The organism is Ottowia pentelensis, assembly GCF_964341695.1.
This window is the reverse complement of the sequence record NZ_OZ224513.1, coordinates 2,883,123-2,938,098: the sequence shown is the minus strand read 5'-3', so window position 1 is coordinate 2,938,098 and position 54,976 is coordinate 2,883,123. Positions and strand designations below refer to the sequence as shown.

General features: G+C 69.9%; 50 protein-coding genes, 1 tRNA gene and 1 other RNA gene (1 of these 52 running past the window's edge). 28 read left to right on the top strand and 24 right to left on the bottom strand.

Annotated elements, in window-relative coordinates; all coding sequences use genetic code 11:
• Window positions 1–137: 137 nt before the first annotated feature.
• On the bottom strand, window positions 138–1,685 hold the full coding sequence (locus ACWHMB_RS14140) for an acyl-CoA synthetase (RefSeq protein WP_377481027.1): 1,548 nt from the start codon (window positions 1,683–1,685) through the stop codon (window positions 138–140).
• 237 nt (window positions 1,686–1,922) lie between these two features.
• On the bottom strand, window positions 1,923–2,825 hold the full coding sequence (locus ACWHMB_RS14135) for an NUDIX hydrolase (RefSeq protein ID WP_377481024.1): 903 nt from the start codon (window positions 2,823–2,825) through the stop codon (window positions 1,923–1,925).
• A gap of 123 nt (window positions 2,826–2,948) precedes the next feature.
• Here ACWHMB_RS14135 and ACWHMB_RS14130 point away from each other — a divergent pair, with 123 nt between their 5' ends.
• Both ACWHMB_RS14130 and gshA read left to right on the top strand, forming a co-directional pair.
• On the top strand, window positions 2,949–3,860 hold the full coding sequence (locus ACWHMB_RS14130; RefSeq protein WP_377481022.1) for an SDR family NAD(P)-dependent oxidoreductase: 912 nt from the start codon (window positions 2,949–2,951) through the stop codon (window positions 3,858–3,860).
• Window positions 3,861–4,087: 227 nt separating this feature from the next.
• A complete protein-coding gene (gene gshA, locus ACWHMB_RS14125) occupies window positions 4,088–5,650 on the top strand; it encodes a glutamate--cysteine ligase (RefSeq protein WP_377481019.1) in 1,563 nt (520 codons plus the stop codon).
• Between the two features lie 108 nt (window positions 5,651–5,758).
• Here the strand turns inward: gshA and lapB are convergent, their stop codons facing one another.
• From lapB to gyrA, 9 genes are all read right to left on the bottom strand, one after another.
• Complete coding sequence (gene lapB, locus ACWHMB_RS14120; RefSeq protein ID WP_377481016.1) at window positions 5,759–6,919, bottom strand: lipopolysaccharide assembly protein LapB; 1,161 nt, start codon at window positions 6,917–6,919, stop codon at window positions 5,759–5,761.
• Window positions 6,909–7,208, bottom strand: coding sequence for a lipopolysaccharide assembly protein LapA domain-containing protein (locus ACWHMB_RS14115; protein WP_377481045.1), 300 nt, complete (start codon window positions 7,206–7,208; stop codon window positions 6,909–6,911). Before ACWHMB_RS14115 ends, lapB begins: the two co-directional genes overlap by 11 nt.
• 39 nt (window positions 7,209–7,247) lie before the next feature.
• A complete protein-coding gene (locus tag ACWHMB_RS14110) occupies window positions 7,248–7,538 on the bottom strand; it encodes an integration host factor subunit beta (RefSeq protein ID WP_293222904.1) in 291 nt (96 codons plus the stop codon).
• A 61-nt stretch (window positions 7,539–7,599) separates the two neighbouring features.
• Window positions 7,600–9,300 carry a 30S ribosomal protein S1 gene (gene rpsA / locus ACWHMB_RS14105; RefSeq protein ID WP_377481014.1) on the bottom strand — a complete coding sequence of 567 codons (1,701 nt, stop codon included), beginning with the start codon at window positions 9,298–9,300 and terminating at the stop codon, window positions 7,600–7,602.
• Window positions 9,301–9,512: 212 nt separating this feature from the next.
• A complete protein-coding gene (locus ACWHMB_RS14100) occupies window positions 9,513–11,516 on the bottom strand; it encodes a bifunctional 3-phosphoshikimate 1-carboxyvinyltransferase/cytidylate kinase (RefSeq protein ID WP_377481011.1) in 2,004 nt (667 codons plus the stop codon).
• A gap of 191 nt (window positions 11,517–11,707) precedes the next feature.
• Window positions 11,708–12,580 carry a prephenate dehydrogenase gene (locus tag ACWHMB_RS14095; RefSeq protein WP_293220796.1) on the bottom strand — a complete coding sequence of 291 codons (873 nt, stop codon included), beginning with the start codon at window positions 12,578–12,580 and terminating at the stop codon, window positions 11,708–11,710.
• On the bottom strand, window positions 12,573–13,679 hold the full coding sequence (gene pheA, locus ACWHMB_RS14090; RefSeq protein ID WP_377481008.1) for a prephenate dehydratase: 1,107 nt from the start codon (window positions 13,677–13,679) through the stop codon (window positions 12,573–12,575). Before pheA ends, ACWHMB_RS14095 begins: the two co-directional genes overlap by 8 nt.
• Window positions 13,680–13,733: 54 nt before the next feature.
• The gene (locus ACWHMB_RS14085) at window positions 13,734–14,333 is read right to left on the bottom strand and encodes a hypothetical protein (protein ID WP_293220802.1); all 600 of its coding nucleotides are present in this window, start codon (window positions 14,331–14,333) and stop codon (window positions 13,734–13,736) included.
• Between the two features lie 6 nt (window positions 14,334–14,339).
• Window positions 14,340–16,997 (bottom strand): DNA gyrase subunit A, encoded by a 2,658-nt coding sequence (gene gyrA, locus ACWHMB_RS14080; RefSeq protein WP_377481005.1) that lies wholly within the window; start codon window positions 16,995–16,997, stop codon window positions 14,340–14,342.
• A gap of 231 nt (window positions 16,998–17,228) precedes the next feature.
• On the opposite strand from gyrA, the gene ompA reads away from it, so the two are divergent.
• The 6 genes from ompA (at window position 17,229) to ACWHMB_RS14050 (ending at window position 22,962) form a co-directional block, all read left to right on the top strand.
• Window positions 17,229–17,888 carry an outer membrane protein OmpA gene (ompA, locus tag ACWHMB_RS14075; protein ID WP_377481042.1) on the top strand — a complete coding sequence of 220 codons (660 nt, stop codon included), beginning with the start codon at window positions 17,229–17,231 and terminating at the stop codon, window positions 17,886–17,888.
• A 170-nt stretch (window positions 17,889–18,058) separates the two neighbouring features.
• Window positions 18,059–18,778, top strand: coding sequence for a bifunctional 2-polyprenyl-6-hydroxyphenol methylase/3-demethylubiquinol 3-O-methyltransferase UbiG (ubiG, locus tag ACWHMB_RS14070; RefSeq protein WP_377481002.1), 720 nt, complete (start codon window positions 18,059–18,061; stop codon window positions 18,776–18,778).
• A complete protein-coding gene (locus ACWHMB_RS14065; RefSeq protein ID WP_377481000.1) occupies window positions 18,778–19,446 on the top strand; it encodes an HAD family hydrolase in 669 nt (222 codons plus the stop codon). The genes ubiG and ACWHMB_RS14065 overlap by 1 nt, the downstream gene beginning before the upstream one ends.
• Before the next feature lie 14 nt (window positions 19,447–19,460).
• Window positions 19,461–19,836, top strand: a transfer-messenger RNA (tmRNA) gene (gene ssrA, locus ACWHMB_RS14060).
• A 50-nt stretch (window positions 19,837–19,886) separates the two neighbouring features.
• Window positions 19,887–21,335 carry an exodeoxyribonuclease I gene (gene sbcB, locus ACWHMB_RS14055; protein WP_377480997.1) on the top strand — a complete coding sequence of 483 codons (1,449 nt, stop codon included), beginning with the start codon at window positions 19,887–19,889 and terminating at the stop codon, window positions 21,333–21,335.
• A 262-nt stretch (window positions 21,336–21,597) separates the two neighbouring features.
• Window positions 21,598–22,962, top strand: a complete 1,365-nt coding sequence (locus ACWHMB_RS14050; RefSeq protein ID WP_293220754.1) for a TrpB-like pyridoxal phosphate-dependent enzyme — start codon at window positions 21,598–21,600, stop codon at window positions 22,960–22,962.
• Window positions 22,963–22,999: 37 nt separating this feature from the next.
• Here the strand turns inward: ACWHMB_RS14050 and serB are convergent, their stop codons facing one another.
• The 6 genes from serB to mfd form a co-directional block, all read right to left on the bottom strand.
• Entirely contained in the window at window positions 23,000–23,743 is a 744-nt protein-coding gene (gene serB / locus ACWHMB_RS14045) for a phosphoserine phosphatase SerB (RefSeq protein ID WP_377480994.1), read from the bottom strand.
• Window positions 23,744–23,809: 66 nt separating this feature from the next.
• Window positions 23,810–24,424 carry a hypothetical protein gene (locus ACWHMB_RS14040; RefSeq protein ID WP_377480991.1) on the bottom strand — a complete coding sequence of 205 codons (615 nt, stop codon included), beginning with the start codon at window positions 24,422–24,424 and terminating at the stop codon, window positions 23,810–23,812.
• Window positions 24,394–24,882, bottom strand: a complete 489-nt coding sequence (locus ACWHMB_RS14035) for a GAF domain-containing protein (RefSeq protein ID WP_377480987.1) — start codon at window positions 24,880–24,882, stop codon at window positions 24,394–24,396. The genes ACWHMB_RS14040 and ACWHMB_RS14035 overlap by 31 nt, the downstream gene beginning before the upstream one ends.
• Before the next feature lie 80 nt (window positions 24,883–24,962).
• Window positions 24,963–25,544 carry a VOC family protein gene (locus ACWHMB_RS14030; protein ID WP_293220765.1) on the bottom strand — a complete coding sequence of 194 codons (582 nt, stop codon included), beginning with the start codon at window positions 25,542–25,544 and terminating at the stop codon, window positions 24,963–24,965.
• Between the two features lie 110 nt (window positions 25,545–25,654).
• Window positions 25,655–26,248: a diheme cytochrome c-553 gene (locus ACWHMB_RS14025; protein WP_377480984.1), complete on the bottom strand. Its 594-nt coding sequence runs from the start codon at window positions 26,246–26,248 to the stop codon at window positions 25,655–25,657.
• Window positions 26,249–26,345: 97 nt separating this feature from the next.
• The gene (gene mfd / locus ACWHMB_RS14020) at window positions 26,346–29,822 is read right to left on the bottom strand and encodes a transcription-repair coupling factor (protein ID WP_377480981.1); all 3,477 of its coding nucleotides are present in this window, start codon (window positions 29,820–29,822) and stop codon (window positions 26,346–26,348) included.
• A 243-nt stretch (window positions 29,823–30,065) separates the two neighbouring features.
• Here mfd and ACWHMB_RS14015 point away from each other — a divergent pair, with 243 nt between their 5' ends.
• The 3 genes from ACWHMB_RS14015 (at window position 30,066) to ispF (ending at window position 33,667) form a co-directional block, all read left to right on the top strand.
• Entirely contained in the window at window positions 30,066–32,396 is a 2,331-nt protein-coding gene (locus ACWHMB_RS14015; protein WP_377480979.1) for a xanthine dehydrogenase family protein molybdopterin-binding subunit, read from the top strand.
• A gap of 75 nt (window positions 32,397–32,471) precedes the next feature.
• Window positions 32,472–33,173, top strand: a complete 702-nt coding sequence (gene ispD / locus ACWHMB_RS14010) for a 2-C-methyl-D-erythritol 4-phosphate cytidylyltransferase (RefSeq protein ID WP_377480976.1) — start codon at window positions 32,472–32,474, stop codon at window positions 33,171–33,173.
• Complete coding sequence (ispF, locus tag ACWHMB_RS14005; protein WP_377480973.1) at window positions 33,170–33,667, top strand: 2-C-methyl-D-erythritol 2,4-cyclodiphosphate synthase; 498 nt, start codon at window positions 33,170–33,172, stop codon at window positions 33,665–33,667. Before ispD ends, ispF begins: the two co-directional genes overlap by 4 nt.
• A gap of 5 nt (window positions 33,668–33,672) precedes the next feature.
• On the opposite strand, the gene ACWHMB_RS14000 is transcribed toward ispF, so the two are convergent.
• Together ACWHMB_RS14000 and ompR are read right to left on the bottom strand one after the other, a co-directional pair.
• Window positions 33,673–35,151: a sensor histidine kinase gene (locus ACWHMB_RS14000; RefSeq protein WP_377480970.1), complete on the bottom strand. Its 1,479-nt coding sequence runs from the start codon at window positions 35,149–35,151 to the stop codon at window positions 33,673–33,675.
• A gap of 25 nt (window positions 35,152–35,176) precedes the next feature.
• A complete protein-coding gene (gene ompR / locus ACWHMB_RS13995) occupies window positions 35,177–35,908 on the bottom strand; it encodes an osmolarity response regulator transcription factor OmpR (protein ID WP_377480967.1) in 732 nt (243 codons plus the stop codon).
• A gap of 179 nt (window positions 35,909–36,087) precedes the next feature.
• Between ompR and ACWHMB_RS13990 the strand changes: the two genes are divergently transcribed.
• From ACWHMB_RS13990 to ACWHMB_RS13970, 5 genes are all read left to right on the top strand, one after another.
• Window positions 36,088–36,417: a hypothetical protein gene (locus ACWHMB_RS13990; protein ID WP_293221435.1), complete on the top strand. Its 330-nt coding sequence runs from the start codon at window positions 36,088–36,090 to the stop codon at window positions 36,415–36,417.
• Between the two features lie 108 nt (window positions 36,418–36,525).
• A complete protein-coding gene (locus ACWHMB_RS13985) occupies window positions 36,526–37,263 on the top strand; it encodes an SIMPL domain-containing protein (RefSeq protein ID WP_377481039.1) in 738 nt (245 codons plus the stop codon).
• 186 nt (window positions 37,264–37,449) lie between these two features.
• Complete coding sequence (locus ACWHMB_RS13980; protein ID WP_293221439.1) at window positions 37,450–38,382, top strand: alpha/beta fold hydrolase; 933 nt, start codon at window positions 37,450–37,452, stop codon at window positions 38,380–38,382.
• Complete coding sequence (locus ACWHMB_RS13975; protein WP_377480964.1) at window positions 38,379–40,586, top strand: RelA/SpoT family protein; 2,208 nt, start codon at window positions 38,379–38,381, stop codon at window positions 40,584–40,586. Before ACWHMB_RS13980 ends, ACWHMB_RS13975 begins: the two co-directional genes overlap by 4 nt.
• Before the next feature lie 66 nt (window positions 40,587–40,652).
• Window positions 40,653–40,729: transfer RNA gene (locus ACWHMB_RS13970), tRNA-Val, on the top strand.
• Window positions 40,730–40,825: 96 nt separating this feature from the next.
• On the opposite strand, the gene ACWHMB_RS13965 is transcribed toward ACWHMB_RS13970, so the two are convergent.
• Together ACWHMB_RS13965 and ACWHMB_RS13960 are read right to left on the bottom strand one after the other, a co-directional pair.
• The gene (locus tag ACWHMB_RS13965) at window positions 40,826–41,410 is read right to left on the bottom strand and encodes an IS630 family transposase (protein ID WP_377516475.1); all 585 of its coding nucleotides are present in this window, start codon (window positions 41,408–41,410) and stop codon (window positions 40,826–40,828) included.
• A complete protein-coding gene (locus tag ACWHMB_RS13960; RefSeq protein ID WP_377516474.1) occupies window positions 41,338–41,883 on the bottom strand; it encodes a helix-turn-helix domain-containing protein in 546 nt (181 codons plus the stop codon). Before ACWHMB_RS13960 ends, ACWHMB_RS13965 begins: the two co-directional genes overlap by 73 nt.
• 122 nt (window positions 41,884–42,005) lie before the next feature.
• Between ACWHMB_RS13960 and ACWHMB_RS13955 the strand changes: the two genes are divergently transcribed.
• Complete coding sequence (locus ACWHMB_RS13955) at window positions 42,006–42,392, top strand: DoxX family protein (protein WP_377479130.1); 387 nt, start codon at window positions 42,006–42,008, stop codon at window positions 42,390–42,392.
• Between the two features lie 24 nt (window positions 42,393–42,416).
• On the opposite strand, the gene ACWHMB_RS13950 is transcribed toward ACWHMB_RS13955, so the two are convergent.
• Window positions 42,417–43,013, bottom strand: a complete 597-nt coding sequence (locus ACWHMB_RS13950) for a peroxidase-related enzyme (RefSeq protein ID WP_377479127.1) — start codon at window positions 43,011–43,013, stop codon at window positions 42,417–42,419.
• A 122-nt stretch (window positions 43,014–43,135) separates the two neighbouring features.
• On the opposite strand from ACWHMB_RS13950, the gene ACWHMB_RS13945 reads away from it, so the two are divergent.
• The 9 genes from ACWHMB_RS13945 (at window position 43,136) to glmM (ending at window position 50,876) form a co-directional block, all read left to right on the top strand.
• On the top strand, window positions 43,136–43,552 hold the full coding sequence (locus tag ACWHMB_RS13945) for an FKBP-type peptidyl-prolyl cis-trans isomerase (protein WP_377479125.1): 417 nt from the start codon (window positions 43,136–43,138) through the stop codon (window positions 43,550–43,552).
• Between the two features lie 114 nt (window positions 43,553–43,666).
• A complete protein-coding gene (locus ACWHMB_RS13940) occupies window positions 43,667–44,368 on the top strand; it encodes a CoA transferase subunit A (RefSeq protein WP_377479122.1) in 702 nt (233 codons plus the stop codon).
• Window positions 44,369–44,422: 54 nt separating this feature from the next.
• Entirely contained in the window at window positions 44,423–45,061 is a 639-nt protein-coding gene (locus ACWHMB_RS13935) for a 3-oxoacid CoA-transferase subunit B (RefSeq protein WP_377479118.1), read from the top strand.
• An 86-nt stretch (window positions 45,062–45,147) separates the two neighbouring features.
• Window positions 45,148–45,921 carry a 3-hydroxybutyrate dehydrogenase gene (locus tag ACWHMB_RS13930; RefSeq protein WP_293222174.1) on the top strand — a complete coding sequence of 258 codons (774 nt, stop codon included), beginning with the start codon at window positions 45,148–45,150 and terminating at the stop codon, window positions 45,919–45,921.
• Between the two features lie 146 nt (window positions 45,922–46,067).
• Window positions 46,068–46,850 (top strand): peroxide stress protein YaaA, encoded by a 783-nt coding sequence (gene yaaA / locus ACWHMB_RS13925; protein WP_377479115.1) that lies wholly within the window; start codon window positions 46,068–46,070, stop codon window positions 46,848–46,850.
• Window positions 46,847–47,695, top strand: a complete 849-nt coding sequence (locus tag ACWHMB_RS13920; RefSeq protein ID WP_377479112.1) for a 2OG-Fe(II) oxygenase — start codon at window positions 46,847–46,849, stop codon at window positions 47,693–47,695. The genes yaaA and ACWHMB_RS13920 overlap by 4 nt, the downstream gene beginning before the upstream one ends.
• A complete protein-coding gene (locus ACWHMB_RS13915; RefSeq protein ID WP_377479109.1) occupies window positions 47,695–48,594 on the top strand; it encodes an alpha/beta fold hydrolase in 900 nt (299 codons plus the stop codon). The genes ACWHMB_RS13920 and ACWHMB_RS13915 overlap by 1 nt, the downstream gene beginning before the upstream one ends.
• Entirely contained in the window at window positions 48,591–49,451 is an 861-nt protein-coding gene (queF, locus tag ACWHMB_RS13910; protein ID WP_447648567.1) for an NADPH-dependent 7-cyano-7-deazaguanine reductase QueF, read from the top strand. Before ACWHMB_RS13915 ends, queF begins: the two co-directional genes overlap by 4 nt.
• 81 nt (window positions 49,452–49,532) lie before the next feature.
• Window positions 49,533–50,876 (top strand): phosphoglucosamine mutase, encoded by a 1,344-nt coding sequence (glmM, locus tag ACWHMB_RS13905; RefSeq protein ID WP_293222184.1) that lies wholly within the window; start codon window positions 49,533–49,535, stop codon window positions 50,874–50,876.
• Window positions 50,877–50,983: 107 nt separating this feature from the next.
• Here the strand turns inward: glmM and ACWHMB_RS13900 are convergent, their stop codons facing one another.
• Together ACWHMB_RS13900 and ACWHMB_RS13895 are read right to left on the bottom strand one after the other, a co-directional pair.
• Window positions 50,984–51,991, bottom strand: a complete 1,008-nt coding sequence (locus ACWHMB_RS13900; protein WP_447648566.1) for an oxygenase MpaB family protein — start codon at window positions 51,989–51,991, stop codon at window positions 50,984–50,986.
• A gap of 68 nt (window positions 51,992–52,059) precedes the next feature.
• Window positions 52,060–52,770 (bottom strand): dienelactone hydrolase family protein, encoded by a 711-nt coding sequence (locus ACWHMB_RS13895; RefSeq protein WP_447648565.1) that lies wholly within the window; start codon window positions 52,768–52,770, stop codon window positions 52,060–52,062.
• A 164-nt stretch (window positions 52,771–52,934) separates the two neighbouring features.
• On the opposite strand from ACWHMB_RS13895, the gene ACWHMB_RS13890 reads away from it, so the two are divergent.
• Both ACWHMB_RS13890 and ACWHMB_RS13885 read left to right on the top strand, forming a co-directional pair.
• Window positions 52,935–53,690, top strand: coding sequence for a spermidine synthase (locus ACWHMB_RS13890; RefSeq protein WP_293222190.1), 756 nt, complete (start codon window positions 52,935–52,937; stop codon window positions 53,688–53,690).
• A 79-nt stretch (window positions 53,691–53,769) separates the two neighbouring features.
• Window positions 53,770–54,976, top strand: partial view of a GspE/PulE family protein gene (locus ACWHMB_RS13885; RefSeq protein WP_293222192.1) — the 5' portion only. Its footprint extends 593 nt past the window's final position; the window shows 1,207 of its 1,800 coding nt (coding positions 1–1,207); the start codon lies at window positions 53,770–53,772; its stop codon lies beyond the right edge, outside the window.

Here is a 54,976-nt window from a genome sequence, read left to right as displayed (position 1 = left end):
GTGAACACGTGACGGTCGCAGACATCGCCCTCACATGCTGGCGATTGCTATTTTAAGAATAGCTTGTCGCGCTTGATCGATGGGCGCCAGAGGTCGATTTAACTAGAAGGCGGCGCTATTGCGAACCGTCGTCCGATTCACCGATACGCCTCGCGCAACTGCCGCTTGAGCAGCTTGCCGCTGGGGTTCTTGGGCAGGGCGTCGGTAAAGATCACGCGCTTGGGCGCCTTGAAGGCGGCCATTTGCTGGGTGCAATGGGCGATCAATGCCGCTTCGGTCAGCTCCTGGCCAGCCTTGAGCACCACCACCGCCGTCACGGCCTCCACCCACTTCGCATCGGGCAGGCCGATGACGGCGACTTCGCTGACCTGGGGCAGGCGGTAGATCATTTCCTCCACCTCGCGGCTGGCGACGTTTTCGCCGCCGGACTTGATCATGTCCTTCTTGCGGTCGACGACCGTGATGTAGCCCTCATCGTCGATGGTGCCCAGGTCGCCCGAGTGGAACCAGTCGCCCGAGAAGGCCGCGGCGGTGCGCTCGTCGTCGTGGAAGTAGCCCAGCATCAGGTGCGGCGAGCGGTGCACGATCTCGCCGACTTCGCCGACGGCGACGTCGCGCATGGCGTCGTCGACCACGCGGGTCTCGACGTTGATGACCGCGCGGCCGGCCGAGCCGGGCTTGCGCAACTGGTCGTCGGGGCCCAGCATCGTCGCCAGCGGCGCGATCTCGGTCTGGCCGTACAGGTTCCACAGGCGCAGGTGGGGCAGGCGGCGGGCGATTTCCTTCATCACCTCCACCGGCATGATCGAGGCACCGTAGTAGCCCTTGGCCAGTTTCGACAGGTCGGTCTGGTCGAACAGCGGCGAGCGCAGCAGGGCGATCCACACCGTGGGCGGCGCGAAGAAGCTGGTGATGCCGCGCTCTTGCATCAGGGGCAGCAGCTTGTCGGGCGTGGGCGTGGCGGTGATGTGGTTCTCGCTGCCGATGTAGATGGCGGGGCCGAAAAACACGTCCAGCTGCGCGCAGTGGTACAGCGGCAGCGCGTGCAGGGCCACGTCGTGCTCGGCCACCTCGGCGTTGATGCAGCAGCTGACGTATTGCCACAACACGGCGTCGTGGGTCAGCATGGCGCCCTTGGGCGAGCTTTCGGTGCCGCTGGTGTAGACGATCTGCAGCAGGTCGGTGCTTTGCAGGGGGGTGTCGGGCAGGGGCGCTGTGCAGGCCGCCAGCTCGTCAAAGCCGGCCATGCCGGGCACGGCGGTGCTGGGGGCTTCGGACGGCAGCCAGATGAAGTCCTCGACCTGCGTGTCGAGTGCCGCGGCGGCGCGCGCCAGCTCGGCCAGGCCGCTGTCGGTGGCCAGCGTTTTGGCGCCGGCGTGGCGCAGGATGTAGGCCACCTCGTCGGCCTTGAGCATGAAGTTGATCGGCACCAGCACGGCGCCCAAGCGCGCCAGCGCAAAGCGCAGCGCGGCAAAGCCGTGCGAGTTGCGCGCCAGCACGGCCACGCGGTCGCCGTACGCGATGCCGCGCTGCGTCAGCCCGGCGGCCAGGCGGGTGACCAGGGTGTCGAACTCGGCATAGGTCCAGCGCGTGTCGCCGCAGCGCACGGCCAGCTTGTGGGGCAGGCGCTGCGCGGTGCGGCGCAACAGGTCGCCCAGGGTCTGGCGGCGGGTGATGGGGTGCATGGTGGAGTCTCCGGGTGGTGAGGGTTTCAAAACAGCCGAACGCAGAGGGCGCAGAGGATTCGCAGAGGACGCAGAAGAAGACAAAAATTTGATCAAATATGCGCCTAGCGCTTATACAGAAGGCGTGAACAGCTACTGTTTCAATAGTCAATGCCTGGTATTTTTTGCGCCCTTTTGCGAGTCCTCTGCGCCCTCTGCGTTCAGATGCTTTTTGCAGTTTCGCGGCTTGGCGGCGCATCACTCCCGCGCGCTTTCATTCAGGTAAGCGTCAAACCCATCGGGCGGCACAAAGCGCTGGTTGCGCCAGATCAGGCGCGTGATGGTCGGCAGGGCGGGCGCGGCCAGCGGGTAGTCGGGGTCGCCCGGATAGCACAGGATGCGATCCGATCCCTGCTCCAGCGTGTGCGGTTCCACCAGCGGCGGCGCTCGCGTGCGGGCGTCGGCCAGCGCCGAGGCCACGTCGGCAAAGCGCAGCAGCTGCATCAGGCTGACGATTTGCGGGGCGGCCATGTCGATTTTCTGATCGCGGTACTGGCCGAGCGCCGCGCGCGGCGTCAGCCAGCGTGCTTCGGTGACCTCGTGGTCGTCGTGCCGGACGTCCTGTGCGGCGGGCGCGGCGGCCAGAAAAAAGCGCGTGTCGAAACGCCGGTTCATCATGGTCGGGCGGCGCGGCGTGATCCAGCGCGACCAGGGCGCCAGCGCGTGGGTGTCCAGGCGCCAGTCGTGCCGGGCCAGCAGCGTGGCCAAGGGCGTGCCCGAGCGCACGGCGGCGGTCGCGCGGTGCTGCGCGTCGGCGCTCAGGGGTTGGCCGGCCTGCGTGGCCAGCAGCACGCCCGACTCCTCGAACGCCTCGCGCAGCGCCGCGACAAACAGGCCGGCGGCAAAGTCGACGCTCAGGCTTGCTTCGCCCAGTGTCGCGTGCAGTGCCGCCGCGGGGACGTCCAGCCGCGCTTGCATGGCGTGGTCCGAGTCGCTGCGTTCCAGCTTGCCGCCGGGAAAGACGTAGGCACCGCCCAGCACGCTGGAGTTGGCGTGGCGGCGCATCAGCAGCACCTCCAGGCCCGCCGCGCCGTCACGCAGCAGGAGCACGCTGGCGGCGTCGCGCGGCGGGGTGTCGAGAGTGATGTCCTTGGCTTGCATGGCGAGCCATTGTGATACCGCGCGGCCCCCACGTACGGTCAGCCGCGTGACAGGGCGCGCGGCGCGCGTCCATTACAGTGCATGCAGTCAATGACGTTGCAATCAGCAGGAGCGAGTGAAAGCATGGAAAAGATCGATTTCAAGGGCCGTGTCGCCATCGTGACGGGCGCCGGCGGCGGCCTGGGGCGCCTGCACGCGCTGGGGCTGGCGCGGCGCGGCGCCAAGGTGCTGGTCAACGACCTGGGCGGCGCGGTCGACGGCACCGGCGGCTCGGCCACGGCGGCGCAAAAGGTGGTCGACGAGATCAAGGCGCTGGGCGGCGAGGCGATCGCCAACGGCGCCTCCGTCACCGACTTCGCCGCCGTGCAGGCCATGGTGCAGCAGGCCATGGACGCCTGGGGGCGCGTCGACGTGCTGGTCAACAACGCCGGCATCCTGCGCGACAAGACCTTCGCCAAGATGGAGCTGGCCGACTTTCGCCTGGTGCTGGACGTGCACCTGATGGGCGCGGTGCACACCAGCAAGGCCGTGTGGCCCATCATGCAGGCGCAAAAGTACGGCCGCATCCTGATGACCACCTCGTCCACCGGGCTGTACGGCAACTTCGGCCAAAGCAACTACGGCGCGGCCAAGCTGGCGCTGGTGGGCCTGATGCAGACGCTGAGCCTGGAAGGCGAAAAGCACGGCATCCGCGTCAACTGCCTGGCGCCGACGGCCGCCACGCGCATGACCGAAAACTTGTTTCCGCCCGACATGCTGGACGCCTTCAAGCCCGATGCGGTGGTGCCCGCCATGCTGGTGGCGGTGAGCGAGTCCGCCCCCACGCGCGCCATCTTCTGCGCCGGCGCGGGCAGCTACGAGATGGCCAACCTCACGCTGTCGCACGGCCTGCACCTGGGCCTGACGCCCGACACGCCCGAGCGCCTGCTGGCGGCGCTGCCGCAGGTGGGCGACCTGGCCGGCATGAGCGTGCCCGGCAGCGGCGCCGGGCAGGGCGAAAACGAGATGCGCCTGGCCAAGGCGGCGCGGCGTTGAAGTCGCGGCTGGGTGGCGCTGGCCGGGCAAGCACCCCGGCCAGCGCGGGATTGGCACCCTGTGTTACCGTGCTCGCCCGGCGAAAGCGTGAATGAGCTTGCCGGCCCGGGCGCCTGAAAGCAGGTGTGTTCGGGCCTTGCAATTTCGCCGCGCGCCCCCCACGTGGCGGCTGTGCCGGGCGGGCGCCCGAGCCCATTCCCCCTTTCGGATTCACCAAGGACAAGACGATGAACAAGCTGAGGGACCGGCTGGCAGCGCTGTCGGCCGAGCGGCTGCAGGGCATCGGTCGAGGCATCGAGAAGGAAAGCCTGCGCGCGCAGCCCGATGGCACGCTGGCCCTGACGCCGCACCCGGCCGCGCTGGGCGCGCCGCTCACGCATCCGCACATCACCACCGATTACAGCGAGTCGCTGATCGAGCTGGTCACCGGCGTGCACCGCGATGCGGCGGCCTGCCTGAACGAGCTGACCGAGATCCACCAGGTGGTCGCCCACGAGATGGCGGCCCTCGGCGAGGAAAGCCTGTGGGTGGCCAGCATGCCCTGCCGCCTGCCGACCGACGAGAACATTCCGCTGGGGGTGTACGGCACCTCCAACGTCGGGCGCGCCAAGAGCGTGTACCGCATGGGGCTGGGGCACCGCTACGGGCGGCGCATGCAGACCATTGCCGGCATCCACTACAACTGGTCGCTGCCGGGCCTGGGCAACGACGACTACTTCGGCCTGATCCGCAACTTTCGCCGCAACGCCTTCCTGCTGCTGGTGCTGTTCGGCGCCTCGCCGGTGCTGGACGCGCCCTTCGTCGCCGGGCGCGACCACGGCCTGCAGCCGCTGGGCGAGGCCAGCATGCATCTGCCGCACGCCACCTCGCTGCGCATGGGGCGCCTGGGCTACCAGAGCGACGCTCAGGCCTCGATCGCCGTCAGCTACAACTGCCTGGACAGCTATGCCGATTCGCTGGAAGAGGCGCTGACCCGGCCCTATCCGGCCTACGAGGCCATCGGCATCCGCAACCTGGGCGGCGAATACAACCAGCTGGCCACCACGCTGCTGCAGATCGAAAACGAGTTCTACGGCACCATTCGGCCCAAGCGCGTGATCCGCTCGGGCGAGCGCCCGCTGCACGCGCTGCGCGAGCGCGGCGTCGAATACGTCGAGGTGCGGCTGATGGACCTGGACCCGTTCGAGACCGTGGGCATCCACCCCGACACCGCGCGCTTTCTCGACCTCTTCTTGCTGCACTGCCTGCTGACCGACAGCCCGCCCGACACGCCGCAGGAGATCGCCGCGCTCAAGCGCAACCAGCACCTGACGGCCGCGCGCGGGCGCGAGCCGGGCCTGCAGCTGGAGCGCGCGGGCCAGGCGGTGCGGCTGACCGACTGGGCCGAGGAGCTGCTGGCGCAGCTGGCGCCGATCGCGCAGACCATGGACCGGGTGGACGGCGCCACGCGCTACGCCGCCGCGCTGGCGCGGGCGCAGGACGCTTTCAAGGCTTTCGACGACTTGCCCTCGGCGCGTGTGCTGCGCCGCGTGCGCGAGCAGCACCAGGGCAGCTACATCGACTTCGTGCGCGCCTGCGCGCAGCGCTCGCGCGCCGAGCTGCTGGCGCGGCCCTATCCGGCCGCGCTCAAGCAGCGCTTCGACGCGCTGGCGGCCGAGTCCTGGGCCGAGCAAAAACGCATCGAGGCGAGCGACCGCGTGGACTTCGAGACCTTTCGCCAGGCCTACGTCTCGCCCGAGCGCCTGGCACCGGGCGCGCAGGCCAACATGGACAGCGAAGCGGCGATTTGACGGTGTGCGTCACGGCGTGCCGGGATTTAAACGAAATCGGGCTCCAGCGCTCATGAATCAAGCGCGAGCAGCTATCGTTATCGTAGTATCTTGGCGCAGGCCGCCCGCTCACAGTTCTTCGATGCGCCGCGGCGGAAAGCTCTCCCAGGCCAGGCAGCCCGGGCACTGCCAGAAGTAGCCCTGGGTCTCGAAGCCGCAGGCCGCGCAGCGGTAGCGCGCCAGCGGGCGGGCGGCGTGCTCGACCGAGCGCTGCACCGTGGCGTGCGCGCCCTCGTGCGCAAAGGGCTCGTGCGCCAGCCAGCGCGAGGCGGCGATCAGCGAGGGCTCTTGCGCCATGTGCCGCACATAGCCCTCGCGCGCCCGCTGGATCGGCGCGCCGCGCGCCACGTCGGCCTGCACCAGCGCGTCGGCCACGTCCACCGAGGGGGTCAGGGCGTAGCTGTGGCCGAGCTGCTCGACGAGCTCGGGCAGGCGCCCGGCCCGGCGCGCCAGGCGCACCCATTCGCTGGCGATCAGCGGCACCGCCTGCGGTGCGTGCTCGGCCACCTGCACCAACTGCTCGTAGGCGCCGGCGGCATCGCCGGCCTCGGCCAGCATGCCGGCCAGCTGGATGCGCGGGCGCGCCGCCTGCGGCGCACCGGCGATGGCCTGGGCCAGCAGCTGGCGCGCGGCGGCGGCATCGCCCTTCTTGTGCAGCAGTTGCGCGGCCTGCTCGCACTGGTAGTGCGCCAGCCGGGCGCTGAAGTCGCCGTGCCCGGCCTGCTGCAGGCGCCGCGCGACCTCGGCCGCCTGCGGCCAGCTGCGTGAACGCTCGTGCAGCGACAGCAGCGTCAGCCATGCCTGCTCCTGGTAGCGCGTGCCGTCGAGCTTGTGCAGCGCGTCCTCGGCGCGGTCGAGCAGGCCGGCCTTGAGAAAGTCCTGCGCCAGCGCGTGCTGTGCGCGCTCGTGGTCGTCGCGGCTGAGGTCGGCGCGCGCCAGCAGGTGCTCGTGCACGCGCACCGCGCGCTCGGTCTCGCCGCGGCGGCGAAACAGGTTGCCCAGGGCAAAGTGCAGCTCGGAGGTGTCGGGGTCTTTCTGCACCGCCTCGATGAAGGCGTCGATGGCCTGGTCCTGCTGCTCGTTGAGCAGATAGTTCAGGCCGCGGAAATAGGCCTTGGGCGCCTGGCGGTCCTCGATACGCAGCTGGCGCAGGTCCAGCCGCGAGGCCAGCCAGCCCAGCGCGAAGACGATCGGCAGGCCCAGCAGGATCCAGGTGAAGTCAAATTCCATCGGGTGGCGTCACGGGGGCTTGGCCGGCCAGGGCCGGGGGCGCCGGGGGCGCCGGGGCGGCGGGCGGCGTGGGCGTCATTTGGCCGCGCCGCGCCCACCAGCTGGGCAGCATGCCCAGCACGCCCACCACCATGCCCAGGGCAAAGGCGGCCAGCACGATCAGGGTCATGGGGGCGCGCCACTGACGGCCGAAGGCCAAGTGCACCGTGGCGTCCTGCTGGTTGTTGAGGGCGAACGCGAACAGGGCAAAAAAAACGGCTGCCTTCAGTATCCACTTCAGCAGCCGGATGAGTCCGGTCATGGATTCCCCTTGCGGAATCCGCGAATTTTAGCGGCTGGGCGGCGTCTCGATGGCCTGGCGCAGGGCCTTGCCCGGCTTGAAGTGCGGCACGCGGCGCTCGGGGATCGGCACGCTCTGGCCGGTGCGCGGGTTGCGCCCCATGCGCGGCGGACGGTGCGTGACCGAGAAGCTGCCGAAGCCGCGGATTTCGATGCGATGGCCGCGCACCAGCGAGTCGCCCATGGCCTCCAGGATGGCCTTGACGGCGCTGTCGGCGTCGCGCTGGGTCAGCTGGCCGAAGCGCTCGGCCAGTTGCTCGACGAGGTCGGAACGGGTCATGATCCAGTCGCTTGGAGACAGCCCACGCCGCGCTGCGCGCGCCGTGAGCCGTCCCGCAACATCACTTGGACTCGTTGTTGTCCAGCTTGGCACGCAGCAGGGCGCCCAGGCTGGTGGTGCCGGCGTTGCCGCTGTTCTGGCTCAGGCTGGCCATGGCTTCCTGCTGGTCGGCGGCGTCCTTGGCGCGCACCGACAGCTGGATGTTGCGCGTCTTGCGGTCGACGTTGACCACCACGGCGGTCACCTCGTCGCCCACCTTCAGCACCTGGCTGGCATCTTCCACGCGGTCGCGGCTGATCTCCGAGGCGCGCAGGTAGCCCACCACGTCGTTGCCCAGGTCGATCTCGGCGCCCCGCGCGTCCACCGTCTTGACGGTGCCGGTGACGGTCTGGCCCTTGTCGTTGACGGTGACGAAGGTGGTGAACGGGTCCTGGTCGAGCTGCTTGATGCCCAGGCTGATGCGCTCGCGCTCCACGTCCACGGCCAGCACGATGGCTTCCACGTCCTGGCCCTTCTTGTAGTTGCGCACGGCGGCTTCGCCGGGCTCGTTCCAGGACAGGTCGGACAGGTGCACCAGGCCGTCGATGCCGGCGGCCAGACCGACGAACACGCCGAAGTCGGTGATCGACTTGATCGGACCGTGCACGCGGTCGCCGCGCTTGGTGTTCTGCGCGAACTCCTGCCACGGGTTGGCGCGGCACTGCTTCATGCCCAGGGAGATGCGGCGCTTGTCCTCGTCGATCTCCAGGATCATGACCTCGACCTCGTCGCCCATGGAGACGATCTTGCTCGGGGCGACGTTCTTGTTGGTCCAGTCCATCTCGGACACGTGCACCAGGCCCTCGATGCCGGGCTCGAGCTCGACAAAGGCGCCGTAATCGGCGATGTTGGTGACCTTGCCGAACATGCGCGTGCCCTGCGGGTAGCGGCGGCTGACGCCCATCCACGGGTCGTCGCCCATCTGCTTGAGGCCCAGGCTGACGCGCTGCTTCTCGGTGTCGAACTTGAGGATCTTGGCCGTGATCTCCTGGCCGGTCTGCACCACCTCGCTGGGGTGGCGCACGCGACGCCAGGCCATGTCGGTGATGTGCAGCAGGCCGTCGATGCCGCCCAGGTCGACGAACGCGCCGTACTCGGTGATGTTCTTGACCACGCCGTGCACCACGGCGCCTTCCTTCAGGGTCTCCATCAGCTTGGCGCGCTCTTCGCCCATGCTGGCCTCGACCACGGCGCGGCGGCTCAGCACCACGTTGTTGCGCTTGCGGTCGAGCTTGATGACCTTGAACTCCATCGTCTTGTTTTCGTACGGAGTCAGATCCTTGGTGGGACGGGTGTCGACCAGCGAGCCGGGCAGGAAGGCGCGGATGCCGTTGACCAGCACCGTCAGGCCGCCCTTGACCTTGCCGCTGGTGGTGCCGGTGACGAATTCGCCGGAGTCCAGCGCCTTTTCGAGCGCCAGCCACGAGGCCAGGCGCTTGGCGGTGTCACGGCTCAGGATGGTGTCGCCGTAGCCGTTTTCGATCGAGCCGATGGCCACCGGCACGAAGGCGCCGGGCTCGACGTCGAGCTCGCCCTGATCGTTCTTGAATTCCTCGATCGGGATGTAGGCCTCGGACTTGAGGCCGGCGTTGACGACGACGAAGTTGTGTTCGACGCGCACCACCTCGGCGGGGATGACTTCTCCCGGGCGCATCACGGTGCGCTGCAGGGACTCTTCGAACAACTGGGCAAAAGATTCGGACATGTGGGTTTCCTTGTCCACGCACGCAGGTTTGCGACGGCACGATTGCAATCGCTTCAAAGACTGTGTGGCGGAAGGTGTTGACGGCGCGAAGGCCGCGGTTAAAGGTTGAACAACCACTCAGGCTCGGTGCACACGGAAGGTGCCAGTCGCGAGCCGGTGGGACCGGTTGAACGGCGTCCTGCAAGTGCGCAAGTCGCCGTTCGCTTTGCGGCGCCAGCCTGGCCCGTGGGTCAGAAAGGCTGCCTTGCCTGCCACCAGGCCAACACCTGCTCGACCGATTGCTCGATCGACAAAGCGGAGTTGTCGAGTAGCAGCGCATCTGGGGCAGGCTTGAGCGGGGCCGTGGCACGCGCCTGATCGCGCGCGTCGCGCTCCTGCAAGTCTGCGCGAAGACTCTCAAGTGTAACAGAAACGCCCCGAGCCTGCAACTGGCGGTGCCGGCGCTCGGCGCGCTCTTGCACGCCGGCGGTGAGAAAGACCTTGAGCGGCGCGGCCGGAAAGATCACGGTGCCCATGTCGCGCCCGTCGGCCACCAGGCCCGGCAGGCGGGCCGCGCCGCGCTGCAGCTCGAACAAGGCCGCGCGCACCGCGGGCAGGGCGGATACGCGCGAGGCGTCCATGCCGGCCTGCTCGGCGCGGATGGCCTCGCTCACGTCCTCGTCGCCCAGCCACACGCGGCCGTCGGCAAAGCGCAGGGGCAGGGCGCGCGCCAGCTCGGCCAGGCGCGGCTCGTGCGCGGCGTCCAGCGCCACGCCGTGGCGGCGCGCCGCCAGGCCGGTCAGGCGGTACAGCGCGCCCGAGTCGAGGTAGTGCCAGCCCAGGCGCGCGGCCAGCGCGGCGGCCAGGGTGCCCTTGCCCGAGGCGGTGGGGCCGTCGATGCAGATGACGGGCACGTCGGCGCGCGGCTGGGCGATGCCGAACAGGGTCTCGAAGTAGTCGGGGAAGGTCTTGGCCACGCAGCGCGGGTCTTCGATGCGCACCGGCACGCCGTCGGGGTTGAAGGCGGCCAGCGAGGCGCACATGGCCATGCGGTGGTCGTCGTAGGTGGCGATGGACGCGGCGCGCCAGTGCCCCGGCGCGATCGGCACGATGCGCAGGAAGTCGGGCCCTTCGTCGACCGTGGCGCCCAGCTTGCGCAGCTCGCAGGCCATGGCGGCCAGGCGGTCGGTTTCTTTCACGCGCCAGCTGGCGATGTTGCGCAGGGTGCTGGGGCCGTCCGCATACAGGGCCATCACCGCCAGCGTCATGGCGGCGTCGGGGATGGGGTTGCAGTCGAGGTCGATCGCGGCTAGCGGCTGGCGGCCGGGGCGCACGCGCAGCGCACCCGGCTCGCCCGTGATGTCGGCGCCCATCTGCCGCGCGGCGTCGACGAAGCGGATGTCGCCCTGGATCGAATCCAGGCCCACGCCTTCGATTTTCAAGCCATTTTGGCCACTGGCGCCCGTCGACAAAGCGCCGGCAGCTATGAAATAACTAGCAGACGAGGCGTCCGCCTCGACCTGGATCTCGCCCGGCGAGCGGTAGCGGCTGTCGCGCGCGATGGTGAAGCGCTGCCAGCCCTCGCGCTGCACCGCCACGCCGAAGCGCGCCATCAGCTTCAGCGTGATGTCGATGTAGGGCTTGGAGATCAGCTCGCCCTGCACCTCGATCACGATGCCGCCGGCCGGCGCCTGGTCGGCCGCCAGCGGCAGCGCCATCAGCAGCGCGGTGAGAAACTGGCTGGAGACATCGCCGCGCACCGGGATGGGCTGGTCGAGCCGCAGCGCCGGCGTGCCGATGGTCAGCGGCGGATAGCCCGCCTGCCCCGTGTAGTCGATGCGGCAGCCCAGCGCGCGCAGGGCGTCGACCAGGTCGCCGATGGGGCGCTCGTGCATGCGCGGCACGCCGTGCAGGGTGTAGGCGCCGCCCAGCACGGCCAGCGCGGCGGTGAGCGGTCGCATGGCGGTGCCGGCGTTGCCCAGGAACAGGTCGGCCTGCGCCTGCCGCGGCCGGTCGCCCAGCCCGTCGATGGTGGCGCGCGTGCCCTCCAGCGCCACGCCGCAACCCAGCAGGCGCAGCGCCTGCAGCATGACCCGGGTGTCGTCCGAATCGAGTAGCTCGTGCAGCACCGTGCGGCCGCTGCACAGCGCGGCCAGCAGCAGCACGCGGTTGGAGATGCTCTTGGAGCCGGGCAGGCGCACGCGGCCATTGACGGCGGACAGCGCCGGGACGTCGAGACTAGGAAGGTCGTACAAGGCGCTGCGCGGGTCGGTGGCGGTTGGCGGGAGTGTGCTCGGTGGCGACGGAGGAGGCGGGAATCCGATGGCCGCGGAGCAGGCCATGCCAGCAATCGCCGTGGCCGGGGTTTCCCCGGTCACCGGCGATGCCCCCTGGAGGGGGGAGGCGCAACATCGCGCAGCGAGTGAAGCAACGGCGGTGGTCCACGCTATTGCGCGCCAGGGGACACGCGCCACGTGGCGCGGGCGTGGCTGGCCTGGGTGATGAGCTGCTCCAGCGCGTCGGCCTGGCCGGTGGCGATCAGCTGCTCGAGCTGGGCCAGCGCCTGCTGGAAGTGGCGCGTCTGCGCCGCCAGCTCCTCGCGGTTGGCGATCAGCACGTCGCGCCACATCTGCGGGTCGCTGGCGGCGATGCGGCTGAAGTCGCGAAACCCGGGACCGGCCATGGACAGGTAGTCCTTGCCGTGCGGCTGGCCGGTGAGGCTGTTCATCAGCGCGAAGGCGATCAGGTGCGGCAGGTGGCTGACGGCGGCAAACGCGGCGTCGTGCGATTCGGGCGACATGCTGAACACGCGGCAGCCCAGCGCCTTCCACAGCGCGGTGGCCTGCTCGATCTTGCGCGTCAGCGTGCGCTCGATCGGCGTCAGGATCACCTGCTTGCCCTTGTACAGGTCGGCGTCGGCGTTCTCGACCCCGGCCACCTCGCGCCCGGTGATCGGGTGGCAGGGCACGAAGGCGCCCACGCTGGTCTTGAGCGTGCGTCGCGCGGCATCCACCACGTCGCGCTTGGTCGAGCCGACGTCGATCACCAGCATCTCGGGCGTCAGCAGGTGGCGGATCGACTTGAAGGTGGTTTCGGTGGCGGCCACCGGCACCGCCAGCAGCACCAGGTCGGAGCCCGACACCGCCTGCAGTGCCGACGGTGCCTCGATGTCGATCACGCCCAGCTGGCGCGCGCGCTCGGTGGTGGAGGGCGACTTGCTGTAGCCCACCACGCGGCGCACCAGGCCGGCGCGCTTGAGCGCCAGCGCGAACGAGCCGCCCATCAGGCCGCAGCCGATCAGTCCGAGTTGTTCAAACATCGTTTCCCAGGGGATAGGCGCCCAGCACCTTGTAGAACGCGCACAGCGCGCGCAACTCGTCCAGCGCGGCGGCGATGGATGGCTCGCTCGGGTGGCCGGCGATGTCGATGTAGAAGTAGTACTCCCACTGCCCCGACTTGGCGGGGCGCGACTCGAAGCGCGTCATGCTCACGCCGTGCTTTTTCAGCGGCGTCAGCATGTCGTGCACCGAGCCGGGCTTGTTGGGCACCGACACCACGATGCTGGTGCAGTCGCGCCCCGTGGGCACCGGCATGGTCAGCGTCTGCGGCAGGCAGATGACGGCGAAGCGCGTGCGGTTGTAGGCCTCGTCCTGCACCGCGTGGGCCACGATGTGCAGGCCGAACTGCGCGGCCGCGCGTTCGCTGGCCAGGCTGGCCCAGGCGGGGTGCTCGGCCGCCAGGCGCGCGCCCTCGGCGTTGCTGGACACCGCGCGGCGCTCGGCGTGCGGCAGGTGCTGCGACAGCCAGCGGTGGCATTGCATCAGCGCCTGGGGATGGGCCATGACGACCTCGATGCCGTCCAGCTCCGCGCTGCGCCGCAGCAGGTTGTGGCGCACCAGCAGGCTCACCTCGCCGACGATGTGCACCGGCGAATGCAAGAACAGGTCGAACGAGCGCGCCACCACGCCTTCGGTGGAATTTTCGACCGCCACCACGCCGAACTGCGCGGTGCCGGCGGCCGTGGCGTGAAACACCTCGTCGAAGCTCTGGCAATAGATCAGGTTGGCGGCGCTGCCGAAAAACTCGACCGCGGCCTGCTCGGTGAACGTGCCCTCGGGGCCCAGCACGGCCACGCGCTGCGGCACCTCCAGCGCCAGGCAGGCCGACATGACCTCGCGCCAGATGGCGGCCACGTGCTGGTTGAGCAGGGGGCCGGGGTTGGCCTGCTGCACCTTGGCGATCACCTGGGCCACCCGGTCGGGGCGGAAAAAAGGCGTGCCTTCCTGGCGCTTGAGCGCGCCCACTTCCTCGGCCACGCGGGCGCGCTCGTTGAGCAGGGCCAGCAGCTGGCTGTCCAAGGCGTCGATGCGCGTGCGCAGCCGCGCCAGGGCTTCGGTTTGGATGGGGGCGTTGCTCATACTGTCAAAAAAGCGCCGGCCATCATGGAGGCCGGCGTCGGAGGGACGATGGGCTTACTTCTTGCTGCCCGAGGCGGCGCCGTTTGCGGGGGCACCAGCCGGCGGCGTGGCGGGCACGCCCACGATCTTGGTCGCGGCGGCGTCGAAGGACTTGACGTTGGCCTCGACCGTGGAGCGCGTGGCGTCGATCACCTTTTGCGCCCAGGCATTGCCCGCGTCGCCGCTGAGCGACTGGAATTTGACCGCGGCGGGCGATTCCATGTAGGCGATGACGGTCTTCATCTCGTCTTCGCTCAGCTTGTCCATGAACAGCGGCACCAGCGCCGTTTCGGCGGCCTTGCTCACCTGCGCCTCGATGGCCTTGTGCGTGTTGTCGGCGAACTTCTTCAGCTCGACGTCCAGCTTGTCGCGCACGTCCTTCTGGCGCGCCGGCGGCACGGACTCGTCCAGGCGCTGCGACCAGGCCGACAGGGGCAGTTGCACCGCATCGGCGGTCAGCTGGTTGGCCAGGGCGGCGCCGTCGGACTTGGCCTGCATCTGGGCCAGCTTGGTGGCCATGGCCTTCTTGGCGTCTTGGGCGCTGGCGCCGGTGGATACGGCGCAGAGGGCCACGAACAGGACCGTTGCCGACAGTTTGGGAAAGGAAGTCTTCAAGATGGATTACTCCGTGGGTTCAGTGGTTTGGGGGTCGTCGCCCGCCTCCTGGGCGTCATTTTCCACGATGCGCTGCAAGCCGCTGAGCTGCGTGCCATCGTCCAGCGCAATGAGCGTGACGCCTTGCGTGGCGCGCCCCATCTCGCGGATCTCGCTGACGCGGGTGCGCACCAGCACGCCCTTGTCGGTGATGAGCATGATCTCATCGTCGGCGCCGACCAGCGTGGCGGCCACGACGCGGCCGTTGCGCTCGCTTTGCTGGATCGCGATCATGCCCTTGGTGCCGCGGCCGTGACGCGTGTACTCGGTAATGTTGGTGCGTTTTCCGTAACCGTTTTCGGTGGCGGTGAGCACGCTGGTGCGGGTTTCGGCGTCGGCCTGCGCGGTGCCGGCCTCGCCGTCGGCCACCAGCATGGCGATCACGCTCTGGCCTTCTTCCAGCGACATGCCGCGCACGCCGCGCGCGCCGCGGCCCATCGGGCGCACGTCGTTCTCGTCGAAGCGCACGGCCTTGCCGCCGTCACTGAACAGCATCACGTCGTGCGCGCCATCGGTCAGCGCGGCGCCGATCAGGTAGTCGCCCTCGTCCAGGTCGACGGCGATGATGCCGGCCTTGCGCGGATTGCTGAACTCGGACAGCATGGTCTTCTTGACCGTGCCCATGGACGTGGCCATGAAGACGTAGCGGTCCTCGGGGAAGGTGTGCATCTCGCCCGTCAGCGGCAGCACCACGTTGACCTTCTCGCCCTCGGCCAGCGGGAACATGTTGACGATGGGCCGCCCGCGCGAGCCGCGCGAGCCCGAGGGCACCTCCCACACCTTGAGCCAGTACACCCGGCCGCGGTTGGAAAAGCACAGGATGTAGTCGTGCGTGTTGGCGATGAAGAGCTGGTCGATCCAGTCGTCTTCCTTGGTCGCCGTGGCCTGCTTGCCGCGCCCGCCGCGCTTTTGTGCGCGGTATTCGGACAGCGGCTGGGCCTTGATGTAGCCGGTGTGGCTGAGCGTGACCACCATGTCGGTGGGTGCGATCAGGTCCTCGGTGGCCAGGTCCTGCGCGTTGGGCTCGATGGTGGAGCGGCGCGCGCCGGCCTTGGTCTGGCCGAACTCGGTGCGCAGCGCGGTGAGCTCCTCGCCGATGATGGCCGAGACGCGCTCGGGCCGCGCCAGGATGTCCAGCAGGTCGTCGATCTGCGCCATCACGTCCTTGTACTCGGCGATGATCTTGTCCTGCTCCAGCCCCGTCAGGCGCTGCAGGCGCATTTGCAGGATCTCCTGCGCCTGCGTGTCCGACAGGCGGTACAGGCCGTCGGCCTGCAGGCCGCACTGGCGGTCCAGGTCGTCGGGCCGGTAGTCGTCGGCGCTGATGAGCACGCCATCGGCGCGCGTGCGCGTGAGCATCTCGCGCACGATCTGGCTGTCCCAGCTGCGCGCCATCAGCTCGGCCTTGGCCACCGGCGGCGTGGGCGACTCGCGGATGATGCGGATGAACTCGTCGATGTTGGCCAGGGCGACGGCCAGGCCTTCGAGCACGTGGCCGCGCTCGCGCGCCTTGCGCAGGTCGAACACGGTGCGCCGCGTCACCACCTCGCGCCGGTGCTGCAGGAAGACGTCGAGCAGGTCCTTGAGGTTGCACAGCCGGGGCTGACCGTCGATCAGCGCCACCATGTTGATGCCGAAGGTGTCCTGCAGCTGGGTCTGCTTGTACAGGTTGTTCAGCACCACCTCGGGCACTTCGCCACGCTTGAGCTCGATCACCAGGCGCATGCCCGACTTGTCCGACTCGTCCTGGATGTGGCTGATGCCTTCGAGCTTTTTCTCGTGCACCAGTTCGGCCATGCGCTCTTGCAGCGTCTTCTTGTTGACCTGGTAGGGCAGCTCGTCGACGACGATCGCCTGGCGCTGGCCGCGGTCGATGTCCTCGAAATGGCACTTGGCGCGCATCACCACGCGGCCGCGCCCGGTGCGGTAGCCCTCGCGCACGCCCTGGATGCCGTGGATGACGCCGCCGGTGGGAAAGTCCGGCGCCGGGATGATCTCCATCAGCTCGTCCAGGCTGGCCTCGGGCTGGCGCAGCAGGTGCAGGCAGGCGTCCACCGCCTCGTTCAGGTTGTGCGGCGGAATGTTGGTGGCCATGCCCACCGCAATGCCACCCGAGCCGTTGACCAGCAGGTTGGGCAGGCGCGTGGGCAGCACCAGCGGCTCGGTCTCGCTGCCGTCGTAGTTGGGGCCGAAGTCGACGGTTTCCTTGTCGATGTCGGCCAGCATCTCGTGCGCGATCTTGGCCAGGCGGATTTCGGTGTAGCGCATGGCGGCGGCGTTGTCGCCGTCCACGCTGCCGAAGTTGCCCTGGCCGTCCACCAGCATGTGGCGCAAAGAAAAGTCCTGCGCCATGCGCACGATGGTGTCGTAGACCGCGCTGTCGCCGTGCGGGTGGTACTTGCCGATCACGTCGCCGACGATGCGCGCCGACTTCTTGTAGGGCCGGTTCCAGTCGTTGTTCAGCTCGTGCATGGCGTACAGCACGCGCCGGTGCACGGGCTTGAGGCCATCGCGCGCATCGGGCAGCGCCCGGCCCACGATCACGCTCATGGCGTAATCCAGATAGCTTCGCCGCATCTCCTCTTCGAGCGTGACCGGGAGGGTTTCCTTGGCGAATGAAGTCATATATATGCAGGCGTGCCGTGCGGGCGAAAACCGATGATTTTAGGGGCTTTGGGTTGTTGCTTGAAGGCAACGGAACAGCGAATTTCGGGCCCGGCTGCGGGCTTGCGGGCCCCGTTTGCTTCGGTTTGCGCGGGGACGTGTGGCACAATCAATTTCAGCGTTTTCGGTGGTGGTCACTTGAAGCGTCCGTTTTTCGCAGCCCGGCTGCGGCTTTTTCCCATGAGGAGAATCATGAACAAACTGAACAAAATCGCGGTCTTGTTTGCCTCTGCTGCCATCGCTACGGCTGCTGTCGCGCAAGTGAAGGCTGCCAATGGCGGCAACGTCATCGACAACTGGCAAAACGGCACCGGCGAGCTGGTCTGGAAGAACGGCACCAACGAACTGTGCTGGCGTGATGCCAGCTGGACGCCCGCCACCGCGGCCGTCGGCTGCGACGGCGCCCAGGAAGCGCCCAAGGCGGCTCCGGCCCCGGCTGCTGCGCCCGCCCCGGCTGCTGCGCCCGCCCCGGCTCCTGCCCCGGCTCCGGTCGCCGCCCAGAAGGTCACCTTCGCCGCCGACGCGTTCTTCGATTTCGACAAGGCCGTGCTCAAGCCCGAAGGCCGCGCCAAGCTGGATGACCTGGTCAGCAAGATCAAGGGCATCAACCTGGAAGTGATCATCGCCGTCGGTCACACCGACTCCATCGGTTCGGTGGCCTACAACCAGAAGCTGTCGGTGCGTCGCGCCGAGGCCGTCAAGGCTTACCTGGTGTCCAAGGGCATCGAGCGCAACCGCGTCTACACCGAAGGCAAGGGCAAGTCGCAGCCCATCGCCAGCAACAAGACCGCCGCCGGCCGCGCCAAGAACCGTCGCGTCGAGATCGAAGTGGTCGGTACGCGCGCCAACTGATCGTTTCGTCGATCCATCGGTCGCTGATTCCGGTTATCCGGAATCACCCGCAAAAGCCTTGGAGGCACAAGCCTCCAAGGCTTTTTGTTTGCTTCGCTTGAGCGGGTATCGAGCGGTGTCTTTGCACCCGGCGTCACGAGGCGGATCGGGTGGCGTGGGACAATCGCGCCATGTCCGCAAGCAATGTCGATCAGGCCGAACTGGCCAAGTTTTCTGCCCTGGCCCACCGCTGGTGGGACCTGGACGGCGAATTCGCCCCCCTGCACCAGATCAACCCCCTGCGCCTGGACTGGATCGACCGCATCCACTCCCTGAACGGCACCCGCGTCGTGGACGTGGGTTGCGGCGGCGGCATCCTGGCCGATGCCATGGCCCGCCGTGGCGCCGACGTGCTGGGCATCGACCTGGCGGAAAAGTCCCTCAAGGTCGCCCAGCTGCATGCGCTGGAGGCGCAAACGCCGCGCGTGGCTTACCGCGCCGTTGCGGCCGAGGACTTGGCCGCCCAGGCGCCGGGCACGTTCGACGCCGTCACCTGCATGGAAATGCTGGAGCACGTGCCCGACCCCGCCTCGGTGGTTCGCGCCTGCGCGGCGCTGGTCAAGCCGGGCGGAACGGTGTTTTTCTCCACCATCAACCGCAACCCGCGCTCGTTTGCGCTGGCCATCGTGGGTGCCGAATACGTGCTGAGCTTGGTGCCCCGCGGCACGCACGAATACACGCGCTTCATCCGACCGAGCGAACTGGCGCGCTTTTGCCGCGAGGCGGGCCTGGATTTGCAGCGCAGCAGCGGCCTCGCCTACAACCCCGTGTCGCGCCGCTACCGGCTGACGGATGACTGCGCGGTCAACTACATGGTCGCCGCCCGCAAGCCGGTGCGCGCCACGCCGTGATGCCCTCGCGCGGCGTGCGCTGCGTGCTGTTCGACCTCGACGGCACCCTGCTGGACAGCGCCACCGACCTGGGCCACGCCGCCGACGACATGCGGCGTGCGCGCGGCCTGCCGTCATTGGCCCCGGAGCAATATCGCAGCAGCGCCGGCTCGGGCGCGCGCGGCATGCTCAAGGTGGCCTTCGGGCTGGCGCCGGCCGACCCCGGCTATGGTGATCTGCGCGACGAATTTTTGCTGCGCTACGAACAGGTCATGACGCAGACCACCCGACCCTTCGACGGGGTCGAGCGGCTGGTCCAGGCGCTGCGCGAACGCGGTCTCGACTGGGGCGTGGTGACCAACAAGGCGGCGCGCTTCACCCTGCCGCTGACGGCCAGCCTGCCGCTTTTCGCCAGCGCCCGCGTCATGGTGTGCGGCGACACCACGCCTCACCTCAAGCCGCACCCCGCCTCCCTGATCGAGGCCATGCGCCAGGCCAGTGCGGCGCCGGCGCACTGCATCTACGTGGGCGACGACGAGCGCGACATGCAGGCCGGCAAGGCGGCCGGCCTGCGCACCGTCGCGGCCCGCTATGGTTACCTGGGCGCGCAGGCCCGGGTCGACGCCTGGCCGGCCGATGCGGTGATCGACCAGCCGATCGAGCTCTTGAACTGGCTCGATTCGGCCTAAAATGTCAGGTTCCAGGGGCTGCATTGGTTTCGACGTGGGTTGGAATCGCCTCAGGGCATGCCGAGGTTCAGTCACCTCGTAAAACCGCTGAAACAAACTAACTGCAAACGACGAACGTTTCGCACTCGCCGCCTAAACACCGGTGAGCCTCGCAACAGCAGGCCGATGGGCTGGGCAAGGGCGGCGCAAGCCGTCCCGGCTGCGAGGGAATCCACATCGGCTGGCCTGCATCCGGGTGCCTTGGGCGCAGGCGAGATTCAAGGGCACTGGCTGCCCGCATAGCGTGCGACTGCGCGATGCGGGTGGCGAGACTCAAATCAGACCGCTAAGCATGTAGAACTGGGCGTGGAAGATTTGCGGACGGGGGTTCAAGTCCCCCCAGCTCCACCATATGTCAAGCCCCAACCGGCAACGGTTGGGGCTTTTGTTTGGTGCCCGCCATGCCTTCGCCCACCTTTCTCTGGCACGACTATGAAACCTTTGGCACGCGGCCGCGGCGCGACTGGCCGGCGCAGTTCGCGGCCATTCGCACCGATGCCGAGCTGAACGAGATCGGCGCGCCCCTGATGCTGTACTGCCAGCCACCGCAGGATCGCCTGCCCGAGCCCGAGGCTTGCCTGATCACCGGCATCACGCCGCAGGAGTGCGCCGCCAAGGGCCTGCCCGAGCATCGCTTTGCCGAGCAGGTCAACGCCGCGCTGGGGCAGCCGGGCACCGTCGGCGTGGGCTACAACTCGATTCGCTTCGACGACGAGGTGACGCGCTTTCTGCTGTGGCGCAACCTGATCGATCCCTACGCGCGCGAGTGGCGTGACGGCTGCGGGCGCTGGGACCTGCTCGATGTGGTGCGCTGTGCCCACGCGCTGCGGCCCGAAGGCATCGAGTGGCCCCAGGCCGACGACGGCACCACCTCCTTCAAGCTGGAGCGCCTGTCGGCCGCCAACGGCCTGGCGCACGAGAGCGCGCACGACGCGCTGTCGGACGTGCGCGCCACCATCGCGCTGGCGCGCCTCGTCCGCGGCACCAACCCGCGGCTGTTCGACTTTTGCCTGGCGCTGCGCAAGAAGGACCGCGTGGCGCAGGAGCTGGGCCTGCCCACCACGCTGCGCGAGGCGCGGCCCTTTCTGCACGTCAGCGGCCGCTTCGGCGCCGCGCGCGGCTGCATTGCGCTGATGGCGCCGCTGGCGATGCACCCCACCAACAAGAACGAGCTGCTGGCCTGGGACCTGGCCTTCGACCCGAGCGAGCTGGCCGAGCTGAAACCCGACGAGGTGCGCGCGCGCCTGTTCACCGCCACGGCCGACTTGCCCGAGGGCGTGACGCGCCTGGCGCTCAAGGGCGTGCACCTGAACAAGTCGCCCATCGTCATCGGCAACGTGAAGACCTTGCGGCCCCAGCAGGCCGAGCGCTGGGGCATCGACTTCGGCCTCGCGCAGACGCACCTGGATCGGCTGCGCGCCTTGCCCGACCTGAGCGCGCTGTGGGCCGAGGTCTATGCGCGCCCCGGCGATAGGGCCGCGGTGGACGTGGACGAGGACCTGTACGGCGGCTTTCTGGGCGATGCCGACCGGCGGCGTTTGAGCCAGTTGCGCGCGCTCGATGCGCGCGAGCTGGCCGTCGCGCGCACCGGCTTCGACGATGAGCGCCTGGCCGAGCTGCTGCTGCGCTACCGGGCGCGCAATTTCCCCGACACCCTGAGCGCGGCCGAGCAGGCGCAGTGGCAGGCCCACCGCAGCGCGCGTCTGATGGAAGGCGAAGGCGGGGCGCTGACCATCGCGGCGCTGTTCGACCGCATCGACGCGCTGGCCGAGCAGGTGGACGACGAGCGCGGGCAGGGCGTGCTGCAGGCCCTGTACGAGTGGGGCGAGCAGTTGGCGCCCGAGAGTTGAATAGCTATCAAAAGCGAAGCTGTCCGCGCTTGATGGACGCGCGCCATGGCCTGATTTCTTTTGAATCGGCCGCGCGTTCGCGTCGCTTGTGATGCTGGGCTGGCCCTCGACCGGCCGATGCAGCGCCCACGGCCGCAAGGGCCCGGTCGCGTGTTGGCATACTCGCAAGGGCCCTGCCGGGCCCGACCTCGCGCGCGTCGCAGCGCGCGGACCGGTTCTGCATCGCCCCATTTCAACTTCAAAACACCCAGGAGACCGACGCATGAGCACCCAGACCAAGTACCTGCTGCAGGAAAGCCAGCTGCCCAAGTTTTGGTACAACATCCAGGCCGATCTGCCCAAGCCCATGCCGCCGGTGCTGCACCCGGGCACCCTGCAGCCCATCGGGCCGGACGATCTGGCGCCGCTGTTTCCGATGTCGCTCATCCTGCAGGAGGTGAGCACCGAGCGCGAGATCGAGATTCCCGAGCCGGTGCGCGAGGTGTTTCGCCTGTGGCGGCCGGCGCCGCTGTTTCGCGCCCACCGGCTGGAGCAGGTGCTGGGCACGCCGGCCAAGATCTTCTACAAGTACGAGGGCGTCAGCCCCGCCGGCAGCCACAAGCCCAACTCGGCCATTCCGCAGGCCTTCTTCAACGCGCAGGCCGGCGTCAAGCGCCTGTCCACCGAGACCGGGGCGGGGCAGTGGGGCAGCTCGCTGGCCATGGCCGGGCAGATGTTCGGCCTGGACGTGACGGTCTACCAGGTGCGTGTGAGCTACGACCAGAAGCCCTATCGCCGCGCGCTGATGGAGACCTATGGCGCGCGCTGCATCCCCTCGCCCAGCAACGAGACCGAGTACGGCCGCGCGGTGCTGGCCCAGCGCCCCGACCACCCGGGCAGCCTGGGCATCGCCATCAGCGAGGCGGTGGAGGTGGCGGCCAAGAACGAGGACACCAAGTACGCGCTGGGCTCGGTGCTCAACCACGTGCTGCTGCACCAGACCATCATCGGCCTGGAGGCGATGGAGCAGATGCACATGGCCGACGCCTGGCCCGACGTCATCGTCGGCTGCACCGGCGGCGGCAGCAACTTCGCCGGCCTGGCCTTTCCGTTCATCGGCCACGGCCTGCGCGGCGGCGCCAAGCCACGCATCGTGGCGGTGGAGCCCGCCGCCTGCCCCAGCCTCACGCGCGGCAAATATGCATACGACTTCGGCGACACCGCGCACCTCACGCCGCTGACCAAGATGCACACCCTGGGCAGCACCTTCACGCCGCCGGGTTTTCACGCCGGCGGCCTGCGCTACCACGGCATGGCGCCGCTGATCAGCCACTGCAAGCAGCTGGGCCTGCTGGACGCCGTGGCCTACACGCAGAACCAGTGCTTCGAGGCCGGCGTGCAGTTTGCGCGCGCCGAAGGCATCGTGCCGGCGCCCGAGGCCAACCACGCGGTGCGCGGCGCCATCGAGGAGGCGCTGCGCTGCAAGCGCGAGGGCAAGGCCGAGACCATCCTGTTCAACCTCAGCGGCCACGGCCACTTCGACATGAGCGCGTACCAGGCCTACTTCGCGGGCGGCCTGAAGGACGAGCACTACGACGAGAACGAACTGGCGCAGGCACTGTCGGGGCTGCCGTCGGTGCCCGCCTGAGGCGCGTCGGCGCGGGCGCGCCGCGTCAGCGTTGCCTTCAGCCGTGCCCGGCGTCGAAGATTTCGAGCAGCCGGTCCAGCCCGCCCAGGTCGATCGCCACGTGCGCCTGCTCGCGCACGCGCGGCTTGGCGCGGTAGGCCACCGACAGGCCCGCGGCCTGCATCATCTCCAGGTCGTTGGCGCCATCGCCCATGACGATGGCCTGCGCCGGCGAGCAGCCGATCAGGCTGCAGGTGTCCAGCACGGTCTGGCGCTTCATGGCGCCATCAACGATGTCGCCCCAGTCCTGCAGCAGCACGCGGCCGGTAAGGCGGCCATCGACGATCTCCAGCCGGTTGCTGCGCGCGAAGTCCAGCGCCAGGCGCTCGCGCAGGCGGTCGGCGAAATAGCTGAAGCCGCCGCTCACCAGCAGCACCTTCAGCCCCGCCGCCTTGCAGGCCAGCACCAGCTCGGCCGCGCCGGGGTTCAGGCGCAGGCGGGCGCGGTAGACGTGGGCCAGCTGTGCCTCCTCCACGCCCGCCAGCAGCGCCAGGCGCCGGCGCAGGCTGTCCTTGAAGTCGCTGATCTCGCCGCGCATGGCCGCCTCGGTGATGGCGGCCACCTCGGCCTTGCGGCCGGCGGCATCGGCGATCTCGTCGATGCACTCGATGTTGATCAGCGTCGAGTCCATGTCGAAGGCGATCAGCTTGTAGTCGGCCAGGCGCAGGGGCGGGCGTACGCCGCGCAGCACCAGGCCGGGGCTGAATTCGCGGGCGGGCGAGGGCAGGGAGGGGGCGGTCATGGACTATGAATGTGATAGCTGCTGGCGCACCATCCATGGGCGCGAGAGGCCGATTTAGCTTGGATTCTACCGATCGGCGCCGCGCGCGAAGCCGAACAGCTGGTGCAGCGGACGCGTCTCGGGCAGCACGTAGACCACGCCGGCCTGGCGGCTGAACAGCGGGTCGATGCGGCGGTCGTAAAAGCGCTCGGGCACGTTGATGCAGCCGAACGAGATGCGCTTGTCGGCCGTGCCCGGCGTGCGCAGGCGCGCGGGGCGGTGCTCGCCCGGCACGTCGCGCACGCGGTGCATGGACAGCGCGGCCTCGTAGTCCAGCCACACGATGTCCTCGCCGTGCGTGTTGCGCCCCGGCTCGGTCACATAGCGGCCGGCGGCGGTGATCTTCTCGGACGGCTTGACGCGCGACAGCGGCCGGCTGCCGATGTCGGGCGGCGCCACGTCGCCCGGGGCCTGGCCCACCAGCACCGGACTTTGCCCCAGCAGCCGCCCGCGCGCGTCGAACACCCACACGGTGGCGGCCGGCTTGTCGACCACGGCAAAGGCGCGCCCGCGCGCGTCGTGGCTGCGCACCACGTCCTCGGCAAAGCGCTGCGCGCCGGCGTCGTCCAGCGCCCAGGCGGCGAAGGCCGGCAGCGCCAGCGCGAGGGCGATCAGGCCAGCGCGCGCATGAACTCGGCGCACAGGGCCTCCATGCCCACCGCGTCGTCGGTGTCGAAGCGTGCCAGGCGGTGGCTGTCCACGTCCCACACGCCCAGCAGCGAGCCGTCGGCGCGCAGCAGCGGCACGACGACTTCGGACTGGGCGGCGCCGTCGCAGTAGATGTGATCGGGAAAGGCCGCCACGTCGGGCACCAGCTGGGTCTGGCGCGACAGCGCCGCCGCGCCGCACACGCCGCGCCCGCGCGCGATGCGCACGCAGGCCGGCGGGCCCTGGAAGGGGCCGACCACCAGGCCATCGCCCTCGGCCAGGTAAAAACCGCACCAGCTGATGTCGGGCAGGGCATGAAACACCAGCGCCGCGAAGTTGGCGACGTTGGCGACCAGGTTGCGCTCGCCGTGCAGCAGGCCCTGCACCTGGCGGGCGAGTTCGCCGTATTGCGCGGGCTTGTCGGTGGCGGTGAGGGGGCGGGCTTCGAACATGGTTGCAGGCTGAACGGCCGGGGAAAGCACCCCCGCTCGGGCCGGATGCAGCCAAGCGCGACGGGGCGCCCCGTATTGTGCTACGCCGCGCTGCCGAGGGCGCCGCGGATCGGGGAGACCGGCTGATGCGTTGTGCGCGGCAGGAAGTCGCCGAGCTGGCCTTGCTTGCGCCGCGCAAGAAGGACCTCGGGGTCGAACTCGACTCCGATCGGGTTCTCGTCGAACCCGGGCCCGGTCATGAAGGCGTTGGCCTTGTCGCCGGATTCGAAGCATTCGACCTGAAATTCCATCTGGTTGCCATCGGGGTCGGCGTAGTACATCGAGACGGAGATGCCGTGGTGCACGCACCAGTAGGGGCGGATGTGTTCGACCTTCAGTTGCTCGTAGTTGTCCAGCAACTGATCGAGCGAGGCAAAGGTGTAGGCCACGTGATCGACGCCGACGAGTCCCTGCTTTTCCGTGTCCGAATGAGCCGGGTCCAGCACGCCCAGGTTCAGGAAGGCGAAGCGATGGTGCTCGTCGTCATACGTCAGGAAGGCCAGGGCCGGATCCTGATGCTGGACATGGGCGCCAAAAACGGTCTGGTACCAGTCGATCATCTGGTCGAAGCGGCGCGTGCGATAGACCACGTGTGCGAACTTGTGGGGACGGATGGGGTTCATGGTTCACCCGGGGGATGTGTGTGGATGGCGCGGGGCCGCGTGACTCGGGCGGCAGGCCAGCATCGCCCCGCACCGGATCGGGGCTGGCCGTGAGCCGGGGGGCGGCGCCCTCAGTGCTGGGCGGCGGGCGTCGGCGGCTGATAGTCCGGAACGCGGTTTGGCACCGCCGGCTGCGCCATCAGGTAGGCGAACATGGCGTGCAGGTCGGCATCGTTCAGCTGGCCGAAGGCCGGCCAGGGCATGGGCGGCATCAGAGGGCGGCCGCTGCCGGCGTGCTTGCCGGTGCGCATGGCCTGCGTGAACTGCTCGGCCGTCCAGCCGGCGAGGCCGGTGGCGTCGGGCGTCAGGTTGGCGGCGTAGCTGACGCCCCAAGGGCCAAAGAAGGCGGTGTTGGTGCCCGCGCCGCCCCAGGCCCAGGGGCTGCCGGCGGGGAGGGCGGGCGGCTGCAGCAGCAGGCCCTGCGGATGGCCCGAGAGGCCGCGCGACAGGTCGGGCTCGGGCCCCTTGGCGCCCATCTTGAGCGGCGTGTGGCAGTCGGCGCAGCCCATGCCGTGCACCAGGTAGGCGCCGCGTGCCACCGGGGTGGTGGTGTCGGCGTTGCCGTTGGTTTGCGCTGACGCCGTGGCGGCGAGGCCGAAGCCAAGGCCGAGCGCCAGCGCGATGCCAAGCGGGGGTGTGTGGCGGGGTCGGACAGGCGAGGACATGCGAAGTCTCCTGATGGGGGTTGAACACGGTTTCTTGACGTTGGCCAACGTCAAGCGCGCCAGTGTGTTCCCAAAGTCCGACAAATTCAAGGGTTATTCAGGCCGGCGCCGGTTCGGCCGCGCGCACCGGCTGCCCCAGGCTGCGCAGCACGTCGCGCACCAGTTGGGCGCGCTCGCGCGGCTCGGGCAGCGCGCGCTCGATGCGCAGCTTGTCGTTGCCCGCCAGCTTGATGGCGCGGTTTTTCTGGATCAGATGGATGATGGCCATCGGGTCGATCGGCGGGTTGGGCTTGAAGTGGATGGCGATGGCGCCCGGCGCCGCGTCCACCTTGGTCACGCCGTAGGGCTGGCTGGCCACGCGCAGGCGGTGCACGTCGATCAGGGTTTGCGCCTGCGGCGGCAGCTTGCCGAAGCGGTCGACGATCTCCTCGACCAGGGTGTCGATCTGCTCGTTGCTCCTGGCGGTGGCCAGCTTCTTGTAGAAGGACAGGCGCAGGTGCACGTCGCCGCAGTAGTCGCTGGGCAGCAGGGCGGGCGCGTGCAGGTTGATGTCGGTGGCCGCCTGCATGGGCGCCAGCAGGTCGGGCTCCTTGCCAGCCTTCAGACTGCGCACGGCCTCGGCCAGCATTTCGTTGTAGAGCTGAAAGCCGATCTCCATCATGTTGCCGCTCTGGTTTTCGCCCAGCACCTCGCCGGCGCCGCGGATCTCCAGGTCGTGCATGGCCAGGTAAAAGCCGCTGCCCAGCTCCTCCATCTGCTGGATCGCCTCCAGCCTTTGCTCGGCCTGCTTGGTCAGGCTCTGCACGTCGGGCACCATCAGGTAGGCGTAGGCTTGGTGGTGGCTGCGGCCCACGCGCCCGCGCAGCTGGTGCAGCTGCGCCAGGCCGAACTTGTCGGCGCGCGCGATGACGATGGTGTTGGCCGTGGGCACGTCGATGCCGGTCTCGATGATGGTCGAGCACAGCAGCAGGTTGAAGCGCTGGGCCACGAAATCGCGCATCACGTGCTCCAGCTGACGCTCGGGCATCTGGCCGTGGGCGATGGCGATGCGCGCCTCGGGCAGGATCTTTTCCAGTGCCTGGCGGCGGTTCTCGATGGTCTCGACCTCGTTGTGCAGGAAGTAGACCTGCCCGCCGCGTTTCAGCTCGCGCAGCACCGCCTCGCGGATGGTGCCGTGGCTTTCGCTGCGCACGAAGGTCTTGATGGCCAGACGCCGCTGTGGCGCGGTGGCGATCACGCTGAGGTCACGCAGCCCCTCCAGCGCCATGCCCATGGTGCGCGGGATCGGCGTGGCCGTGAGCGTGAGCACGTCGACCTCGGCGCGCAGCGCCTTGATCTGCTCCTTGTGGCGCACGCCGAAGCGATGCTCCTCGTCGATGATCAGCAGGCCCAGGTTCTTGAAGCGCGTTTTCTCGGACAGCAGCTTGTGCGTGCCGACCACGATGTCGACGCTGCCGTCGGCCAGGCCCTTGAGCGCGGCGGTGGTTTCCTTGCCCGAGGCGAAGCGGCTCATCTGCGCCACCTTCACCGGCCACTTGGCAAAGCGGTCTTGCAGCGTCTGGTAGTGCTGCTCGGCCAGCAGGGTGGTGGGCGCCAGCAGGGCCACCTGCTTGCCGCCGGTGACGGCGACGAAGGCCGCGCGCAGGGCCACCTCGGTCTTGCCGAAGCCGACGTCGCCGCACACCAGGCGGTCCATCGGCTGCGGGCTGATCATGTCCTGGATGACGGCGTGGATGGCCGCGCTCTGGTCGGCCGTTTCCTCGAAGCCGAAGTCGGCCGCGAACTGCTCGTAGTCGTGCGGCGAATAGCGAAACGCGTGGCCCTCGCGCGCGGCGCGCCGGGCGTGGATGTTGAGCAGCTCGGCGGCGGCGTCGCGCACCTGCTCGGCCGCCTTGCGCTTGGCCTTTTCCCACTGGCCGCTGCCCAGCTTGTGCAGCGGCGCCTCGTCGGCCGACACGCCGGTGTAGCGGCCGATCAGGTGCAACTGCGACACCGGCACGTACAGCACCGCCTCACCCGCGTATTCGAGGTGCAGGAATTCTTGCGGCGCGGCGCTGCCATCGGGGTTGGTGGCGCCCACGTCCAGGTTGACCAGGCCGCGGTAGCGCCCGATGCCGTGCTGCGCGTGCACCACCGGGTCGCCCACCTTCAGCTCCGACAGGTCCTTGATCAGCGCCTCGACGTCGCTGACCTGCTCCTGCCTTTTGTGCCGGCGCATGGTGGGGCCGGCGGCGAACAGCTCGGTCTCGGTGACGAAGTCGATGCCGCCTTCGACCCAGGCGAAGCCCTGGGCCAGCGCGGCGGTGGCGATGCCGCTTGGCTCGCTGCTGGCCTCGAACTCGGCCAGCGAATCGAAGGCCGGCGGATTCAGGCCGCTGGCGCGCAGAAAGTCCAGCAGGCTCTCGCGCCGGCCCGCGCTTTCGGCCAGCACCAGCACGCGCCGGGCGCCGGCGCGGATGTGCGCCTGCAGGCGCTGCAGCGGATCGTCGGCGCCGCGCTGGGCGGTCAGCTCGGGCAGGGTTTGCGCAAAGGCGCTTTCATTCACGTCGCCCACGCCGGGACGCAAGGCCAGCTGGGGCAGGGGCTTGGCGGCGAGGTAGAAGTCCTCCGCCGACAGGAACAGCGCCTCGGGCGGCAGCACCGGCCGCTCGGGGTCGCCCTGCGCCAGGCGGTGGCGCTCGCGCGTGTCCTGCGTGAACTGCTGGAAGGCCGGCTCCAGGTCGCCGTGCAGCACCAGTGTCGCTTGGTCACCCAGGTAATCGAACACGCTGGCCGTCTGCTCGAAAAAGAGGGGCAGGTAGTACTCGATGCCGGCCGAGGCCACGCCGTGGCCCATGTCCTTGTAGAGGCGGCTCTTGGTCGGGTCGCCCTCCAGCAGCTCGCGCCAGCGGTGCCGAAAGCGCGCCTGCGCCGCCTCGTCCAGCGGAAACTCGCGCCCCGGCAGCAGGCGCACCGCCGGCACCGGGTACAGGCTACGCTGCGTGTCGGGGTCGAAGGCGCGGATCGAGTCGATCTCGTCGTCGAACAGGTCGACCCGAAACGGCTGCGGCGAACCCATCGGAAACAAGTCGATCAGCCCGCCGCGCACCGCGTATTCGCCGGGGCTGACCACCTGCGTGACGTGCTGGTAGCCGGCCAGCGTGAGCTGGCTTTTCAGCGCCGCCTCGTCCAGCTTTTGCCCCTGCTTGAAGTCGAAGGTGTAGGCCGCCAGGAAGCTGGGCGGCGCCAGGCGGTACAGCGCCGTGGTGGCCGGCACCAGCACCACGTCGGTCTGGCGCTGGCGGATGGCCCACAGCGTGGCCAGGCGCTCGCTGATCAGGTCCTGGTGCGGCGAAAAGCTGTCGTAGGGCAGGGTCTCCCAGTCCGGAAACAGCGTCACGCGCAGCGCGGGCGCAAAGAAGGCCAGTTCGTCTTGCAGGCGGCGCGCGTCCGAGGCGTCGGCCGTGACGATGGCGGTGAGCCGCCCGGCGGCGCGCTCGCGCTCGGCCAGGCGCGCCAGCGCCAGCGCGTCGCTGGAGCCGGGCGGGCGCGGCAGGGCATGGCGTTTGCCGGGAATGAGCTTGGGCAGTTGCATCGCGGGTGAAACAGCAAAAACGACAAAAACCCCCGGCCGGCTGGGACGGGGGTGGTCAGGGTGATTTTAGTGATTTGGGGCTTTTTCGCCATTTTTCAAGCCAAACGGGGCTCTGGCGCCCATCGAGCAAGCGCGAGCAGCTATCAGGTTGATAGTAATTCCGGCCAGCCCGAGCACCCGCGCTGCGCCCGCCGACGCGCCGCCCTATAGTCCCCCTTCCACCGCAGAACCCGAAGGCCGACCATGACCGATGCATCCCCCTCTCTTGCCGCGCGCTTCGGCAGCGGCCAGGCCGTGCGCCGCCTGGAGGACGATGCGCTGCTGCAGGGGCGCGGGCGCTACACCGATGACCTGGGGCAGCCCGGCGACGGCTGGGCCGTGTTCGTGCGCTCGCCGCACGCGCATGCGCTCATCACCAAGGTCGACGCCGACGCGGCGCGCGCCATGCCCGGCGTGCGCGGCGTGTTCAGCGGCGCCGACCTGCAGGCCGCCGGCGTGCCGGCCATGGCCACGGGCGCGCCCTTCAAGCGCGCCGACGGCAGCGACTGCGCCAGCCCCGCGCGCCACCCGCTGGCGGTGGGCGCCGCGCGCTTCGTCGGCGAGGCGGTGGCGCTGGTGGTGGCCGACAGCTTGCAGCAGGCGCGCGACGCCGCCGAGGCGGTGTGGGTGGACTACGCCGAGGCGCCGGCCGTGCCCAGCCTGGCGGCGGCCCTGCGTGCCGAGGCCGTGGTCACGCCCGCGGCGCCCGACAACATCGCCTGCGAGGCGCGCCATGGCGACGCCGAGGCGGCGCAGCTGGCCTTCGCGCAAGCTGCTCACGTGGTCAAGCTGGATTTGACGCACCAGCGCGTGGCGGCGCTGACGCTGGAGCCGCGCAGCGTGCGCGCCGCCTGGGACTCAGGCGAAGGCCGGCTGGACATGCACCTGTCCTCGCAGATGCCCACCGGCGTGCGTGCCGCCGTGGCGGCCGCGCTGGGCCTGGCGCCCGAGGCGGTGCGCGTGCGCGTGGGCGACGTGGGCGGCGGCTTCGGCATGAAGACCGGCGCCTACCCCGAGGACGTGGTGGTGGCCTGGGCCGCGCGCGCCACCGGTCGACCGGTGCGCTGGGCGGCCGAGCGCAGCGAGGAATTCCTTGCCACCACCCATGGGCGCGACCTGCAGGCGCATCTTGAATTGGCGCTGGCCGCCGACGGCCGCATCCTCGCGCTGCGCGTGCACTCGCACGCCAACGTGGGCGCCTATGCGCTGGGCACGGGCGTCGCCATCCAACTCTTGATCGGCCCCTGGGTGCAGACCAGCGTCTACCACGTGCCGGTGATCGACTTTCACTTCCGCGCCGTGCTGACGCACCAGGCGCCCACCGGTGCGTATCGCGGCGCCGGCCGGCCCGAGGCCATCTTCAACATCGAGCGCCTGATGGACGAGGCGGCGCGCCAGACCGGCATCGACCGCGTGCAGCTGCGCCGGCGCAACTTCATCCGCCCCGAGCAGATGCCCTACACCAACCCCATGGGCCAGACCTACGACGTGGGGCGCTTCGAGCATGTGCTGGACCAGGCCCTGCCGCTGGCCGACTGGGACGGCTTTGCCGCGCGCGCCGCCGCATCGAAGGCGCGCGGGCGGTGGCGCGGACTGGGCATCGCGACCTTCCTCGAATGGACGGGCGGCAATGCCTTCGAGGAGCGCGTGACGGTGGACGTCAAGGGCGACGGCTTCATCGAGGTCTATTCGGCCGTCAACCAGATGGGCCAGGGCATCGCCACCTCGCTGGCGCAGCTGGTGGTCGACGCCTTCGACGTGCCGATCGAGCGCGTGCGCGTGGTGCTGGGCGACACCGACCGCGGCAACGGCTTCGGCAGCGCGGGCTCGCGCTCGCTGTTCACCGGCGGCTCGGCCATGCACACCGGGGCCGAGCGCACGGTGCAGGAGGCCCGGCAGCTCGCCGCGCGCGAGCTGGAGGCCGCGCCCGAGGACATCCGCTACGCCGCCGGGCGCTTTGCCGTGGCGGGCACCGACCACGCGATCGACCTGTTCGAGCTGGCCGGGCGCCAGCCGGGCGGCCACATCTGGGTCGAGCACACGCACACCGTGGCCGGCCCCACCTGGCCCAACGGCGCGCACGTCTGCGAGGTCGAGCTGGACCCGCAGACCGGCGTTGTGCAGCTGCTGGCCTACGCCAGCGTCAACGACGTGGGGCGCGTGGTCAACCCGCTGATCGTGCGCGGCCAGCTCGACGGCGGGGCGGTGCAGGGCATCGGCCAGGCGCTGCTGGAGCGCGTGGTGTACGACGCGTCGTCCGGCCAGCTGCTGACCGGCAGCCTGATGGACTACGGCGCACCGCACGCCGACGACATCGCCGCCCGCTTCAGGACCGAGATGGACCAGTCCACCCCCTGCACCAACAACCCCATGGGCGTGAAGGGCGTGGGCGAGCTGGGCACCATCGGCGCCACGCCCTGCGTGGTCAACGCCGTGGCCGACGCGCTGGCGCGTGCCGGCCGGCCCGAGCTGGCGCCGCGCCTGCAAATGCCCTTGAGCCCGGCGCGGCTGTGGGATTTGATGCGTGGGGCTTGAACCCGGTTTTCAAGCCAAACAGGCCGTTGGCGCCCGCTGAACCAGCGCGACCAGCTATCAATATAATAGTTACCCATGCCGCTCGATGCCCCCCGCTGCCTTGCCCTGCTGCCTTGCGCCGGCAGCGGATCGCGCGCCGGCACCGGGCTGCCCAAGCAGTACCAGCCGCTGGCCGGCCGGCCGCTGGTGCGGCACACGCTGGCGGCGCTGACGGCGGTGCCGCGCATCGCGCGCGTGCTGGTGGTGGTGGCGCCGGGCGATGCGCGCCTGAGCAATTTGGGCGCGCCGGTCGAGGTGCGCGCCTGCGGCGGCGCCACGCGGGCCGAGAGCGTGTTCAACGGCCTGGGCTGGCTGCTGGCTGCCGGGGCCGCGCCCGCCGACTGGGTGCTGGTGCACGACGCCGCGCGCTGCCTGGTCACCCCGGCGCAGATCGAGACGCTGATCGACGCCTGCTGGAGCGACCCGGTGGGCGGCCTGCTGGCGCTGCCGCTGGCCGACACGCTCAAGCGCGCCGAGGGCGGGCGCGTGGCGGCCACGCTGGAGCGCGAGGGCAGCTGGCTGGCGCAAACGCCGCAGATGTTTCGCCTGGGCGCGCTGCATGCGGCGCTGGCGGCGCATGCCGGCAGCGGCTTTGCCGGCATCACCGATGAGGCCAGCGCCATCGAGGCCGCCGGCCAGCGACCGCTGCTGGTGCGCGGCAGCGCGCACAACCTCAAGGTCACGTATCCGGAGGACTTCGCCCTGGCCGAGGCCATCTTGCGGAGCCGCGCGGCATGAGCGCCGACTGGACGCCGCCCGCGTTTCGCATCGGCGAAGGCTGGGACGTGCACGCCCTGGTGCCCGGCCGCCCGCTGGTGATCGGCGGCCTCACCCTGGCGCACACGCACGGCCTGCTGGGCCACTCGGACGCCGACGTGCTGCTGCACGCCATCACCGACGCGCTGCTGGGCGCCGCCGGGCTGGGCGACATCGGCACGCATTTTCCGGACAGCGACGCGCGTTTCAAGGGCGCCGATTCGGCCGCGCTGCTGGCCGAGGCCCTGGCCCGCGTGCAGGCCGCCGGCTGGCGCGTGGGCAATGTCGACGCCACGGTGGTGGCGCAGGCGCCGCGCCTGGCGCCGCACCGCGCGGCCATGGTGGCGCGCATCGCGGCGCTGCTGGGCGTCGAGCCGGATCGAGTCAACGTCAAGGCCAAGACGGCCGAGCGCCTGGGGTCGGTGGGGCAGGGCGCGGCCATCGAGGCGCGCGCGGTGCTGCTGCTGGTGCGGTAACGGCCCTACGCCGAGCCGGGCGCCGAGTCGGGCCCGTCGCCGTCGGCGCGGCGCAGGCGGATGGTGGCCATCAGGCCGCCGCTGGGGTGGTTGGCCAGCTGCAGCGTGCCGCCCATGTTCTCGATCATCTTGACGACGATGGACAGGCCCAGGCCCGAGCCCGTGGCCGAGGTGCGCGCGCTGTCGCCGCGAAAGAAGGGGCGCGTCAGCATGGGCAGCTGGTCGGGCGGCACGCCCGGGCCCAGGTCGCGCACGCGCAGCACCACCCAGGGGTCCTGCGCGAGGGCGGCGATGCGCACGCGGGTGATGCCGTCGTCGGGCGACTGGCCGTAGCGGCGCGCGTTCTCCAGCAGGTTGGACAGCACGCGCGTCAGCTCGATCTCGTCGGCGACCACGCGCAGCTGCGGCGACACCGTCACCTGCACCTGCATGTCCTCGTGCACGGCAAAGGGCTGCACGGCGGCTTGCACCAGCACGGCCAGCGGCATCGGCGCCAGCGCGATGTGGTCGGGCCGCGCGTAGTCCAGGAACTTGCCGATGATGGTGTCCACCTGCGTGATGTCGGCCGCCATGTGCTCGCGCGCCTCGGCGTCGGGCACGCTCATTTCGGTTTCCAGGCGCAGGCGCGCCAGCGGCGTGCGCAGGTCGTGTGAGACGCCGGCCAGCATCTCGGCGCGGTCCTGCTCGATCAGCGACAGCTGCTCGGCCATGCGGTTGAAGCTGATGTTGACCTCGCGGATCTCGCTGGCGCGCGTGCTTTCGTCCAGGCGCGAGTGCATGTAGTTGCCCTCACGCACGCGCGCGGCGGCAATCGACAGCTGCTTGAGCGGCCGGTTGATGAAGCGCGCCAGCACCGCCGCGCCGATCACCGACACCGCCCCCAGGGTGGCCAGCCACAGCAGCCAGGTGGGCCCGCCCAGCAGGGCGCCCACGCGCGAGCGGTCCATCAGCAGCCAGTACGAGTCGCCCTCGATCGAAAAGCCCACCCACAGCCCGGTTTCGCCGTTGACGTTGCCAGCCACCACGGTGCCCGCGCCCAGGCGCGTCACCAGTTCGTGGCTGATGCGCTGCTCCAGCCGGTTTTGCGCGAAGGGCGTGTACTTGTCGCCCGGCTCGCGCGGCAGGATGCGCACCTTTTCCTGGTCGGCCAGGGTCTTGATGAGCGACACGCGCGCGATGGCGTCGGAGTGGATCAGCGCCGCGCGCGAGAGGTTGACCAGCGAGGCGATCTGCTGCGCGTTGGCCAGCACGCGCGGCTCGTACTCCTGGGTGCGAAACAGCTGGTACCAGCCCCAGGCGCTGGCCAGCAGCAGCACGCTCAACAAAAAGAAGGTGCGCCAGAACAGGCTGAGGCGCCAGCGCGGCGCCGGCGTCCGCTCGGCCTCGAGCGGCACGTTCATCGAGTCGGCCGGATCGAGCGGCGCGGGGTGGCTGGCGCCGGGTTCGGTGGGAAGGTCGATCTGGGTCGGCGCGGCCGTCGTCATCGCAGGGCCAAGGCGGCGAGGCCGGTCAGGCGTTGCCGTCGGGCACGAACACGTAGCCCACGCCCCACACCGTCTGGATGTAGCGCGGGCTGGCCGGGTCCTGCTCGATCAGCTTGCGCAGGCGCGAGACCTGCACGTCCAGGCTGCGGTCGAAGGGCTCGAACTCGCGTCCGCGCGCCAGCTGGGCCAGCTTTTCGCGCGACAGCGGCTGGCGCGGGTGGCGCACCAGCGCCTTGAGCATGGCGAACTCGCCGGTGGTGAGCGAGATTTCCTCGCCGTTCTTGTGCAGCGCCCGCACACCCAGGTCGAACTGGAAGGGGCCGAAGGCGACCGATTCGTCCTCGGCCGAGGGCGCGCCCGGTGCTTCCTGCGGCGGGCGGCGGCGCAGCACGGCGTGGATGCGCGCCAGCAGCTCGCGCGGGTTGAAGGGCTTGCCCAGGTAGTCGTCGGCACCCACTTCGAGGCCGACGATGCGCTCCACGTCCTCGCCCTTGGCCGTCAGCATGATGACCGGGGTCTTGTCGCCGGCCGCGCGCAGGCGCCGGCACACCGACAGGCCGTCCTCGCCCGGCATCATCAGGTCGAGCACGATCAGGTCGATCGCCTCGCGCAGCATGATGCGCGCCAGCGCCTTGGCGTCCTCGGCCACGATGACCTCGAAGCCTTCCTGCGCCAGATAGCGGCGCAGCAGGTCGCGAATGCGCGCGTCGTCGTCGACGACCACGATCTTGTCGGTTCGATTGACTGCCTGGTTCATCTTTTGAATGGACGGGTCGGTCCGATTTGTAACAGGCCCATTGTGACCTCGATGCCACAGGGTTCGACGCGTGGCGGCGCTGGATTTTCAGCATGTTACATCTGTTGCCCCAGGCAGGCGCGATCGACAGGACGCTCACGGCCGGCCCGTGCGATCGTCGCAGGTGGCAGGTGAAATACATGAAGTTCGTGATGTTTGTCGGTGCGGCGCTGCTGGGCGCCATGATGGGGTCGGTGCCGGCGGCGGCGCAGATGGCGCCCGTCCCCACCGACGAGGCTGGCGCGCGCGCCGCCAGCGAGGACAAGGCCGTCCAGCGCCTGCCGCAGCGCAGCCCCTTGTGGATGGCCGTCGAGGCCGAGTACCGCCAGCGCGGCGCCGAGCGCTCGGTGGACGACCGGCGGCTGACGGCGGCCCAGCGCCAGGAGCTGCGCGAGCAGATCCGGCGCGGCAGCGGCGCGGCGCCCAGCGCGGTCGTCAGCCCGGTCACCGACGCGCGCTCGGCCCGCTGAGCCGCGGCACCTGAACGCGACTGCGCGCGGGTGGCGGCTATCATCGTCCGCAGCCCGCGCCGCCTTGGCACCGGCACCTCAATTCACCGGGATACCCGCGCCATGCGCATGATCTTGAACACCTCGATGGCCTTGGCCCTGGGCCTCGGCTGGGTCACGGCCCAGGCGGCCGGCATCCAGAACCTGGCCGTGGCCGGCGCGGCCGCAGCCGCCTCCGCAGGCCCGGCCAACGTGCTGCAGCTGTCGGCCAGCGGCCAAGCCGAGGCGCCGCAGGACCTGCTGACGCTCACCCTCGCCACCACGCGCGAAGGCACCGATGCCGCGGCCGTCCAGAATGAGCTGAGCCAGACCGTCGACCAGGCGCTGGCCGCCCTGCGCAAGGATTCCCAGGCCGGCCAGATGGAGGTGCACACGGGCGAGTTCAGCGTGCTGCCGCGCTACGACCGCGAAGGCCGCATCAACGGCTGGCAGGGCCGCGCCAGCGTGGTGCTGCAGGGGCGCGACTTCACCCGCATCACCCAGGCGGCGGCGCGTGCCAGCGCCATGAGCGTGGCCGGCATGGGCTTCGGCCTGAGCCGCGAGCAGCGCGAGCGGCTGGAAGGCCAGGCGCAGGCGCAGGCCATCGCGCGCTTTCGCGCCAAGGCGGGCGAGATCGCGCGCGCCTTCGGCTTTGCCGACTACACGCTGCGCGAGGTCGCCATCAGCAGCGACGAGCAGGGCGATGCGCCGCGCCCCTACGGCCTGAACCGCGTGGCCATGGCCTCGGCCGCCCCCGTGGCGCCGCCGGTGGAGCCGGGCCGCGGCATCGTGCACGTCACGGTGTCGGGCTCCGTCCAGGCGCGCTGATTGGGTGTCAAAAAGGCCGCTGGCGCTTGATGGACAAGCGCGAGAAGCTATTATATTGATAGTATTTCAATCGGCAACCCCTGCACCGCGCGCGCAGTGACGCGGCTGCAAGGGCCGCGGGCTTTGATTTAGGATGCAGGCGAAAACCCCGCCGTGTCACGGGCGCCTTGTCGTCGCGCATCCATCATGTCCGAGCCCACGCTGCACCATCTCGACTGTCCCGGTTCGACCGGCCAGCACCGCCTGGCATGGTGGCAGTGGGGCGCGGCGCAGGCGCCGCACCTGATCGTCTGCGTGCACGGGCTGACGCGCCAGGGGCGCGACTTCGACGTGCTGGCGCGCGCGCTGGTGGCACGCGCCGCCGCGCAGGGCGGTAGCGTGCGCGTGGCCTGCCCCGACGTCGTCGGGCGCGGGCAAAGCGCCTGGCTGCCAGACCCCATGGGCTACCAGTACCCCACCTACGTGGCCGACACGCTGAGCCTGCTGGCCCGACTGCACGCGCAGGCGCCGGTCGCCGCGCTGGACTGGGTGGGCACCAGCATGGGCGGCATCATCGGCATGCTGGTGGCGGGCACGCCCGGCCTGCCGCTGCCGGTGGCGCCTGGGCGGATGGTGCTCAACGACGTCGGCCCCAGCATCGAATGGCTGGCCATCCAGCGCATTCAGGAGTACGCGGGCAAGGCGCCCGAGCGCTTTGACTCGGTGGAGGCGGCGGCGCGCTACCTGCGGGCGCTGTCGCTGGGCTTCGGGCCGATCCCGGATGCCGACTGGCTGAACCTGACGCGGCCCATGCTGCAAGCCTTGCCCGGCGGCGGCTGGCGCCTGTGCAGCGACCCCGCCATTGCCGTGCCCATGGCCAGCCTCACGCGCGACGCGCTGGCGCAGGGCGACGCCATCCTGTGGCGGGCCTACGAACAGATCGCGGCGCAGGTGCTGCTGCTGCGCGGCGCCGACTCGGACCTGCTGTCGCCGGACACCGCGCGCCGCATGGGCGAGAGCGGGCCGCGCGCGCGCCTGATCGAATTCGCCGGCGTGGGCCACGCGCCCATGCTGATCGCCGACGACCAGGTGCGGGCGGTGACGGACTTTCTGCTGCCCACGGCGGGAGCGCGCCCATGAAGCTCGCCGCCCCCCTCACTGCTGCCTCCGGCGCGCCGCTGGCCGGCGTGGTCGCGGCCGTCAACGAGCCCGATCCGCAGGCCGGCGTGCGCGGGCGTGCGCGCAGCTTTGCCGAGCCCCTGCTGGCGGGCGAAACCACGCCCTCGGGCGAGAACCTGCTGGCCCACGCCGACGCGGTGGCCGACATCCTGGCCGGCATCGGCGGCGCCGAGACCATCCAGGCCGCGGCCTACCTGAGCTATGCCTGCGCGCAGCTGAACCGCCCCGACGAGGTGATCGGCAAGGTCTTCGGCGACAACTTCGCCCGCCTGGCGGTCGAAACCGCCAAGCTGGAGCAGGTGCAGCAGCGCTCGCGCGCCGGGCGCGCCGAGCTGCCCTCGGACTCCGAGCTGGCCGGTCAGCAGACCGAGGCGGTGCGCAAGATGCTGCTGGCCTTCTCGCGCGACCTGCGCGTGGTGCTGCTGCGCCTGGCCTCGCGCCTGCAAACCCTGCGCTGGTGCACGGCGCAGCGCCTGCCGCTGGCGCCCAGCGTGCTGCGCGAGGCGCACGAGGTGTTCGCGCCGCTGGCCAACCGCCTGGGCATCTGGCAGATCAAGTGGGAGATGGAAGACCTGATCTTCCGCGCCCAGGAGCCCGACACCTACCGCCAGATCGCCGGCCTGCTGGACGAAAAACGCAGCGAGCGCGAGGCCGCGCTGGAGCAGCGCCGCGCCCAGATCGAGACCGCGTTGCGCGCCCAGGGCATCGACGCCGCGGTGAGCGGGCGGCCCAAGCACATCAGCTCGATCGTGCGCAAGATGCGCGGCAAGGGTCTGGATTTCGAGCACGTGTTCGACGTGCGCGCGCTGCGCATCATCGTGTCCAGCGTGGCCGACTGCTACGCCGCGCTGGACTGGGTGCACCAGCACTTCGCCCCGGTGCCGGGCGAGTTCGACGACTACATCGCCAAGCCTAAGGTCAACGGCTATCAGTCGCTGCACACGGTGGTGCGCGATGCCGACGGCCGCGCCTGGGAAATCCAGATCCGCACCCGCGCCATGCACCAGCACGCCGAGCACGGTGTGGCCGCGCACTGGGCCTACAAGGAGGCCGGCGCCAAGGGCTACGTCGGCGTCAGCGCCGCCAGCCAGTACGACGCCAAGATCGCCGTGCTGCGCCAGCTGCTGGCCTGGGAGCGCGACCTCTCTGGCGCCGCCCAGCACGGCCTGCTGGACGACCGCATCTACGTGCTGACGCCCGAGGCCGCGGTGGTCGAGCTGCCGGCGGGCGCCACGCCGGTGGACTTTGCCTACACCGTGCACACCGACCTGGGCCACCGCTGCCGCGGCGCGCGCGTCGACGGCGCCATGGTGCCGCTGAACACCGCGCTCAAGAACGGCCAGACGGTGGAGATCAGCGCCGCCAAGGAGGGCGGGCCCTCGCGCGACTGGCTCAACGCCGAGCTGGGCTACCTGGCGTCCAGCCGCGCCAAGGCCAAGGTGCGCGCCTGGTTCAATGCCCAGCACGCGCGCGAGACCACCGCCCGCGGCCGCGAGATGGTCGAAAAGCTGCTGCAGCGCGAAGGCCGCACCGCGCTGGCGCTGGACCAGCTGGCCGCCAGCCTGGGCTTCAAGACGCCCGATGCGCTGTTCGAGACCGTGGGCAAGGACGAGCTGTCGCTGCGCAGCATCGCCACCGCCCTGCATCCGCCCGAACCCGCGCCCGACGCCGACGCCCAGCTGCTGCAGCGCAAGGCCCCGGCCGAGGCCGGCGGGCGCGGCGGCGTGCTGGTGGTGGGGCTGGACTCGCTGCTCACCCAGCCGGCGCGCTGCTGCAAGCCGGCACCGCCCGACCCCATCGCCGGCTACGTCACGCGCGGGCGTGGCGTCAGCATTCACCGGCGCGACTGCCCCAGCTTTCGCGACCTGCAGGCGCGCGACCCCGAGCGCGTGATCGAGGTGGCTTGGAGCACGCCGGCCACCGGCCGCGCGCCGGCCTATCCGGTCGACGTCTCGGTCGAGGCGGTGGACCGCCAGGGCCTGCTGCGCGACATCTCCGACGTCTTCGCGCGCGAGAAGATGAACGTCATCGGCGTGCAGACCCAATCCGTCAAGGGCTGGGCCCAGATGACCTTCACCGTCGAGGTGGCCGACACCGGCCGCCTGGCCCAGGTGCTGCACGGGGTGCGCGACGTGGCGGGGGTGCGGCGCGCGCGCCGCAAATGAGGGGCGGGAGAGGGGCCGGAAGAGGGCAGCCGATTTGCTATACTTGCCGGCTTCGAATCGATGTGCAGGCGCGTAGCTCAGTTGGTTAGAGCATCACCTTGACATGGTGGGGGTCGTTGGTTCGAATCCAATCGCGCCTACCAAGAATATCAAGCACTTGCGGGAAACCGCAGGTGCTTTTTTCATGGCCGAGGAAGATGCGCGGCCGGTCGCGGCCGGCCTGGGTTGTCATTCCATTTCTAATTCAATAGCGCATCAATAATCCACGGCCAGGCGACGATGGATCGGATCCGTTCGCAGTTGCTCTCGAAGTCTCGCAGGGCGAGCTCAAGGTGATCTTCGAGCGCCTCCAGGCTGTCGAAGACGCGGTTGTGGAATCGCTTCTCGCGCAGCTCGTCCCACACGTGCTCCACCGGGTTGAGCTCCGGCGCATAGGGGGGCAGGCTCAGTAGGCGCATGTTGGCGGGCGGGTGCAGCTCACCACTGGCATGCCAGCCGGCACCGTCAAGCACCATGACGATGCGCTCGTGCGGGTGACGCTCGCTCACCTCGTCGAGAAACAACTGCATGCACTCGGTGTTGACGTGAGGCAAGATGAGCGAGTCCAACTGGCCGCTTGCCACATCGACGGCGGCGTACGCGTAGGTGTACTCGTGGGTCAACATGGCTTGGCACAGCGGCCGCACCGGCTTGGGCGCCCAGCAGCGGCGCACGTCGTTGATGCGTCCAAAGCGCGCCTCGTCCTGGAACATCAGCTTGATGGGGCCTTGCTGCGGCCAGTGCGAGCAGATTTCGGCAAGGCGCTCGGGGAGTTTTTTTTCCACTCCTCTTGAGCCAAAGGATCGCTTTGCGGATGGCGTTTGTCGGGGGCCAGCTTGCGCCAGCCGTGGCGGTGCAGCAGGTTGTAGACCGAGGACAGCGCCATGGGACGGCCCAGGGCAGCTTCGATTTCACACTTGACTTGACCGACCACCAGGATGCCGCCCGTGCGAGCGCGATCAAGAAAGGGCGCCAGCACCTGGCGCTCCTGCTCAGTCGTCATGTTCTGGTGGCGCCTGCCGCCGCGCGCGGGGCGCTGGCCGTCACCTGCAACCTCGCCGGCCAGGAAGCGATTGCGCAAGCGGCAGGTCCACGCCGGGGAGCGGCCGATGACCTGCGCGGTTTGCTCCAGGCTCAAGCCATAGTCCAGCGGCAACACCACCGCCTGTGCTTGGCGAAGCTGCTCAGCGGTCTGTGCGCCGGCCAGCATTTGACGGGCCGACTCCAGACTGTCGGCACCTCGGGCTGTTCTTGCCATGTCGTTCTCCTTGCGGGATCGGTGACATGGATATTATTGATCTATTGATATGGAAATGGAATCACACGCGGCCCGCGTCCCTACACTGGCCGCTCGGTCATCAACCCCAAAGGAGATTGCTCATGGCTTTCAGCGATTCGGCGACGTCCGGACTGCGCCCCTACGCGCTGGCCCTGCTGCGCGTGACGACGGCCTACATGTTGCTGCTGCACGGCTGGATGAAATTCTCGGGCGGCACGCCCCTGGCCTCGCTGTTCGGCGCGGCCATGGTGCTGGAGCTGGTGGGCGGCGCGCTGCTGGTGCTGGGCCTGTTCGTGCGGCCGGTGGCCTTCATCCTGTCGGGCGAGATGGCCTTCGCCTACTGGATGGCGCACGCCAAGGCCGCCAACTGGTGGCTGCCGCTGCAGAACCACGGCGAGTCGGCGGCGCTGTTCTGCTTCATCTTCCTGTATCTGGCCGCGGCCGGTGGCGGCGCATTGGCGCTGGACGACGCGCGCCGGCGGCGCTGAGCGGCGCGCGGTCATCGGCCGGTCTCAGCCGGCCTTCTTCTCGCGCGGCACGCGTCCCATCAGGTAGAACTCGGGGTTGGGCGCCATGTTGCTGAACGAGGCGATGCGGTTGGACAGGCCGAAGAAGGCGGTGATGGCGGCGATGTCCCAGATGTCCTCGTCGTCGAAGCCGTGCGCGTGCAGCGGGGCGAAGTCCTCCTCGCCCAGTTCGCTGGAGCGCAGGCACACCTTCATCGCAAACTCCAGCATGGCCTTTTGGCGCGGCGTGATGTCGGCCTTGCGCCAGTTGGTGGCCACCTGGTCGGTCACCAGGGGCTTTTTCTCGTAGATGCGCAGCAGCGCGCCGTGCGCCACCACGCAGTACAGGCAGCCGTTGGCGCTGCTGGTGGCCACCACGATCATTTCGCGGTCGCCCTTGCTCAGGTGGCTGCTGCGGCCCACGCTCTCGGGCTCCATCAGCGCGTCGTGGTAGGCGAAGAAGGCGCGCCATTCGGCCGGGCGGCGCGCCAGCGCCAGGAACACGTTGGGGATGAAGCCGGCCTTTTCCTGCACCCCCAGGATCTTGGTTTTCAGGTCCTCGGGCAGGCTGTTCAGGTCGGGCAGCGGGTAGCGGGCGGTCATGGGCCTGGTCCTTTCATAAGTGGCGGGCGATGGATGATGGGTTTGTATCACGTGGGGCGAGAGGCGCGCGCGGCGCCACCATAATCACGGCTTTCGTTCAACGTCTTTGCAAGGATGATCGCGTGAAAGCATTTCAAACCCTGTGGCTGGGCCTGACGGCCGGCCTGCTGCTGTCCACCGGCGCCTGCGCGGCCGGCCCCGAGACCAGCGCCAGTGGCCTGATCTATGAATCGATCCAGGACGGCACCGGCCCCAGCCCCAAGGCGACCGACGTGGTCAAGGTCAACTACCGCGGCACCTTCCCCGACAGCGGCAAGGAGTTCGACAGCTCCTACAAGCACGGCCAGCCGATCGAGTTTCCGCTCAATCGCGTGATCAAGTGCTGGACCGAGGGCGTGCAGAAAATGAAGGTGGGCGGCAAGGCGCGCCTGACCTGTCCGCCGGCCATCGCCTACGGCAGCCAGGGCGCGGGCGGGGTGATTCCGCCCAACGCCACGCTGGTGTTCGAGGTGGAGCTGCTGGCCATCAAGGGCCAGTGAGGCCCGCGTGAACCGGCGCCGGCGCAAGGGCCGGGGCCATCGGTGTATCGTTGCAATCGGTTTCGACCCCGGGGCCGCCGCCGGGTGGCCCCAACGCTTAGGAGAACACATCCCGTGAACAAGATTCATCCATCGGCCGATGCGGCGCTGGCCGGCGTCGTCGAGGACGGCCAGCTGATCGCCGTCGGCGGCTTCGGCCTGTGCGGCATTCCCGAGGCCCTGATCCAGGCGCTGCACGACAGCAAGGTGCACAACCTGACCTGCATCTCCAACAACGCCGGCATCGACGGCTTCGGCCTGGGCAAGCTGCTGCAGACGCGCCAGATCAAGAAGATGATCGCCAGCTATGTGGGCGAGAACAAGGAGTTCGAGCGCCAATACCTGGCGGGCGAGCTGGAGCTGGAGTTCACCCCCCAGGGCACGCTGGCCGAGAAGCTGCGCGCCGGCGGCGCCGGCATCCCCGCCTTCTTCACGCGCACCGGCGTGGGCACCATCGTCGCCGAAGGCAAGGAAACGCGCGAATTCGGCGGCCACACCTACCTGATGGAGCATTCGCTGGTGCCCGACGTGTCGCTCGTCCATGCGGCCGTGGCCGACACCAGCGGCAACCTGCGCTTCAACCTGACGGCGCGCAACTTCAACCCGGCCGTGGCCATGGCCGGCAAGGTCTGCATCGTCGAGGTCGAGAAGATCGTCGAGCTGGGCGAGCTGGCGCCCGACGACATCCACCTGCCCGGCATCTACGTGCACCGCATCGTGCTGAACGCCAATCCCGAGAAGCGCATCGAAAAGCGCACCTTGACCGAAACCAAATGACTTGTGGGACAGAGCTGAAGCTTTTGCCCCCAATCGAACGAAGGAGAGCCTGACATGGCCTGGACCCAAGATCAAATGGCTGCGCGCGCGGCGCAAGAATTGCAAGACGGCTTCTACGTCAACCTCGGCATCGGCATCCCCACGCTGGTGGCCAACCACACGGGCAACAAGGAAGTGTGGCTGCAGTCCGAAAACGGCCTGCTGGGCATCGGCCCCTTCCCGACCGAAAAGACCATCGATGCCGACCTGATCAACGCCGGCAAGCAAACCGTGACCACCATCCCTGGCTCGTCGATCTTCGGCAGCCACGACAGCTTTGCCATGATCCGCGGCGGCAAGATCAACCTGGCCATCCTGGGCGCCATGCAGGTGAGCGAAAAGGGCGACCTGGCCAACTGGATGATCCCCGGCAAGATGGTCAAGGGCATGGGCGGCGCGATGGACCTGGTGGGCGGCGTGCCCAAGGTCATCGTGCTGATGGAGCACGTGGCGCGCAAGAAGGACGGCACCACCGACCTCAAGATCCTGCCCAAGTGCACCCTGCCGCTGACCGGCGTGGGCGTGGTGCACGAGATCATCACCGACCTGGGCGTGTTCGCCGTCACGCCCAAGGGCCTGAAGGTGGTCGAGCTGGCCGACGGCGTCAGCTTCGACGAGGTGCAGGGCAAGACCGGCGTCACCCTGCTTCAATAACAATAGCTGTTTGCGCAGGTTGGACGGGCGCTGCAGCCCCGTTTGGCTTGCGTTTTCATTTTTTTGAACCCGAGGAGAATCACGTCATGCAACTCAAAGGCAAGACCGCCCTGGTCACCGGCTCCACCAGCGGCATCGGCCTGGGCATCGCGATCGAGCTGGCCAAGCAGGGTGCCAACATCGTGATGAACGGCTTTGGCGACCACGAGGGCCCGCGCGCGCAGATCACCGCCCTGGGCGTGCGCGCCGAATACCACGGCGCCGACATGAGCAAGCCGGCCGAGATCGAGGCCATGATGAAGTTCGCGGCCGAGAAATTCGGCGGCGTCGACATCCTGGTCAACAACGCCGGCATCCAGCACGTGTCGCCGATCGAGAGCTTTCCGCCCGAGCGCTGGGACGCCATCATCGCCATCAACCTGACGTCCGCCTTCCACACCACGCGCCTGGCCATCCCCTACATGCGCCAGAAAAACTGGGGGCGCATCATCAACATCGCCTCGGCGCACGGCCTGGTCGCCTCGGTGCAGAAGTCGGCCTACGTGGCGGCCAAGCACGGCATCGTGGGCCTGACCAAGGTCACGGCGCTGGAGCTGGCGACCACGGGTGTCACGGCCAACGCCATCTGCCCCGGCTGGGTGCTCACGCCCCTGGTGCAAAAGCAGATCGACGCCCGCGCCGCGGCCGAGAAGATCAGCGTCGAGCAGGCCACCAAGGAACTGCTGAGCGAGAAGGAGCCGTCGCTGCAGTTCACCACCACCGAGCAGTTGGGCGGCATGGCGGTGTTCTTCTGCTCGGCGGCGGCCGACAACGTGCGCGGCCAGGCCTGGGCCAGCGACGGCGGCTGGACGGCGCAGTAACGGGCTCACCCCCAGGCTTGCGCGGACTTCGTTCCGCTACGCCTCCCCCCTCTCCGGGGGCGCACCCAGTGACCGGGGAGACCCCGGCCACGGGTGCACTGGCTTGGCCAGCTCCGCGGCCATTCGTCTGGTACAAAATCGGCGACATGCTTTTTCTTTTGTCCCCGGCCAAGGCGCTGGACTATGAAACCCCCTTGCCCGCCGGGCTGCCGCACACCGAGGCGCAGTTCAAGCAGCCGGCGGCCGAGCTGATCGCCGTGCTGCGCCAGAAGTCGCCCCAGCAGGTGGCCGAGCTGATGCATCTCAGCGACGCGCTGGCCGGGCTGAACGTGGCGCGCTACGCGGCCTTCGGTCCGCGCTTCACGGCGACCAACTCGCGCCCCGCGGCGCTGGCCTTCAATGGCGACGTGTACGGGGGCCTGCAGGCGCGCAGCCTCAAGCCGGCCGAGCTGGGCTGGCTGCAGGAGCACGTGTGCATCCTGAGTGGCCTGTACGGTGTGCTGCGCCCGCTGGACCGCATCCAGCCCTACCGGCTGGAGATGGGCACGCGCCTGGTGACCGGGCGCGGCGGCAACCTCTACCAGTTCTGGGGCCCGCGCATTGCCGAATACCTGAACCGGCGGCTGGCCGACAAGCCCTCGCCCATCGTCGTCAACCTGGCTTCGCAGGAGTACTTCAAGTCCGTCGACCGCAAGGTGCTGCGGGCGCGCGTGGTGGAGTGCGTGTTCGAGGAGCGCAAGGGCGCGCAGTACAAGGTGATCAGCTTCTTTGCCAAGCGCGCGCGCGGGCTGATGGCGCGCTGGGCGGCGCAGCACCGGGCGGCCACGCCCCGGCGGCTGGAGGCCTTCGATGCCGAGGGCTACGCCTTCGCGCCCGCCGCCTCCGAGCCCGACCGGCTGGTGTTTCGCCGCCACGCCGAACAGCCATGACTCAGGCCATCACCGCCGAATTGCGCCAGTGGATCCTGGCCCAGGTGCAGGCCGGCCACGACGCCGAGTCCGTGCTGCAGTCGATGAAGAGCTCGGGCTGGGACGAGGCGGTGGCTCTGCAGGCGATGGAAAGCACGCTGCGCGCGCAGCTCGACGCGCAGGCCACGACGCGCGAGCTGCCGCCCGCCGTGCCGGTGCCCGAGCCCGACCTGAGCGGCGCGCCCCTGTACCTGGACGGCGGCGACCGCCCGGTGGCCGTGCTGGGCGTGATGGCGGCGCCGCGCGTGGTGGTGCTGGGCGGCCTGCTGTCCGACGACGAGTGCGAGGCCCTGATGGCCGCCGCGCGCCCGCGCATGAGCCGCTCGCTCACTGTGGCCACGCAGACCGGCGGCCAGGAGGTCAATGCCGACCGCACCAGCCAGGGCATGTTCTTCACGCGCGGCGAGGGCGAGCTGGTGGCGCGCATCGAAGAGCGCATCGCGCGCCTGGTGCGCTGGCCGGTGACGCACGGCGAAGGCCTGCAGGTGCTGCGCTATGTGCCCGGCACCGAATACAAGCCGCACTACGACTACTTCGATCCCGAGCAGCCCGGCACCGCCACCCTGCTTCAGCGCGGCGGCCAGCGCGTGGGCACGGTGGTGATCTACCTGAACGAGCCCGAGCGCGGTGGCGCCACCAGCTTTCCGGACGTCGGCCTGCAGGTGGCGCCCAAGCGCGGCAACGCGGTGTTCTTCAGCTACGCGCGGGCGCACCCCGGCACGCGCACCCTGCACGGCGGCGCGCCGGTGCTGGCGGGCGAGAAATGGATCGCCACCAAGTGGCTGCGCGAAGGGGTGTTCGAGTAATGCAGGTGCAGGCCAACGGCATTCCCATCGAGGTCGAGGACAGCGGCGGCCCCGGCCCGGCCGTGCTGCTGGTGATGGGCCTGGGCATGCAGCTCATCGCCTGGCCCGACACCCTGGTGCGCGAGCTGGCGCAGGCCGGCTACCGCGTGATTCGCCACGACAACCGCGACGTCGGCCTGTCGCGCATCTTCAGCGATGCGCGCATGCCCAACCTGGTCTGGGCCATGCTGTGCCAGCGCTTGGGTCTGCGCGTGCGCGCGCCCTATCTGCTGGACGACATGGCGCAGGATGCGCTGGGCGTGCTCGACGCGCTGGGCGTGCCGCAGGCGCACGTGGTCGGCGTCAGCATGGGCGGCATGATCGCGCAGCGCATGGCCCTTGCCGCGCCCCAGCGCCTGCTGTCGCTCACCAGCGTGATGAGCACCAGCGGCGCGCGCGGCCTGCCCGGCCCCACGCGCGCGGTGGCGCGCGCCATGCTCCGGCGCCCCGATGTCGATGACCGGCAGGCCGTGCTGGCGCATTCCGTCAAGTTCTTCCAGCTCATCGGCGGCCCCGGCTTCGTGGTGCCCGAGGACGAGCTGCGCGCGCGCGTGGCGGCGGCCCTCGGCCGCGCCTACCACCCGCGCGGCGTGCTGCGCCAGCTGCTGGCCATCATGGCCGACGACACCCGCGCCGCGCTGCTGGCGCGCATCGCCACACCCACCCTGGTCATCCATGGGCGCGAGGACCCGCTGGTGCCGCTGGCCGGCGGCGAGGACACGGCGCGGCGCATTGCCGGCGCGCGCCTGCAGGTCATCGACGGCATGGGCCACGACCTGCCGGCCGCGCTGGTGCCGCGGCTGCTGCCGCTGCTGCTGGCACACTTCGAGGGCCATTCCCGTTCCTCGCCCGCCGCATGAACACCCCCGCACCCGCAAGCCCCGAGGGCAGTGCCCTGGGCAAGGCCGCGGCCTATGTCGACCAGTACGACGCCGGCCTGCTGTACCCCATCGCCCGCGCGCCGCAGCGCGAGCGCCTCGGCATAGTCGGCCAGCCGCGCTTTTTCGGCGCCAACTGGTGGACCGCCTACGAGCTGTCCTGGCTGAACGCGCGCGGCAAGCCGCAGCTGGCCATCGCCCACATCCTGGTGCCCTGCGAGAGCACGCACATCGTCGAGAGCAAATCCTTCAAGCTGTACCTGAACAGCTTCAGCGGCACGGTGTTCGCCGACGCTGCCGCGGTGCGCGCGCGCATCGAGGCCGACGTCAGCGCCGCCGTGTGGACGGGCGAGGCGGTGCGCGCGCGCGTGGCGGTGCGCCTGATCGCGCCCGAAGACTTCGACCGCGAGCCGATCCACGAGATGGACGGCCTCAGCCTGGACCGGCTGGACCTGGAGTGCACGCACAGCGAGCCGGCGCCCGAGCTGCTGAGTGCGGCGCTCCATGAACAGCCGGTGGAAGAGACGCTCACCAGCCGCCTGCTCAAGAGCAACTGCCCCGTCACCGGCCAGCCCGACTGGGGCAGCGTGCAGATTCGCTACGCCGGCCCGCAGATCGACCAGGCGGGCCTGCTGCGCTACATCGTCAGCTTCCGGCGCCACAACGACTTTCACGAGCACTGCGTCGAGCGCATGTTCATGGACATCTGGCAACGCTGCCAGCCGACGCAGCTGACGGTGTACGCCCGCTACACGCGTCGCGGCGGCCTGGACATCAACCCCTGGCGCACCAGCCACCCCGGCGCCCTGCCGCCCAACATACGCACCGCAAGACAATGAGGCGCTGGCCGGCGACCGGCAAGCGTCGGATGCTATCGTTTCAATAGAATTTCAAATCATCGAACCCGCAGGGAGAACACCATGGCACGCCACTACTTCGGCACCGACGGCATCCGCGGCACCGTGGGGCAGGAGCCCATCACCCCCGACTTCGCCATGCGCCTGGGCCACGCCGTGGGGCGTGTGCTGCGGGCGGCGCAAGCCAACCCACTGGTGCTGATCGGCAAGGACACGCGCATCTCGGGCTACATGCTGGAGAGCGCGCTCGAGTCCGGCCTGATCTCGGCCGGCGCCGACGTGATGCTGCTGGGCCCGGTGCCCACGCCGGCGGTGGCCTACCTCACGCGCGCGCAGCGCGCCAGCCTGGGCGTGGTCATCAGCGCCAGCCACAACCCCTACCCGGACAACGGCATCAAGTTCTTCGACGCCCAGGGCGCCAAGCTGCCCGACGCTTGGGAGCAGGCCGTCGAGGCCGCCCTGGCCGAGCCGCCGCAGTGGGCCGATTCGGCCGGCCTGGGGCGCGCGCGCCGGCTGGACGACGTGGCCGGCCGCTACATCGAGTTCTGCAAGAGCACATTCAGCCACGCGCTCAGCCTGCACGGCCTGAAGATCGTGGTCGACGCGGCGCACGGCGCGGCCTACCAGATCGCGCCGATGGTGTTTCATGAGCTGGGCGCCGACGTGGTCGCCATCGGCTGCGCGCCCGACGGCCTGAACATCAACGACGGCGTGGGCGCCACCCACCCCGAGGCGCTGGTGCGCGCCGTCGCCGAGCACCGGGCGGACTACGGCATCGCGCTGGACGGCGACGCCGACCGGCTGCAGATGGTCGACGCCGGCGGTCGCCTGTTCAACGGCGACGAGCTGCTGTACGTGCTGGCCACCGATCGCCTGGCGCGCGCCGGGGGCGCGCCGGCAGGCCCGCTGGCCGGCGTGGTCGGCACGCTGATGACCAACCTGGCGGTCGAGCAGGCGCTGCGCCGGCAGGGCTTCGACTTCGTGCGCGCCCAGGTGGGCGACCGCTACGTGCTGGAAGAGCTGAACCGGCGCGGCTGGCTGCTGGGCGGCGAGGGCTCGGGCCACCTGCTGGTGCTGGACCAGCACAGCACGGGCGACGGCCTGATCTCGGCGCTGCAGGTGCTGCAGGCCTGCGTGCAGCAGGGCCGCGGCCTGGCCGAGCTGCTGGCCGGCGTGCCGCTGTTTCCGCAGGAGCTGATCAACGTGCGCCTGCAGCCGGGCGCCGACTGGCGGGCCAACGCGCGCCTGAAGTCCGAGACCGCCGCCGTGCAGGCCGAGCTGGGCGAGGGCGGCCGCGTGCTGATCCGCGCCAGCGGCACCGAGCCGCTGCTGCGCGTGATGGTCGAGGCGCAGGATGGCGCGCTGGCGCGCCGCAGTGCCGAGCGCCTGGCGGCCGCCGCGGCATGACGCCGACGCTCATCAATCGATAGCTGCTCGCGCTTGATTGGTGCGCGCCAGCGGCCAATTTGGCTTGAAGGTCCAGCTGAACCCATCGCCGCTGTCACGGGGCGCGTTCAAGCCGTTGGCGGCTCGTCCCAGCGCCACAGGCTGGCGTAATCGGTGCCGGTGCGGCGGCAGGCACGCCAAGCCAGGCCGCCTTCGGCCATGGCGTCGCGGATGCTGGGGGCGATCCACCGCAGGGCGCGGGCGGCCATGCGGTCGCGCCGGCGCTGCGCGGGGGTGCGCTCCATCAGCGCCAGCGCCCAGGGCGGCAGCAGCGCGGCGGCGGCGCCCAAGAACAGCGTGCGGCTGACGCCCGGCAGCGGCACCGGCAGGCGCATCGCGCCCAGGACGTGCAGCACCTCGCGCGTGCGCGCGTCGAACACCAGCTCGGGCCGCGCGGCGCTGAAGAAGGCCTCCAGCTCGGCCAGCGAACGCGGCGCCTCGGGCGCACCCAGCGCCTGCGCGATGCGCGCCATCTCGCCGATGTAGCGGTCCTGCTCGGCACGCGCGATGCGCACGCGGCAATGCGCCTGGTAGGCCTGCAGAAAGCCCCAGCACTCGGCGGCATGCACCCAGGCCAGCAGGTGGGGGTCGTTGGCGCTGTAGGCGCGCCCGTCGGCGGCGGTGCCGCGCACGTGCTGGTGGATGTCGCGCACGCGCTCGATGGCGGCCAGGGCGGCGGCGCGCGGCGCATAGGTGGTGCGGCCGACGAAGGCGGTGGTGTTGCGCAGCCGCCCCAGGGTGTCGTCGCGAAAGTTGGAGTGGTCCCACACCCCGGCCAGCGCCAGCGGGTGCAGCGACTGCAGCATCAGCGCGGCCAGGCCGCCGACCATCATGCTGGGGAAGTCGGCATGCACCTTCCAGGTCACGCTGGCGGGGCCGAACAGGCCCGCGTCGCCGAGCGGCGCGTCGTAGTCGGGCGCCGGCGCGCTGCGGCTGAGCACCGACAGCACCTGCCGGCGCAGCTGGCGGCGCAGCGCGGGCGGCAGGAGGCTGCGGCCGGGCAGCCGCAGCGTCGCCGCCGGCTCCGCGCCGCGGGGGGCGGAACCATCCAGCGTCGGTTCGTCGCGCTTGTCCATGCCGAGGCACTGTACCCCTGCCGGCGGCGGCTGGGCGCAGCAGGGCCGCATCCACGCGCGCCGAGACGCTATTTCGCCGGGTCCGCCGTCAGCGTCTGCTTGAACAGCGCGATGGTCTGCTTCATCGCGTCCTGGGCGGCCGGAACGTCCTTGCGCGGTGCGCTGGCCAGGTTGAAGCCGTGGCCCACGCCCTCGTATTCCTTGAGCGTGAGCATGGGAGGGGGGGCGGCCTTGGCGGCCTCGGCCAGCTTGCGCGCGGTCTCGATCAGGCAGCAGTTCTTGTAGGTGTTGGCGGTGCCGGCGAACATCTGGATCGGGACCTTGATGCGGCCGACGTACTCGACCGGATCCTTGATGTAGGACGTCAGCGGATACCCGGCGACGACGATGGCCACGGCCTGGGGCATCTTGGCGGCGTAGCTCATGGCGACCCCGCCGCCCAGCGAGTAGCCGACCACACCCACCTTGCCCGGCAGCGCCTGCGGGCTGGCCTGGGCGCGCGCGATCACGTCCTTGAGCATGTTCCACGCGCGGTGGGTGTCCTTGATCCAGAAATCGTTGCCATCGACCAGCACGGTGAAAAAGCCCGCGTCGGCCAATTGCTGCGCCGTGGCGGTGTAGTTGGGCATGCCGGTCTGGCCCGAAATCACGATGACCACGTGTCCCGGTCCGGACGCGGGCGCGAACACCTCCTGCGGGGGCGCGGCGTCCTGAGCCTGCGCGGCCAACGCGGCCGCGGCCAGCGCAACGGCGAACCCGTGTTTCGGGCTGAGCATCATGGGGTGCCTCCTGAGGCTTCGAGCGATCCGCTCCCGCGCCGCCCCTGGCCTTGCCGCCGGCAAGGGCCGCCGGGCAGCGCCTCGGCGGGGTGCCATGGTAGGCCTGCCGCCCGTCGGGCGCAACAGCGGCGGGACAGGGGCGCTCGCGGTGATACGCTTGGCGCGTGAAATCCAGCGCGTCCCAGCCCAGCGAAGTCAACCTGTCGGAGCACGACGGCGTGCGCCATCTGCATCTGGGCACCGAATGGGTGCAGGGCTCGATGCGCATCGACGCGCCGTTCGACATCGAGCTGGAGTACGTGCAGCGCATGATGGCCTGGCTGCTGTTCGTGCCGCCCGCCTCGGTGGCCGGGCGCCACGCCATGCAGCTGGGCCTGGGGGCCGGGGCGATCACCAAGTTTTGCCACAAGCGGCTGCGCATGACCTGCACCGCCATCGAGCTGAACCCGCGCGTGGCCGACGTGTGCCGCGCCTGGTTCAAGCTGCCGGCCGAGGATGAGCGCCTGCGCGTGGTGATTGCCGACGCGGCCGCGGAAATCCGGCGTGACGAGTGGTTGGGCACGGTCGACGCGCTGGCGGTGGATCTGTACGACGACGAGGCCGCCGCGCCGGTGCTCGACAGCGCCGCCTTCTACGCCGACTGCCGGCGCCTGCTGACCGAGGACGGCTCCATGACGGTGAACCTGTTCGGCCGCTCGGCCAGCTTCGAGCGCAGCCTGGCGCGCATTGCCGAGGCCTTTGGCGAGCGCGCGGTGTGGGCCTTCAAGCCCACGCGCGAGGGCAATGCCGTGGTGCTGGCGCAGCGCACGCCCACGCGACCCAAGCGCGCGGCACTGCAGGCGCAGGCCGAGGCGGTGCAGGCGCGCTGGGGCTTGCCCGCCAGCAAATGGCTGCGAGTCTTCAAGCCCATCGAAAAATGAAAAACGACCCCCACGCTCCCTCGCTGCGCGCAGTGCGCTGCCCCCAGAGGGGGCCCTTTCATCTTGGGACGGCCCGGCGATGAAAAAGCACTCCCGCTCCGCACCGCTCGAAGCCCTGGCCCCGCGCCACCACGGGCCGGTGCCCTGGCACCTGCTGCTGCAGTGGCTGCGCGAGGACGGCGTCGTCACGCCCGAGGAGGCTGAGCGCACGGCGCGGCGCTGCTCGCAGGCCGAAAGCGCGCAGCCGGCGCTGGAGCGCCTGGCCGGCGTGGGCGTGGCGCGCGCCAGCGACGGTGCGGCGCTGGGCATCGAGGAGCTGACGCGCTTTCTGGCCGGGCGCGCCGGGCTGCACTACCTGCGCATCGACCCGCTGAAGGTGGACGCCGGCAAGGTGGCCGAGACCATGAGCGCCAGCTACGCCGAGCGCCACAAGGTGCTGCCGGTGCAGGCCAGCGCCGCCGAGGTGGTGGTGGCCACCAGCGAGCCCTTCATCACCGACTGGGTGAGCGAGGTCGAGCGCCAGGCGCGCCGGCCGGTGCGCTGCGTGGTGGCCAGCCCGGCCGACATCCGCCGCTACACGGCCGAGTTTTTCGCGCTGGCCAAGTCGGTGCGCGCGGCGCAGAAGAGCGGCGGCGCGGCCGGCGGCGCCAGCTTCGAGCAGCTGGTCGAGCTGGGCAAGACCGGCCGCACGCTGGACGCCAACGACCAGGGCGTGATCCAGGTGGTGGACTGGCTGTGGCAGTACGCCTTCAACCAGCGCGCCAGCGACATCCACCTGGAGCCGCGGCGCGAGCAGGGCGTGATCCGCTTTCGCATCGACGGCGTGCTGCACCCGGTCTACCAGGTGCCGCCCGGGGTGATGAATGCCATCACCGCGCGCGTCAAGCTGCTGGGGCGCATGGACGTTGTCGAGCGCCGCCGCCCGCAGGACGGGCGCATCAAGACGCGCAACCCGGCCGGCGACGAGATCGAGATGCGCCTGTCCACCCTGCCCACCGCCTTCGGCGAAAAGCTGGTGATGCGCATCTTCGACCCCGAGACCGCCGTCAAGGACCTGGCGGCGCTGGGCTTCACCGCGCACGACGCCGAGCGCTGGGAGCAGCTGGTGGCGCGGCCCAACGGCATCATCCTGGTGACCGGACCGACCGGCTCGGGCAAGACCACCACGCTGTACTCCACCTTGCGGCGCGTGGCCACCGAGGAGGTCAACGTCAGCACCATCGAGGACCCGATCGAGAACATCGACTCGCGGCTGAACCAGACCCAGGTGCAGCCGCAGCTGGACT

What these genes read in the sequence shown, in the direction of transcription:
- ACWHMB_RS14025 (WP_377480984.1), bottom strand. Translation starts at nt 26,248, where the DNA reads ATGTCCTCGCCTGTCCGACCCCGCCACACACCCCCGCTTGGCATCGCG.
- ACWHMB_RS13985 (WP_377481039.1), top strand. Translation starts at nt 36,526, where the DNA reads ATGATCTTGAACACCTCGATGGCCTTGGCCCTGGGCCTCGGCTGGGTC.
- ACWHMB_RS14000 (WP_377480970.1), bottom strand. Translation starts at nt 35,151, where the DNA reads ATGACGACGGCCGCGCCGACCCAGATCGACCTTCCCACCGAACCCGGC.
- ACWHMB_RS13960 (WP_377516474.1), bottom strand. Translation starts at nt 41,883, where the DNA reads ATGGCAAGAACAGCCCGAGGTGCCGACAGTCTGGAGTCGGCCCGTCAA.
- ispF (WP_377480973.1), top strand. Translation starts at nt 33,170, where the DNA reads ATGAGCGCCGACTGGACGCCGCCCGCGTTTCGCATCGGCGAAGGCTGG.
- ACWHMB_RS14065 (WP_377481000.1), top strand. Translation starts at nt 18,778, where the DNA reads ATGCCCTCGCGCGGCGTGCGCTGCGTGCTGTTCGACCTCGACGGCACC.
- ACWHMB_RS14140 (WP_377481027.1), bottom strand. Translation starts at nt 1,685, where the DNA reads ATGCACCCCATCACCCGCCGCCAGACCCTGGGCGACCTGTTGCGCCGC.
- ispD (WP_377480976.1), top strand. Translation starts at nt 32,472, where the DNA reads ATGCCGCTCGATGCCCCCCGCTGCCTTGCCCTGCTGCCTTGCGCCGGC.
- ACWHMB_RS13950 (WP_377479127.1), bottom strand. Translation starts at nt 43,013, where the DNA reads ATGACCGCCCGCTACCCGCTGCCCGACCTGAACAGCCTGCCCGAGGAC.
- ACWHMB_RS14015 (WP_377480979.1), top strand. Translation starts at nt 30,066, where the DNA reads ATGACCGATGCATCCCCCTCTCTTGCCGCGCGCTTCGGCAGCGGCCAG.
- ACWHMB_RS13990 (WP_293221435.1), top strand. Translation starts at nt 36,088, where the DNA reads ATGAAGTTCGTGATGTTTGTCGGTGCGGCGCTGCTGGGCGCCATGATG.
- ACWHMB_RS14130 (WP_377481022.1), top strand. Translation starts at nt 2,949, where the DNA reads ATGGAAAAGATCGATTTCAAGGGCCGTGTCGCCATCGTGACGGGCGCC.
- yaaA (WP_377479115.1), top strand. Translation starts at nt 46,068, where the DNA reads ATGCTTTTTCTTTTGTCCCCGGCCAAGGCGCTGGACTATGAAACCCCC.
- ACWHMB_RS14030 (WP_293220765.1), bottom strand. Translation starts at nt 25,544, where the DNA reads ATGAACCCCATCCGTCCCCACAAGTTCGCACACGTGGTCTATCGCACG.
- ompA (WP_377481042.1), top strand. Translation starts at nt 17,229, where the DNA reads ATGAACAAACTGAACAAAATCGCGGTCTTGTTTGCCTCTGCTGCCATC.
- gyrA (WP_377481005.1), bottom strand. Translation starts at nt 16,997, where the DNA reads ATGACTTCATTCGCCAAGGAAACCCTCCCGGTCACGCTCGAAGAGGAG.
- ubiG (WP_377481002.1), top strand. Translation starts at nt 18,059, where the DNA reads ATGTCCGCAAGCAATGTCGATCAGGCCGAACTGGCCAAGTTTTCTGCC.
- ACWHMB_RS13980 (WP_293221439.1), top strand. Translation starts at nt 37,450, where the DNA reads ATGTCCGAGCCCACGCTGCACCATCTCGACTGTCCCGGTTCGACCGGC.
- gshA (WP_377481019.1), top strand. Translation starts at nt 4,088, where the DNA reads ATGAACAAGCTGAGGGACCGGCTGGCAGCGCTGTCGGCCGAGCGGCTG.
- ACWHMB_RS13895 (WP_447648565.1), bottom strand. Translation starts at nt 52,770, where the DNA reads ATGATGCTCAGCCCGAAACACGGGTTCGCCGTTGCGCTGGCCGCGGCC.
- ACWHMB_RS14035 (WP_377480987.1), bottom strand. Translation starts at nt 24,882, where the DNA reads ATGTTCGAAGCCCGCCCCCTCACCGCCACCGACAAGCCCGCGCAATAC.
- serB (WP_377480994.1), bottom strand. Translation starts at nt 23,743, where the DNA reads ATGACCGCCCCCTCCCTGCCCTCGCCCGCCCGCGAATTCAGCCCCGGC.
- ACWHMB_RS13930 (WP_293222174.1), top strand. Translation starts at nt 45,148, where the DNA reads ATGCAACTCAAAGGCAAGACCGCCCTGGTCACCGGCTCCACCAGCGGC.
- queF (WP_447648567.1), top strand. Translation starts at nt 48,591, where the DNA reads ATGAACACCCCCGCACCCGCAAGCCCCGAGGGCAGTGCCCTGGGCAAG.
- ACWHMB_RS13920 (WP_377479112.1), top strand. Translation starts at nt 46,847, where the DNA reads ATGACTCAGGCCATCACCGCCGAATTGCGCCAGTGGATCCTGGCCCAG.
- ACWHMB_RS14050 (WP_293220754.1), top strand. Translation starts at nt 21,598, where the DNA reads ATGAGCACCCAGACCAAGTACCTGCTGCAGGAAAGCCAGCTGCCCAAG.
- pheA (WP_377481008.1), bottom strand. Translation starts at nt 13,679, where the DNA reads ATGAGCAACGCCCCCATCCAAACCGAAGCCCTGGCGCGGCTGCGCACG.
- ACWHMB_RS13975 (WP_377480964.1), top strand. Translation starts at nt 38,379, where the DNA reads ATGAAGCTCGCCGCCCCCCTCACTGCTGCCTCCGGCGCGCCGCTGGCC.
- mfd (WP_377480981.1), bottom strand. Translation starts at nt 29,822, where the DNA reads ATGCAACTGCCCAAGCTCATTCCCGGCAAACGCCATGCCCTGCCGCGC.
- glmM (WP_293222184.1), top strand. Translation starts at nt 49,533, where the DNA reads ATGGCACGCCACTACTTCGGCACCGACGGCATCCGCGGCACCGTGGGG.
- ompR (WP_377480967.1), bottom strand. Translation starts at nt 35,908, where the DNA reads ATGAACCAGGCAGTCAATCGAACCGACAAGATCGTGGTCGTCGACGAC.
- ACWHMB_RS13935 (WP_377479118.1), top strand. Translation starts at nt 44,423, where the DNA reads ATGGCCTGGACCCAAGATCAAATGGCTGCGCGCGCGGCGCAAGAATTG.
- ACWHMB_RS13915 (WP_377479109.1), top strand. Translation starts at nt 47,695, where the DNA reads ATGCAGGTGCAGGCCAACGGCATTCCCATCGAGGTCGAGGACAGCGGC.
- ACWHMB_RS13900 (WP_447648566.1), bottom strand. Translation starts at nt 51,991, where the DNA reads ATGGACAAGCGCGACGAACCGACGCTGGATGGTTCCGCCCCCCGCGGC.
- sbcB (WP_377480997.1), top strand. Translation starts at nt 19,887, where the DNA reads ATGCCTTCGCCCACCTTTCTCTGGCACGACTATGAAACCTTTGGCACG.
- lapB (WP_377481016.1), bottom strand. Translation starts at nt 6,919, where the DNA reads ATGGAATTTGACTTCACCTGGATCCTGCTGGGCCTGCCGATCGTCTTC.
- ACWHMB_RS13955 (WP_377479130.1), top strand. Translation starts at nt 42,006, where the DNA reads ATGGCTTTCAGCGATTCGGCGACGTCCGGACTGCGCCCCTACGCGCTG.
- ACWHMB_RS14135 (WP_377481024.1), bottom strand. Translation starts at nt 2,825, where the DNA reads ATGCAAGCCAAGGACATCACTCTCGACACCCCGCCGCGCGACGCCGCC.
- ACWHMB_RS14110 (WP_293222904.1), bottom strand. Translation starts at nt 7,538, where the DNA reads ATGACCCGTTCCGACCTCGTCGAGCAACTGGCCGAGCGCTTCGGCCAG.
- ACWHMB_RS14095 (WP_293220796.1), bottom strand. Translation starts at nt 12,580, where the DNA reads ATGTTTGAACAACTCGGACTGATCGGCTGCGGCCTGATGGGCGGCTCG.